Annotated in this window: 55 protein-coding genes and 1 riboswitch (1 of these 56 only partly in view); of the genes, 19 read left to right on the top strand and 36 right to left on the bottom strand. The window is 49.3% G+C overall.

The genetic code is table 11. From position 1 onward, the window contains the following. Positions 1-1,493, bottom strand: partial view of an EAL domain-containing protein gene (locus AR333_RS01685; protein ID WP_253735692.1) — the 5' portion only. 1,189 nt of this gene lie to the left of the window's left edge; only the first 1,493 of its 2,682 coding nucleotides appear in the window; it begins with the start codon at positions 1,491-1,493; its stop codon lies off the left edge, out of view. Positions 1,494-1,633: 140 nt separating this feature from the next. Then, positions 1,634-1,715: riboswitch (cyclic di-GMP riboswitch) on the bottom strand. 904 nt (positions 1,716-2,619) lie between these two features. Here AR333_RS01685 and AR333_RS01680 point away from each other — a divergent pair. From AR333_RS01680 to AR333_RS01670, 3 genes are all read left to right on the top strand, one after another. Continuing rightward, positions 2,620-4,164, top strand: a complete 1,545-nt coding sequence (locus AR333_RS01680) for a catalase (protein WP_253735777.1) — start codon at positions 2,620-2,622, stop codon at positions 4,162-4,164. A 295-nt stretch (positions 4,165-4,459) separates the two neighbouring features. Beyond that, on the top strand, positions 4,460-5,359 hold the full coding sequence (locus AR333_RS01675; RefSeq protein WP_068773617.1) for a rhodanese-related sulfurtransferase: 900 nt from the start codon (positions 4,460-4,462) through the stop codon (positions 5,357-5,359). A 250-nt stretch (positions 5,360-5,609) separates the two neighbouring features. Beyond that, entirely contained in the window at positions 5,610-6,539 is a 930-nt protein-coding gene (locus tag AR333_RS01670; protein WP_068773616.1) for a Gfo/Idh/MocA family protein, read from the top strand. Between the two features lie 192 nt (positions 6,540-6,731). Here the strand turns inward: AR333_RS01670 and AR333_RS01665 are convergent, their stop codons facing one another. After that, a complete protein-coding gene (locus tag AR333_RS01665; RefSeq protein ID WP_068773615.1) occupies positions 6,732-8,402 on the bottom strand; it encodes a ribulokinase in 1,671 nt (556 codons plus the stop codon). Positions 8,403-9,062: 660 nt separating this feature from the next. Between AR333_RS01665 and AR333_RS01660 the strand changes: the two genes are divergently transcribed. Together AR333_RS01660 and AR333_RS01655 are read left to right on the top strand one after the other, a co-directional pair. Next, positions 9,063-10,064, top strand: a complete 1,002-nt coding sequence (locus AR333_RS01660; RefSeq protein WP_068773614.1) for a TIR domain-containing protein — start codon at positions 9,063-9,065, stop codon at positions 10,062-10,064. A gap of 1 nt (position 10,065) precedes the next feature. Beyond that, the gene (locus tag AR333_RS01655) at positions 10,066-10,266 is read left to right on the top strand and encodes a hypothetical protein (protein WP_068773613.1); all 201 of its coding nucleotides are present in this window, start codon (positions 10,066-10,068) and stop codon (positions 10,264-10,266) included. A 65-nt stretch (positions 10,267-10,331) separates the two neighbouring features. Here AR333_RS01655 and AR333_RS01650 read toward each other — a convergent pair whose 3' ends face one another. The 4 genes from AR333_RS01650 to AR333_RS01640 all read right to left on the bottom strand — a co-directional run bounded on the left by AR333_RS01650 (position 10,332) and on the right by AR333_RS01640 (position 12,913). Further along, entirely contained in the window at positions 10,332-10,868 is a 537-nt protein-coding gene (locus AR333_RS01650) for a DinB family protein (protein ID WP_068773612.1), read from the bottom strand. Between the two features lie 38 nt (positions 10,869-10,906). After that, positions 10,907-11,104, bottom strand: coding sequence for a hypothetical protein (locus AR333_RS24485; protein WP_156430808.1), 198 nt, complete (start codon positions 11,102-11,104; stop codon positions 10,907-10,909). Positions 11,105-11,155: 51 nt separating this feature from the next. Beyond that, complete coding sequence (locus AR333_RS01645; RefSeq protein ID WP_068773611.1) at positions 11,156-12,211, bottom strand: CotH kinase family protein; 1,056 nt, start codon at positions 12,209-12,211, stop codon at positions 11,156-11,158. A 159-nt stretch (positions 12,212-12,370) separates the two neighbouring features. Then, positions 12,371-12,913, bottom strand: coding sequence for a hypothetical protein (locus AR333_RS01640; RefSeq protein WP_156430807.1), 543 nt, complete (start codon positions 12,911-12,913; stop codon positions 12,371-12,373). Positions 12,914-13,225: 312 nt separating this feature from the next. Between AR333_RS01640 and AR333_RS01635 the strand changes: the two genes are divergently transcribed. Both AR333_RS01635 and AR333_RS01630 read left to right on the top strand, forming a co-directional pair. Continuing rightward, the gene (locus tag AR333_RS01635; RefSeq protein WP_068773610.1) at positions 13,226-13,948 is read left to right on the top strand and encodes a hypothetical protein; all 723 of its coding nucleotides are present in this window, start codon (positions 13,226-13,228) and stop codon (positions 13,946-13,948) included. Positions 13,949-14,190: 242 nt separating this feature from the next. Then, positions 14,191-14,853, top strand: coding sequence for a hypothetical protein (locus AR333_RS01630; RefSeq protein ID WP_068773609.1), 663 nt, complete (start codon positions 14,191-14,193; stop codon positions 14,851-14,853). Between the two features lie 77 nt (positions 14,854-14,930). Here the strand turns inward: AR333_RS01630 and AR333_RS01625 are convergent, their stop codons facing one another. From AR333_RS01625 to AR333_RS01595, 7 genes are all read right to left on the bottom strand, one after another. Then, positions 14,931-16,247: a peptidoglycan bridge formation glycyltransferase FemA/FemB family protein gene (locus AR333_RS01625; protein ID WP_068773608.1), complete on the bottom strand. Its 1,317-nt coding sequence runs from the start codon at positions 16,245-16,247 to the stop codon at positions 14,931-14,933. 1 nt (position 16,248) lies between these two features. Next, complete coding sequence (locus AR333_RS01620; protein WP_156430806.1) at positions 16,249-17,760, bottom strand: UDP-N-acetylmuramoyl-L-alanyl-D-glutamate--2,6-diaminopimelate ligase; 1,512 nt, start codon at positions 17,758-17,760, stop codon at positions 16,249-16,251. Positions 17,761-18,002: 242 nt separating this feature from the next. After that, complete coding sequence (locus AR333_RS01615; protein WP_068773606.1) at positions 18,003-18,236, bottom strand: hypothetical protein; 234 nt, start codon at positions 18,234-18,236, stop codon at positions 18,003-18,005. Between the two features lie 131 nt (positions 18,237-18,367). Further along, the gene (gene cysK / locus AR333_RS01610; RefSeq protein WP_253735691.1) at positions 18,368-19,348 is read right to left on the bottom strand and encodes a cysteine synthase A; all 981 of its coding nucleotides are present in this window, start codon (positions 19,346-19,348) and stop codon (positions 18,368-18,370) included. Between the two features lie 41 nt (positions 19,349-19,389). Next, on the bottom strand, positions 19,390-19,947 hold the full coding sequence (locus AR333_RS01605; RefSeq protein ID WP_068773605.1) for an OsmC family protein: 558 nt from the start codon (positions 19,945-19,947) through the stop codon (positions 19,390-19,392). Position 19,948: 1 nt separating this feature from the next. Next, on the bottom strand, positions 19,949-20,221 hold the full coding sequence (locus AR333_RS01600) for a hypothetical protein (RefSeq protein ID WP_172798787.1): 273 nt from the start codon (positions 20,219-20,221) through the stop codon (positions 19,949-19,951). 23 nt (positions 20,222-20,244) lie between these two features. Beyond that, on the bottom strand, positions 20,245-21,330 hold the full coding sequence (locus tag AR333_RS01595; RefSeq protein ID WP_068773603.1) for an ABC transporter substrate-binding protein: 1,086 nt from the start codon (positions 21,328-21,330) through the stop codon (positions 20,245-20,247). Positions 21,331-21,766: 436 nt separating this feature from the next. Between AR333_RS01595 and AR333_RS01590 the strand changes: the two genes are divergently transcribed. The 4 genes from AR333_RS01590 to AR333_RS01575 all read left to right on the top strand — a co-directional run bounded on the left by AR333_RS01590 (position 21,767) and on the right by AR333_RS01575 (position 24,676). After that, on the top strand, positions 21,767-22,771 hold the full coding sequence (locus AR333_RS01590; protein WP_068773602.1) for an ABC transporter permease: 1,005 nt from the start codon (positions 21,767-21,769) through the stop codon (positions 22,769-22,771). After that, complete coding sequence (locus tag AR333_RS01585) at positions 22,765-23,535, top strand: ABC transporter ATP-binding protein (RefSeq protein ID WP_068773601.1); 771 nt, start codon at positions 22,765-22,767, stop codon at positions 23,533-23,535. The genes AR333_RS01590 and AR333_RS01585 overlap by 7 nt, the downstream gene beginning before the upstream one ends. Before the next feature lie 100 nt (positions 23,536-23,635). Beyond that, positions 23,636-24,109 carry a FixH family protein gene (locus AR333_RS01580; RefSeq protein ID WP_216638957.1) on the top strand — a complete coding sequence of 158 codons (474 nt, stop codon included), beginning with the start codon at positions 23,636-23,638 and terminating at the stop codon, positions 24,107-24,109. Positions 24,110-24,127: 18 nt separating this feature from the next. Beyond that, the gene (locus tag AR333_RS01575) at positions 24,128-24,676 is read left to right on the top strand and encodes a TlpA disulfide reductase family protein (RefSeq protein ID WP_068773599.1); all 549 of its coding nucleotides are present in this window, start codon (positions 24,128-24,130) and stop codon (positions 24,674-24,676) included. Between the two features lie 166 nt (positions 24,677-24,842). On the opposite strand, the gene AR333_RS01570 is transcribed toward AR333_RS01575, so the two are convergent. From AR333_RS01570 to AR333_RS01530, 9 genes are all read right to left on the bottom strand, one after another. After that, the gene (locus AR333_RS01570; protein ID WP_068773598.1) at positions 24,843-25,313 is read right to left on the bottom strand and encodes a DinB family protein; all 471 of its coding nucleotides are present in this window, start codon (positions 25,311-25,313) and stop codon (positions 24,843-24,845) included. A gap of 16 nt (positions 25,314-25,329) precedes the next feature. Further along, positions 25,330-26,493, bottom strand: coding sequence for an N-methyl-L-tryptophan oxidase (gene solA / locus AR333_RS01565; RefSeq protein WP_068773597.1), 1,164 nt, complete (start codon positions 26,491-26,493; stop codon positions 25,330-25,332). Continuing rightward, complete coding sequence (locus AR333_RS01560; RefSeq protein WP_084783443.1) at positions 26,490-27,827, bottom strand: amidohydrolase; 1,338 nt, start codon at positions 27,825-27,827, stop codon at positions 26,490-26,492. The genes solA and AR333_RS01560 overlap by 4 nt, the downstream gene beginning before the upstream one ends. Before the next feature lie 39 nt (positions 27,828-27,866). Then, the gene (locus AR333_RS01555; protein WP_084783441.1) at positions 27,867-28,979 is read right to left on the bottom strand and encodes an LLM class flavin-dependent oxidoreductase; all 1,113 of its coding nucleotides are present in this window, start codon (positions 28,977-28,979) and stop codon (positions 27,867-27,869) included. An 87-nt stretch (positions 28,980-29,066) separates the two neighbouring features. Further along, positions 29,067-29,819, bottom strand: a complete 753-nt coding sequence (locus AR333_RS01550; protein ID WP_068773596.1) for an amino acid ABC transporter ATP-binding protein — start codon at positions 29,817-29,819, stop codon at positions 29,067-29,069. 56 nt (positions 29,820-29,875) lie between these two features. Next, positions 29,876-30,415 (bottom strand): GNAT family N-acetyltransferase, encoded by a 540-nt coding sequence (locus AR333_RS01545; protein WP_068773595.1) that lies wholly within the window; start codon positions 30,413-30,415, stop codon positions 29,876-29,878. A gap of 235 nt (positions 30,416-30,650) precedes the next feature. Continuing rightward, complete coding sequence (locus AR333_RS01540; protein WP_068773594.1) at positions 30,651-31,784, bottom strand: response regulator; 1,134 nt, start codon at positions 31,782-31,784, stop codon at positions 30,651-30,653. Positions 31,785-31,823: 39 nt separating this feature from the next. Further along, positions 31,824-34,892 (bottom strand): ATP-binding protein, encoded by a 3,069-nt coding sequence (locus tag AR333_RS01535; RefSeq protein ID WP_068773593.1) that lies wholly within the window; start codon positions 34,890-34,892, stop codon positions 31,824-31,826. 213 nt (positions 34,893-35,105) lie between these two features. Then, positions 35,106-36,203, bottom strand: coding sequence for a suppressor of fused domain protein (locus AR333_RS01530; RefSeq protein ID WP_068773592.1), 1,098 nt, complete (start codon positions 36,201-36,203; stop codon positions 35,106-35,108). A 139-nt stretch (positions 36,204-36,342) separates the two neighbouring features. On the opposite strand from AR333_RS01530, the gene AR333_RS01525 reads away from it, so the two are divergent. Beyond that, positions 36,343-37,521 carry a DUF4272 domain-containing protein gene (locus AR333_RS01525; protein ID WP_156430805.1) on the top strand — a complete coding sequence of 393 codons (1,179 nt, stop codon included), beginning with the start codon at positions 36,343-36,345 and terminating at the stop codon, positions 37,519-37,521. A gap of 146 nt (positions 37,522-37,667) precedes the next feature. Here the strand turns inward: AR333_RS01525 and AR333_RS01520 are convergent, their stop codons facing one another. Then, complete coding sequence (locus AR333_RS01520; RefSeq protein ID WP_068773590.1) at positions 37,668-38,381, bottom strand: SDR family oxidoreductase; 714 nt, start codon at positions 38,379-38,381, stop codon at positions 37,668-37,670. Between the two features lie 515 nt (positions 38,382-38,896). On the opposite strand from AR333_RS01520, the gene AR333_RS01515 reads away from it, so the two are divergent. The 7 genes from AR333_RS01515 (at position 38,897) to AR333_RS01485 (ending at position 46,264) form a co-directional block, all read left to right on the top strand. Beyond that, positions 38,897-40,210, top strand: coding sequence for an ABC transporter substrate-binding protein (locus AR333_RS01515; RefSeq protein ID WP_068773589.1), 1,314 nt, complete (start codon positions 38,897-38,899; stop codon positions 40,208-40,210). A gap of 91 nt (positions 40,211-40,301) precedes the next feature. Then, entirely contained in the window at positions 40,302-41,168 is an 867-nt protein-coding gene (locus AR333_RS01510) for a carbohydrate ABC transporter permease (protein WP_156430861.1), read from the top strand. A gap of 9 nt (positions 41,169-41,177) precedes the next feature. Further along, positions 41,178-42,008 (top strand): carbohydrate ABC transporter permease, encoded by an 831-nt coding sequence (locus AR333_RS01505; RefSeq protein WP_068773587.1) that lies wholly within the window; start codon positions 41,178-41,180, stop codon positions 42,006-42,008. Positions 42,009-42,035: 27 nt separating this feature from the next. After that, complete coding sequence (locus AR333_RS01500) at positions 42,036-43,031, top strand: SGNH/GDSL hydrolase family protein (protein WP_068773586.1); 996 nt, start codon at positions 42,036-42,038, stop codon at positions 43,029-43,031. Positions 43,032-43,066: 35 nt separating this feature from the next. Next, complete coding sequence (locus AR333_RS01495; protein WP_068773585.1) at positions 43,067-43,804, top strand: glycerophosphodiester phosphodiesterase; 738 nt, start codon at positions 43,067-43,069, stop codon at positions 43,802-43,804. Between the two features lie 3 nt (positions 43,805-43,807). Next, complete coding sequence (locus tag AR333_RS01490) at positions 43,808-44,959, top strand: hypothetical protein (RefSeq protein ID WP_068773584.1); 1,152 nt, start codon at positions 43,808-43,810, stop codon at positions 44,957-44,959. A gap of 480 nt (positions 44,960-45,439) precedes the next feature. Beyond that, positions 45,440-46,264: a peptidoglycan-binding protein gene (locus AR333_RS01485; RefSeq protein ID WP_068773583.1), complete on the top strand. Its 825-nt coding sequence runs from the start codon at positions 45,440-45,442 to the stop codon at positions 46,262-46,264. A gap of 505 nt (positions 46,265-46,769) precedes the next feature. Here AR333_RS01485 and AR333_RS01480 read toward each other — a convergent pair. The 13 genes from AR333_RS01480 to AR333_RS01415 form a co-directional block, all read right to left on the bottom strand. Then, the gene (locus AR333_RS01480) at positions 46,770-47,420 is read right to left on the bottom strand and encodes an ATP-binding cassette domain-containing protein (RefSeq protein WP_084783439.1); all 651 of its coding nucleotides are present in this window, start codon (positions 47,418-47,420) and stop codon (positions 46,770-46,772) included. A 457-nt stretch (positions 47,421-47,877) separates the two neighbouring features. Then, a complete protein-coding gene (locus AR333_RS01475) occupies positions 47,878-48,261 on the bottom strand; it encodes a hypothetical protein (protein WP_068773582.1) in 384 nt (127 codons plus the stop codon). A gap of 260 nt (positions 48,262-48,521) precedes the next feature. Then, entirely contained in the window at positions 48,522-49,013 is a 492-nt protein-coding gene (locus AR333_RS01470) for a hypothetical protein (RefSeq protein WP_253735690.1), read from the bottom strand. A 208-nt stretch (positions 49,014-49,221) separates the two neighbouring features. Next, positions 49,222-51,534 (bottom strand): M4 family metallopeptidase, encoded by a 2,313-nt coding sequence (locus AR333_RS01465; RefSeq protein WP_068773581.1) that lies wholly within the window; start codon positions 51,532-51,534, stop codon positions 49,222-49,224. Positions 51,535-52,631: 1,097 nt separating this feature from the next. Next, positions 52,632-53,063, bottom strand: a complete 432-nt coding sequence (locus tag AR333_RS01455) for a hypothetical protein (RefSeq protein ID WP_068773579.1) — start codon at positions 53,061-53,063, stop codon at positions 52,632-52,634. Positions 53,064-53,277: 214 nt separating this feature from the next. After that, positions 53,278-53,598, bottom strand: coding sequence for a hypothetical protein (locus AR333_RS01450; RefSeq protein ID WP_068773578.1), 321 nt, complete (start codon positions 53,596-53,598; stop codon positions 53,278-53,280). A gap of 6 nt (positions 53,599-53,604) precedes the next feature. Next, complete coding sequence (locus AR333_RS25695) at positions 53,605-53,817, bottom strand: RHS repeat domain-containing protein (protein ID WP_367583709.1); 213 nt, start codon at positions 53,815-53,817, stop codon at positions 53,605-53,607. Positions 53,818-53,851: 34 nt separating this feature from the next. After that, complete coding sequence (locus tag AR333_RS01440) at positions 53,852-54,172, bottom strand: hypothetical protein (RefSeq protein WP_068773576.1); 321 nt, start codon at positions 54,170-54,172, stop codon at positions 53,852-53,854. A gap of 94 nt (positions 54,173-54,266) precedes the next feature. Beyond that, positions 54,267-54,881, bottom strand: coding sequence for a helix-turn-helix transcriptional regulator (locus AR333_RS01435; protein WP_068773575.1), 615 nt, complete (start codon positions 54,879-54,881; stop codon positions 54,267-54,269). A gap of 204 nt (positions 54,882-55,085) precedes the next feature. Continuing rightward, entirely contained in the window at positions 55,086-55,337 is a 252-nt protein-coding gene (locus AR333_RS01430; protein ID WP_068773574.1) for a hypothetical protein, read from the bottom strand. 11 nt (positions 55,338-55,348) lie between these two features. Then, positions 55,349-55,879: a hypothetical protein gene (locus AR333_RS25120; protein WP_216638956.1), complete on the bottom strand. Its 531-nt coding sequence runs from the start codon at positions 55,877-55,879 to the stop codon at positions 55,349-55,351. Between the two features lie 454 nt (positions 55,880-56,333). Further along, on the bottom strand, positions 56,334-56,798 hold the full coding sequence (locus AR333_RS01420) for a hypothetical protein (RefSeq protein ID WP_068773573.1): 465 nt from the start codon (positions 56,796-56,798) through the stop codon (positions 56,334-56,336). 47 nt (positions 56,799-56,845) lie between these two features. Beyond that, positions 56,846-57,484 (bottom strand): DUF4329 domain-containing protein, encoded by a 639-nt coding sequence (locus AR333_RS01415; protein ID WP_068773572.1) that lies wholly within the window; start codon positions 57,482-57,484, stop codon positions 56,846-56,848. Between the last annotated feature and the right edge of the window lie 187 nt (positions 57,485-57,671).

The following is a 57,671-nucleotide window of genomic DNA, read 5'->3' as shown; positions in this document are numbered from 1 at the left end:
TTTAAATCGGCGAACATTACGGCAATGGACCGGTTGGATTCCGCAGAATCCAAAATGAGCTCTTGCAAATGCGTTGTAAAATACACCCGGTTAGGAAGACCCGATAAAATATCGTAAAACGCAAGCTGGTGAAGCTTCTCTTCAGATTTCCTCAGCTTATAGGTCTGCTCTTCCAATTGTTCGTTCATGGTTTTCCATTCGTGGAACATCTGCATTAAGTTGAGCGACATCTGCCGGAAATTATAAGACAGAGAAGTGATTTCAAACACTCGGCTGCTCGGCCATTCAATCGCTTTCATTTCCTTGAGCTTCTGAGGCAGATCCGTGGTGGAAGAGGCCAGCTTCGATATCCCCTGCACGAGCATCCGGCTGAGAAAATGCGCGACAGCTGCGGCTGCAGCTGCGAACAGCAGCAAGTACCATAATTGATTCATAAACTGAGCAAAAACGTTTGCTTGATGATGACGAACCTCCATTTCAATGTAGAGATTCAGCGGAAGCCCCGGCAGGCTGCTGTTATAGATATAGCTGCCTTCTTTCCATTGCTGGGCCGGCAATACGAGATGATTGCTGCTGGGAAGTGCCCGGTAGAAATCTTTTTGCAAAGCCAGGACATTTTTGCCGCTTTGCCAGTTATACTTACCGTTGAGTATGGTTTCTTTGCCGTTGGAAGCAAGCACTCTGCCCTCGTGATCGGTAATGACAATATTGGTAAGCGTCTCCGATGTATATTTCTGTACAATTTGCTTCAAATAGCCGATTTGTAATTTACTTCTGAGTTTAATTCCGAGAACATCTTCCTTCCCCCAGAGGCTGAGCTCCTGCTGAATTCTGCTCGCTGCATTGACCGCGAACTGATACGAGTTTTCCGTTGCCACACGATCCGAGTAACGACTATTCATGACGATGTACATCAGAGACGGCACCGCCACGGCCACAATAGACAAATGGAAAAGTACCTTACTATAGGAATAAGTCCTGTCTTTTTTGCGGGAAGGCTCTATCCATTGGCTAAACGGAATATAATTCAGTGCAATTTCCGCCATCAGCGCATTGAACAATCCGTTGCACAGCGCCAAGACCAGCATAAGGATCAGTTCATGTGAGACGGAGCTGAAATACCCCGAATAAATGCCGTACATCACCGGCAAACCTAGCGCAAACCAGTAAATCGCATCCCACATCAGCATTTGGCCGGGCTTCCTGCGGTTTACGAGTCCGATTATCAGAATCTCCAGACAGTAAATCCAGCCGAACATCGGATTATGAAATATAAAGATCGAGCAAACCTGAACTAAGACACTTGCAATAAGTCCCCAGCGAACACCGAACAGGCAAACGGCGACTAACAGAAAAATACTCGAAAATGAAAAGGTAATCCCATAAATAAGATGCAGCTTGCCATATTCAAAAAGTAAAGCAAGTGCGATACAAAGCAGGTAGATAAGCGCCATACGAGCTCGTTTTGTTGCCAGCCATGCAAATTGTTTCACTGATGTCCCCCATTTCTGCCGAAAATTGTACGAAAATCGATTCGCTCCGTTCTCCCTACGCCCGGAATCGTCCCGGATTAACGGCAAAAATAAAAGACCGCACCAAAAACACCGCAGCCTTTACTTCTACTCGCCCAAAATTCGGTAACCCGGCTGTCTTGCTGCTGCTTAAGACCCGTGGCTTTGCGTCCTATGCTTTCACATAGTTTGCCTTTATCAATTCAATTTTGTCGTTATTATTATGCTAATAATTCCTTATTCGACGCGACGTTCGTTTTCCCCTCTTTTGTTTATTATAAAAATAGTCCAAAAGTCTCGGTTTTTTATTCTTCTAAGAAGAAAACACATTTACCAGGAAGTTAACGAATATCATTAAGCGAAATCCAGGTTCTATCTGGTACATAATACCATAAATCATTCGACAACAAAATCAAGAAAGCCTTAATATTATACGTTTCCATCCCTTGATTGTCCGCAATGTACACAAAAGAAAATCCATGGGATCAGACTGCGGTCTGAAGGGGTTGTTGTGGATTTTTCGACGAATGCAAGCAAGATTGGCTGTTATTGATTTCTGCGTAAAATCGATCCGGTTCGGCTGCAAAGCATCCTTTGAATGGCTTTAGAAGCGTATTCCCGTTGCGAATAAGAATCGTCTCGGACAAACTTCCCTGACGTTATTCATCATCGTCAAACAAATCGGCGGGCTCTTCGGCTCTCCCCGGGACGCTATAAAAAGAAGCAGGTTCTCCGATTCTGCAACTTGTCAAATTCACTCACGGACGATGCTTTTTAATCTCGGTATCCTCCCTAATTGAAAAGCTGTCCAGATTCTCCATCAGGACTTAAAGCTGCGGATATCACCTTTACAAATCGTGCAAACAAGCTTTCAATTCTGGAAATTCATATGAATTAATTGGAAGCCGGCATGTATACAGCTCCTACTTTAGCCCCATTTCCCGAGCATTTTAAAACATGCATAGAATGGTTCCTTTTCGAAAATAATGGTAACAATTCATTTTAGACAGGAGGAAGCACCTTTATGAAAGAAGAAATTCCGAGCGGTACGGCGGTAACTGGCGTCGGCGGCCCATCAGACGAGCGCCTGGCTCCGGGTGAACAGCGAATGACCTTAACGGACCGTCAAGGCCACCCTATTACGGATAATCAGAACATCCGCACAGTCGGTGACCGCGGTCCTTCCACACTGGAGAACTACCACTTTCTAGAGAAAATCTCGCACTTTGACCGGGAGAAAATTCCTGAGCGCGTTGTACATGCACGCGGTGCAGGTGCTCATGGTTATTTTGAAGCCTACGGCAAAGTCGGCAATGAGCCTGTCGCCAAATATACGCGCGCCAAGCTCTTTCAGGAGGCAGGCAAACGTACCCCCGTCTTCGTGCGGTTCTCCACGGTCGTACACGGCGGACATTCACCGGAAACCCTTCGTGATCCCCGTGGTTTTGCAGTGAAGTTTTACACGGAAGAAGGCAATTGGGATCTTGTCGGCAATAATCTGAAAATATTTTTCATCCGTGATCCTCTGAAATTCCCGGATATGGTGCATGCCTTTAGACCAGACCCCGTCACTCACATTCAAAATATCGAGCGGATGTTTGATTTCTTGAGCAGTTCACCGGAATCCACCCATATGGCCACCTTCCTGTTCTCGCCTTGGGGAATACCGGCCAGCTACAGAGAGATGCAGGGCTCGGGGGTTAACACGTACAAGTGGGTTAATCAAGAAGGCACAGGAGTACTCATCAAGTATCACTGGGAGCCGATCAACAACAAGATCCGCAACCTGACCCAGAAAGAAGCGGAAGAGATACAAGCGAAGAATTACAGCCACGCTACTCAGGATTTGTACGAAGCGATTGAACGCGGTGACCATCCGGAGTGGGAACTCAGCGTTCAAATCCTAAGCGACGATGAACATCCCGAGCTTGATTTCGATCCGCTGGATCCGACCAAATTATGGGATCATGAACAGTTCCCGTTTCTGCCGGTCGGCAAGATGGTGCTGAACAAGAATCCTGAAGATTATTTTGCGGAAGTCGAGCAGGCGGCATTCGGTACCGGGGTGTTAGTGGACGGGCTGGATTTCTCGGACGACAAACTCCTGCAAGGCCGCACCTTCTCTTACTCGGATACCCAGCGTCACCGTGTCGGCACGAACTATCTCCATCTTCCGGTCAATGCACCCAAGAAACACGCAGCCACAAATCAGCGGGATGGCCAGATGACTTATTTCGTAGACCGGGCGCCGGGCCAGAATCCTCATGTGAACTACGAGCCGTCCTCACTTGGAGGGCTTCAGGAGGCAGCTCCGCAGGGTGCCGATCATGAGCCTTCCTACAGCGACAAACTGGTCAGGCGCAAGATCAGCCGCCCTAATGACTTCGGGCAGGCCGGAGATACTTACCGCAAATTCGAAGACTGGGAGAAAGATGAGCTCATCGCCAACTTGGTCGATGCTCTGCTCGTCAGTAGCCCGGTCGTCCGGGATAAAATGATCCATAACCTCACTCAAGCGGATGCGGATTACGGCCGCCGTGTGGCGGAAGGACTCAAAAAAGCCGATGCGCAGTCCAGACACATCGGAACCGTACCTGCCCGGGAAGGCGCGGATATCGCCGAGAAATCCGGCCATCAAACGGACGGTTATTAACAAGCTGAACCAGTACCCGTTGTGAGCAGAAACCGCGCACCCGTTCTGCTCACTGACTGGTTTGCCGTGTGCAAGCTGCGGGCAACGAATCGCATGGAGCCCGGAAGTGATTTATGAGCCGTTTTGTATTTACTATGTACCTGTAATCTTTTATAATTATTAGGGTATCCTCATGATACTCCTCGATAGCGGTAGAAAAGGGATCACCCTTTTCTACCGTTGTTGATTAATCGGCTAGTTTCTGTTATTTTCAAGGTGCTTTTAATTTATTTTCATTAGAACAGGTGGTACTCAAATGAACAACAGCGCTAAAGATTTCCGAATCCTCCTTTACTATAAATTCGTCCCTATTCCCGAGCCGGAGCAATTTGCAGTTCAGCACCGCCAATACTGCAAAGACCTCGGTCTCAAAGGCCGTATTCTTATTGCAGCCGAAGGCATCAACGGTACTGTATCCGGTACGGTCGAGCAGACGAATCAATATATGGCCGATATGCATGCGAACCCTCTTTTTGCCGACATGGTATTCAAAATTGATGAGGCTGACGAGCATGCTTTCAAAAAAATGTTCGTCCGCCACAAAAAGGAACTCGTTACCTTCCGTTACGAAGAGGAGCTGGATCCCAATGTCATCGGAGGGAAAAGACTGTCGCCTGCGGAGTTTCACGAGCAGCTCCAGCAGGAAGACGTGATCGTTCTGGACGGCCGGAGCAACTATGAATACGATCTGGGCCACTTCCGCAATGCTATCCGTCCCGACATTGAATCTTTCCGGGAATTTCCGGACTGGATCCGGGAGAACATGGCCGAGCTCAAGGACAAGCCGATTCTCACGTACTGCACCGGAGGCATCCGCTGTGAGAAGCTGACCGGGTTCCTGATCAAGGAAGGCTTCCAGGACGTAGCCCAGCTTGAGGGCGGAATTGTCACATACGGCCAGGATCCTGAAGTCAAAGGAAGATTATTTGACGGCAAATGCTACGTATTCGATGAGCGGATTTCCGTGCCGATTAACCGCACAGACGAGGATATTGTCGTAGGTAAGTGCCATCATTGCGGCAAGCCTGCCGATACCTTCATCAACTGCGCGAATGATTTCTGCCACCTTCAGCACATCTGCTGTGAAGAGTGCGAAGAAGCGCACAGCAGCTGCTGCTCGGATGAATGCGAAGAACTTGTGCTTACTGCCCGCTAAGCACAGCGTTTGCGGTCCGGTTAAGTCCGCCATTTGCAATTTTCAAAGATTAAACGGAATGGCTGCGGCTGTCTAAACCGGCGTTACCCGAACCTCCCTTTCCTTGTTACATGGACAGGGAGGTTTTTGGCATGTTTTCCGGATTATTCATGCAGCAACCGTAAGCGTATAATCCTATCAACTGCCCGGAATAGAATCTGTCACCTGTGTTCCTGTATAATGTAGTCAGACACATAAGAGGAGGAATTCGATGAGAATCGGAATTATCGGGCTTGGCGACATCGCTCAGAAAGCCTATCTGCCTGTGATTACCGCGAGACCAGATATCGAACTGATTTTCTGTACGCGCAATCATGCCACCCTGAAAGACTTGGCTTCCACCTACCGCGTTGCGGAGCATGTTACAGACGTAGACGCCTTAATAGCCGGCGGAATTCAGGCCGCATTCGTCCACTCGGCTACGGAATCCCATCCCGCACTTGTCAGCAAGCTGCTCCGCAGCGGTATTCATGTGTATGTGGATAAGCCGTTGTCTTATACATACGAAGAATCTCGCGAGCTGGTGGAGCTTGCAGAAACAACAGGCCGCACCTTAATGGTCGGATTTAACCGCCGTTTTGCGCCTATGTACGCTTCGCTCAAAGAAAAAGAAAACCCGCGTATGATCCTGATGCAGAAAAACAGACCCCCTTCCCCGGGCTATGCGAGACCTTTTGTATACGATGACTTCATTCATGTCGTGGATACGCTGCGCTTCTTGGCCCCGGGTGAAATTAAGGATATCCGTGTCATCTCCCATCAGGAGGACGGGCGCCTCCATCATGTTATGCTTCAACTCGGCGGAGAAGGTTTTACGGCCGTCGGTATCATGAACCGGGACAGCGGAAGCAGTGAAGAAATAGTAGAATTGATGAGCCCGGGGAAAAAATGGATTGTCAAAGATTTGAACAGCACCACTAGTCTTGCAGGAAAAGAAGAAAGTTTCCTGAAATTCAACGACTGGGACCCTGTGCTGTACCGGAGAGGCTTCCACCAGATTATCGACCATTTCCTGGCATCCATCCGGGAGAACCACCCGCCCTCTCCATCTGCGCAAGACTCTCTGGAAACACACCGCATTTGCGAGCTGGTCGTTACCGAGGTGCTCAAGCAGGGTGCAGCTGCATGGGGCGGCGAGTAAGACCTCCATACCTGCTGACGTGATAAATGAAAAAAACATCAAAGAGCTGACGCCTTAAGAAAAGGTGCCAGCTCTTTGATGTTTTGGAGCGCGGCTTCAGTATATCGCTTTTGCCCGGCGATCCTGTGCCCTGTTATCGTTTAAATCCGCTTAAAGCCGCTTAAAGCCGCTTAAAGCGGAGGCTTATGGACTTTAACAACGTCCCAGCCTCATCTCCTTCAGCCTCTTCATCACGTCGCTTCCGCCCCGGCCGAAATAATCATGCAGCCGGTTGTATTCTTGGTACAGCTCTTCGTAGTAGGCCGTGTTCGCCGGATTCGGCCGGTACGTCTCCTCGCGCAGGCGGGCCATCTTGGCGGCCGCATCCGCGATGGAGCGGTAGCCGCCATGCTCCTCTCCGGCGGCTACCGCTCCAAACATCGCGGCGCCGAGTGCGGTCGTCTGCTTCGAAGCCGGAAGCCGGATCTCGCGGCCTGTCACATCCGCGTAAATCTGCATGAGCAGCCGGTTGCGCTGAGGCAGCCCGCCGCAGGCATACAGCTGCTCCACCTGGACCCCCGCGGCTTCGAAGGTCTCGATCACTTTGCGAGTGCCAAAGGCAGTCGCCTCCAGCAGCGCGCGGTAAATCTCCTCGGGCCTGGTGCCCAGCGTCAAGCCGAGGATCATACCGCTGAGGCCCGCGTTATCGAGTACGGACCGGTTGCCGTTCCACCAGTCGAGCACGAGCAGCCCGTGCCCGCCCGGCGCAAGCCGTGCGGCCCGGCTCTCGAGCCAGGCATGGATGCTGATGTTCTGCGCGGCGGCTTCCCGCTCGACATATCCCGGCACGCCCTGCTCCACGTACCAGCCGAAGATATCGCCTGCGGCGGGTTGACCCGCTTCATATCCGAACAAGCCGGGTATAATGCCGTCCTCGACCACGCCGGAGATGCCCTCGACGTGGATCTCCCGGTCGCCGAGCAGAATGTGGCACAGCGATGTTCCCATCGCCATCACCATCTGTCCGGCGTGTACCGCTCCCACAGCCGGTACGGCCGCATGGGCGTCAATGATGCCCACAGCGACGGCTGTGCCGGGGCACAGTCCCGTCATCGCGGCCGCCTCAGCCGTGAGCCCGCCCGCCTTGGTCCCGAGTGGTACCGGAGTCCCGCGAAGCTTCGTCTCTGCGAAGTGCTCCAGCCCCGGGTCCAGCTCAGCGAAGAAGGACGGCTCCGGGTAGCCATCGGTCTTGTGCCACAAGGCCTTGTACCCGGCGCAGCAGCTGCTGCGCACGACACGGCCCGTCAGCTGCAGCACGACCCAGTCAGCCGCCTCCAAGAACTGGTCCGCAGCTTCATACAGCTGCGGAGCCTCGCTGAGCACCTGCCAGGCTTTAGGAACCATCCATTCGGAGGAAGTCCTGCCTCCGTACCGCTCTAAGAAAGCCTCGCCCCTGACAGCGGCAGTTTCATTCAACCGGTCCGCTTGCCTCTGGGCCGCATGATGCTTCCATAGCTTTACGTAGGCATGAGGCTCGTCCTTGTATGCCTCAAGCAGGCAAAGCGGAGTTCCCGCCTTATCTACAGGCATCACGGTACTCGATGTGAAATCGATCCCGATCCCGATCACCTGCGCAGGATCAATGCATGAACTGCGGAGTACCTCCGGTACGGAACGGCGCAGCACCTCCAGATAGTCATCCGGCTGCTGAAGCGCCCAATCCGGCCCAAGCAGCTTGCCCGAATCGGGCAAAGCCTCATTTATAACGCCATGCGGATAGACTGTCACATGATCGGATATCTCTTCCCCATTGCCTGCGTCCACAAGGACAGCCCGCCCGGATTCTGTTCCGAAGTCAATCCCGATGACATATCGTTTGTTCAATGTTATAACTCCCCTCTTATATACTGGATGCATATTATCCCTGCGAATACTTGTACTTTCCTGTTTTATCCACGCGGATTCTTATCATTCACCCGGCAGTCTTGTTATACGAATACGAAGAGGAGCTTTGTAAGCGCCTTCTTTTTTTGAATCAAGAACGAACCGCTCCTTGGCTATGTCCGATCTGACCGTTAGTCGCGGGTATCATGAATATCTTCTGCTACCTCTGTCCGATATCCTTCCTCTGTTTAAAAAAAGCTCCGCTATTAATTCTTGTTGCTTTGCAGCACCGGTACAACCGCCCAATGAAATCCGGCGAGGTTACTATGTTTCTCATTTTAGAACTGAGGAGGAGATGGGGGTATTGAATATATTTATTATCAGGAATATTAACGTACGCACCGACAGAACCATATTTTTTGGTTAAATTAAAGTTATGATAGATGTTTACATGCTCCGACTAGCGAATTAACATAATCTGCTTTGTCCTTTTGATGGTTGAGCGCCGTTTCCAATTAATAATGAGTCTCTGCCCATTAGTTTAGAATAAAAAAGAAGAAGGTTGAAGAGTAATATTGAGGAGGTTACCGGCGTGGACAAAACCTCTGTGTTGCGCTATTTTTAAAAGGGGAAGGTAACTTTCGGTAAAGGGGGGACCTAATGGATCCGCAGTTGAAACCCAAGGTCTTTATAGGCTCTTCCAGAGAAGCAATTCCGATTGCAGAAGGCGTGCTTGAGAATTTGGCCCCGGTTGCCCAAGTGAACCCTTGGTTCGCAGGCACCTTCAATCCCGGCCGGTACACCATGGAAGATTTGGATAAGCAGGTCAAATGCAGCGACTTCGCACTTTTTATTCTGGCTACGGATGATGTGGTCCAGATCCGCGGGAAACAGTATGCAGCCGCCCGGGACAACACGATTTTTGAAATGGGCCTGTTCATGAGCCAGCTCGGCAGGGAGCGTGTCTTTTTCCTTCTGCCGGACCACGTACCCGAGAATGTCCATGATGCGGATGTCGAAGGGCTGCGTACTCCTTCCGACTTGTTCGGTATGAACGCACTGACCTACGAAATCCGCCGGACGGATGAGCAGTGGGTTCCTGCAACGGCGGCGGCATGCAGCTCCATCAAGCGCAAGATGCGGGAAATCGGCTGTCTGCACAACGGCACAACGGTCCCGCAGCTGGCACGGATTCTCCGTCTGTTCCGTACTCTACTTAAGGGTGTGCCCTTTGAGCCTGATGATGCTAGCCTGCAGACGTTAAGCGAGGGCATCCGGCTATCGTATACATGCCCTGCGCAATTTACCGTGAAGGGCGTAACGGTCCACCTTGCAGGAGAGACGACGATTACACAAGTGGCCGGCACCACGGGCATAGGCATGAAGGACCGTACCTATCCGCTCCAAGCGAATGACCATCTTCAGCCCGGGGACAAACGAATTCTTGTCGTGGATGCCCATTTGAACAACCGCGTCACCATGCATTTACACTCCTCCTCCATTGAAAATGAATATTTGGTATGTTATCCTGTAGCTAGAAAGTATGCGCTGACGGTGCATATGATCGGTCAGGCCACGTTAAGCGCAGCCCAGTTAAATGACATGACCGAAGTGAACGGACAACTGATTAGTTCGATTAATGATCTGCTGGGAGGGGAATAAGATGAAACCGGTCAGAAACAGAATGAACAGCGGCCTCAAACGCCGGCGTTCCGCCAAATCTGCAGGCAAAATCTTGGCCCAGCCGAAACAAGGCGGCCACGTATACTCCATTGGCCCGTCCGTAGACGGTAATGAACAATCGTTTGAGCTAGTATTTGAGAAAGAAGCCATTTATGAGACGCCCGTATACATGCGCGGCTAACCGGACTTATTGAAGAGCCCGCCTCCTTCGTATTGAAGGAAGCGGGCTTATTTGTTGTATCCGGGCTACAAGGCCGGGTCATGCGCCTGGCGGATTCGTTTTATTTGATGGAGATGAGCCCACTCATGGAAAGCGCTGAAAAGCACCCACTGGCAGACGTTGAGCTCCACACCGAGCGGATGCCTGGCGGTAATGCCGTTGGTTGCCCGGCCAGCCAGTTCCGGCAGGTATGCTTTCAGCCGGCTTCGAACCTCTGCTAACCTGTACAGCCCCGCGTCATATCCCCAAGTTCCGGCAGGAACCGCTTCCGGCGGTGACTGCTTGCGGCTGCCGAGCAGACCATTCCGCCGGAAAATCTCCGTGATATCGACGATTTTGTCCTCTTCACTCTCAGTCGGCTTTGAAGGGGCATCCCGCAGCATTTGGCCGATCGTGTGAATCACCTGCTCTTCCACGATACACAAATGCTCCACAATTTCACTTATATTCCATCCGCCTTCATATTCGGTATACTCACGTTCATTCTTGCCGAATGCCGACAAGGCTTCCAGCAGTTCCTTCCGTTTCTTATCCAGAAAAGGCTCCAATTCCGCAAATAACATAGGCGGCTCCTCCCATTCATCCTCCTGCTATCTCATTTCTATTCGTCAAAAAAGCCCGCAGACCCTTTCCTGACAGAAAGTTCGTCTGAGGCGGCCTTAATGCCCGCTTCACTCGACCGGCTCGGCGCCGGTCCGCCGATTTGGCGATGAGGTAAATCTTCGCAATCCGTGACTTCCGTCCGGTAATAGCCGCCTGGCCGAACACGGCCGTACGAGTCAACAATAGAACCCCGCATGTACCGGCTGCGGGGTTCTATTGGCTTTTTGCTGCGTAGAAAACAAACAAGTTATAACGATCTTAACCCTTCCTTCAAGTCTTTACGCCTGTCTTCTATATATTTCTTAATGACGCCCGGCTCGGACTCAAATACGGATGCAGGCCATTTGCGGCTGCGGTCCTCATAAATATCGGGAATAAGCCGGCTGTGAAGGCGATGAACGATAGGCATAATTGCGTCTGAAGTGAAGGAGGTTTCCAGCAGATTAGACAATACGGTTTGGTACTGCTTACGAATGGCCGGGTACGACAGCAGCTTCCGTGTTAGCGTGTTGTAACCGGTAATCCGGACAAGATCGCTGCCTACCAGCTTGCCGTAGCAATTCCTCCCCCAGCTTCCTTCATAATCCCAAGGGATCATCCGGTAACGCCGGGTAGCCTTGTGTTCGTATATCGCATAATTATGTTCAAAACCGTCGTAATTCCCGGTCATGACGGCCCCGGCCAGCCAGCGCAAGTAATTATTGACATCAATCCGTTTCGTTAACAACCGCTGCAGCCGCTCCCCCTTGAATGTATTTAAAGAACGGATGAACAATTTCAGACGCGTACGGTCTTCTACCGAGCCCTTAATAAGGTTATATCCTTCGAATAACGAGCGCTTCGGCTTTCCCGTTTCGGGATCGATAAGCGAGAAGCCTGCACTGTCATTGCTGGCATACATCAAAGATCGTGCGATAATTCCTCTTCGCCGGAAAAAAGAACGCTTGACTGCTTCTATAAGTAAATAGATGCCTTCACTTCTGCCATTGATCCAAATAACAATATGACGGGTATGCGGACTGGGTACACCGATCATCTGGAAGTAACGAAACGACAATGCGTTGCGGATCAAGGAAGGATCGTCATATTCCGCGTTTAAATGATAGGTCTTTCCTTTTAACCGAATCTCATACGATTTCTTAGCGTACTCGCGGGTATGTCCTCCCCGGTATCTGATCTGAATAGGTGTCGTGCTGCGCCCGTCTGAAAGCGAGGCTTTGACAAACTGGCGGCTCCATATATTCCGGCTCAGCTGCTGTTTCTCTTCCGTCCCCATCGTAATGTGGAACTTAGGAAGCGACATAGGTTTTTCCACCTTTCGCTATAAGCAAACAGCCTATCCCTAGGGATAGGCTGTTCGTGTTACGTTACCATATTCGATTCGAATGCAGGACGGCACGGCGGTTGTCATCCTTCAGAACGGGTTCCGGCTGGCACCGGTCATCTATAATTCAACTTACTACTATATCCATCTGATAGGCCGGATGCACTTGCCGAATGAACGGTTCCCTTTGGTCCCGTGCGTGCGGTTGCCGCCGGTGCGGTCTCCTCTTGTTCCGTGCGTGCGATTACCGCAGGTGCGGTCTCCTCTTGTTCCGTGCGTGCGGTTGCCTCCGGTACGGTCTCCTCTTGTTCCGTGCGTGCGGTTGCCTCCGGTGCGGTCTCCTCTTGTTCCGTGCGTGCGGTTGCCTCCGGTGCGGTCTCCTCTTGTTCCGTGCGTGCGGTTGCCTCCGGTGCGGTCTCCTCTTGTTCCGTGCGTACGGTCTCCTTTTGTTCCGTGCGTACGGTCTCCTTTTGTTCCGTGCGTGCGATTACCGCAGGTGCGGTCTCCTCTTGTTCCGTGCGTACGGTCTCCTTTTGTTCCGTGCGTGCGGTCTCCTCTTGTTCCGTGCGTACGGTCACCTCTTGTTCCGTGCGTACGGTGTTTTCTTTTACTTGTAACAGCCTGCGCTTCTTCCTCTTCCTCTTTCCACCATGCTTCGAACAAATCCGGGAATTTCTCCATATGATTTGCCTCCCTCTATTAAGATAGTACATCCTATTCTTTTATTCACAGAGCGGTATAGTCATAGGTTTACTCTTTCATCAAATGAGAGATTATCCGTTACCTTTTGCTCAGGGAGTATAAGCGGATTCAATAATAAATAGATAGACAACCAGTACCGATTGATATACGGCACATATAAATAGATTACAGATAGAGCGAAATGACAAATGAAAGGAGGCGGATCATCTCACGCTGCCGGCGCCAAGCTTCTATAGGAGAAATCCGTAAGCAAGCAAACCACAAACTTATTATTGAGAGGGGAAAGCGAATATGTCTGCTAACGAATTGGGTTATGTTACGAATTTGATAGGCGAAGAAGTCAAAGTAAACCGGGGCGGTCCGGATTCAATTACAGGTAAACTGATTCACGTGCACTCTGACTACCTTACTGTACAAACCAATGAAGGAATCGTGTATATTAACGCTTCTCATGTTAAAAGCGTAACGGAAGGCGGAAGTAACAACGTTTATTCCGATAATCCGAAATCCATATCCGCCTATGATTTCTATGAGCTTCTTAAGAAGTTTCATCAAAAATTTGTACAAATCAACCGCGGGGGACCAGAGAAAATCGAGGGTGTCATTGCGGAGGTCAGAAAAGACTATGTTGTGCTGGTCGTTAAGAACGAAGTCGTCCGAATCTTGGTTTTCCACATTAAAAGCATCAGCCTCGCGGGCAGTAAAAGCGGCGGCAACAAAAAAGATGGAAGCAAAGGGAACCAGTCCAAAGGAAACCAGACAAGAGGAAATCAGACTCGCGGAAATCAAACACGCGGGAACCAGACAAAAGGAAATCAGACTCGCGGAAATCAAACACGCGGGAACCAGACAAAAGGAAACCAGACTCGCGGAAACCAAACACGCGGGAATCAGACAAAAGGAAACCAGACTCGCGGAAATCATTCACACGGGAACCAGACAAAAGGAAATCAGACTCGCGGAAATCATTCACATGGTACACACCGTAACAATATTTTCCGGATGTTCTTCTAAGGAATCCATGTTGAATGAACGTTGAATGATCCTAAGATCCTAAGCAACCTCCCCGACCTACATTCTAATCCCCACTGCAAGATCCTATCCGAATTACAACGGCGGCCGTACAATAACGGCCGCCCTCCCTGCTAAACCGAGGGGCATCCGGATGTTAGCCGGAGGATTATGAAGAAAGTAAGGTTGGCACGATACACCGAGCCTTCAATCTGAAACATCTGAAACTGAAAGGAGGACCTGTGGTGAAGCTGCTGCACTCTTTTATAGGCAAATACGTGGATATCGGGCTGTCCGGCAAAAAACTACCCATCCGGGGCTGTTTAATCGATGTAGGGAATGATATTCTCGTCGTTCATAATGGCGCACAATTCATCTATATACCGACCATTCATTTGCAGAATATGACGCTAAGCGAAGACCCCGCTAACAACCTCACCGTGAAACCGGAAATGCCGTTCGATCATTCGGATATCGCTTACCGCAAAATTCTGATGAATGCGAAAGGTATTTTTGCAGAAATATACATTTCGGGGACGCAATCCGTCCACGGTTACGTCACCAGTATCATGAATGATTTCTTCGTATTCTTCTCCCCGGTATACCGCACGGTTTACGTATCTCTTGAACATGTCAAAACCATCACCCCCTATGAAACCAATACAACACCTTATTATCTAAGTCAGGACCGTTTCCCGCTCCAGCCGACAGGAACAACGTTATCCAGGACGTTCGAGCAACAGCTCAAAAAGCTCATCGGTGAACTGGTCGTATTCGATCTCGGGGAAGATTCCAATAAGATTGGACGTCTAAATGCGGTTGAGAACAACATGCTCGAACTCATCACAGCCAATGGCAAACATTTATTTATGCACACCAGCCATGTAAAAACCATTCATATCCCATAAAAGCTAACCGAATAGGGGACAAGAAGTTTACGTGCAGACTACGTATCGCATGGATACCGGGTCTGTGCGCTTTTTCTCTAACTCCTTCGTAGGCTCATCAGCCGCTTCCGTACGCTGCGCAGCATAGGAAACACGGTTGTCCACAGCTTGTACAGCGGCCTGTTGAACACATATGTGAATTCTCCTGCAAACTCAACAAATTGACCCCCGAATCCCTTCTTGAATGCGTAAAGCCCCCAAAGAGGATTATCCGGAGATACATCCCCCGAAATGCCTCCGAAATCGTATGTCGTACAGCCTCTGCGTTTGGCTTCACGGATCATTTCCCATTGCAGCAGGTAGTTCGGCATATAGTCACGGAATACATTGTCGCTCGCGCCGTATACATACCAGGCTGTTTTGCCAGCAAACGTCTCTATGGCCCCAGACACGACGAGCCCCTCCGGATGAGAAAGCTTAATTTCTTCCATCTCGGCAATAGATTGCGAATATTTTGCTATTCTGCTCTTTAAAATTTCCAATTTACTGGTTATCTCCGCGAGTTTATCCTCTTCTGCAAGATTCCCCGCATCTTTCGCGAGTCGTTTATCCAGGTTTTCAGCTTCCTGCCTGGCCTGCTCAAGCCCCTTCTTCAGATGTTCGATTGCCCGTGACGGGTTGATCTTGGCCACATAAAGTTCAGCTAGTCCGGCTGGATGCAGTTCCCTGTACAAGCGCTTGAAATAGTCGGCATCCCGGGTAACAAAACCGTCTCTTTTGCCCGTCACCGCCATAATCTGGGCAAAGGTGCCGATATCGGCCTCTGTGCCTTTAACAATCTCTACCCCTTTGCGGGCCGCCAGCCGGATATTGTATAAAGTTTTGCGGTGAAAACCGTCCATAAGAACCGATTCTTCGTACCCCAGCGGCAGCTGAAAAGTAAACCGGGGCTGAACGCCGTTAAAATCAAGTTCATCCCCGTCATGAAGATAGCCCAGCTTCTTCATCCGTTCTACAGCTTGATCCGGCTTTCCTCCAAGCTCAATGTCCGCTTGTTGATTGTCACGCACAGCTACGACAAGCTCGGGATCCAAGATCAGGAATACGATCCGCTGCTTGCGGGCCCATTCACGGATTCCCCGGGTCATTTCCTCTACAACTCGGGCATCGCTGTAATCGAGGAGATAACCGCGGGGTGCGTAGCCGATGCTATAGCGGGTCCTGGGGATAGGCCGCAATAGCACCAGCGACGCCCCCGCAATTCTATCGCCATTCATGACCCCCACTCTTCGCATCTGCCAGCCCGAAGCACGTTTCAGCTCCGCCCAGGCGGTGGTCTGCATAAAATGTGCCGAATACGAATTCAATACGAAATTGTCGAATGTGCCTGCATCTATTTGATCGGTAAACTTCACGTTAATGCTTTCCTCCTTTTCCGGCCGGTTCGGATTCAAACTTGGCGGCCTTCAGCCATTCCAGGGCCACTTCTGCATCGTCAAAGGGGACCGACCGGTTCTCCGCAAAGATTTGCCGCTGTTCATGACCTTTACCTGTTATAAGTACACAATCTCCTTCCCGTGCATAAGAAAGCGCCCGGTAAATCGCTTCTCGCCGTTCCACGATGCCTTCCCACTGCGGCTCATCCTGAGGAGGAATCCCTTTAGTCATATCAGCCAGAATCGCCTCGGGATTCTCGGAGCGGGGGTTATCGGATGTAAGTATGGCCCAGTCCGACAGACCTGCCGCTTTAGCCGCCATTAACGGCCGTTTCGCCTTGTCGCGGTCTCCCTCACAGCCCGCTACTGTGATAACCCGGCCCCCACTGATTCGGCGAGCAGTCTCGATCGCATTCTCAAGACCGTCCGGATTGTGGGCATAGTCAACAATCACATGAAAGGGCTGCCCGGCATCGACCGGCTGAAACCGGCCTGCAATACCTTCAAATGAAGCCAGGCTCCTGCGGATATATTCGAGCGGAATATCCTCTGCCAGACAGGCCGCTATGGATGCCAGAGCGTTGTACACGTTAAATTCACCGGTAATACGAAGGTGTATGTCAGCCTCCCCGACAGGCGTCTTTACGCGGAAACATGTCCCGTCCGGCCGTATTTCAACGTTACGAGCCCGGACATCCGCCTGCTCGCGTATTCCGTACGTAAACGTCTGTACCGCGGTCCGGGCCGCTAAATACGCCGAGGCAGGATCGTCCGCATTAAGGATCGCAGTCTTCTCTTCCTTACCGGCATAGGAATTGCCAAGTCCCGTGAACAAAAGGGCTTTGTCCTCCAGATAACGGCTCATGTCCTGGTGGTAATCCAGATGATCATGCGTAAGATTCGTAAAGACTGCCGTTTTGAAATCGCAGCCTCTTGTTCTTCCCATGGCAAGAGCATGCGAGGACACTTCTAACACGCCGTATTTCGCTCCCCGGTCTTTCATCTTACGAAGAAATGCCTGCAGATGAATGGCATCCGGTGTCGTATGTGTCGTCTTCTCCACATGCTCATCTATCTTCATGCTTAAGGTACCGATCAGCCCGGTTCTATGACCATAGTCGCTCAAAATGCGTTCAATCAGATGAGACGTAGTCGTTTTGCCGTTCGTACCCGTCACCCCGATCAATTTCATTCCATAAGAGGGATGCTCGTAAAATTGATCCGCCAAGATTGCCATGGCTTTACGGGTATCCGGAACGACGATATAAGGAATCCCGGGTGGTCTATTCTCTATGATTCTTTCAGCAAGAATAGCCGCGCACCCTTTCTGTGCCGCATCCTGAATAAACAAATGCCCGTCCGACTTCGTTCCGGGCAAACATACGAACATGTCCCCTGGACGAATTGTACCCGAAATGGCGCTTAGTCCGGTTATGTCGGTATCTGTATAGCCCTCTATCTGCTTATTTCGCAGAGGTTTCAGCAATTCCATTATGTTCAAAGCGCCGTCAGTCCTTTACTTAATAGTTTCGTTTACATTCTTCCGAGCTTAAAGGACACTTGTTTCGCGGACATTTCAGAATGTTTCTAACTTGTAAAGCTTGCTGCCAGAATATTATTCCACGCTGTAAAAGCGCAAAAAAGACGCTGCCAGCCGGATTACCGGCTTGCGCGCCTTTTCTATATCGCCTATCGAAATCATTCCCATACTAAATATTGCAAACATTTATCGTACTAACCGTTCAAATATTGAATGAGCATACCAATTACCATCAGAACAAATAAAATACCTACACAATAAGCAAACCAGCGTAAAGGCTTCGGCATGCTTTTTAAATCGACTTTCTTGTCGGGGACACCCAGTATCGTCCGGTTATGTTCGGTTGCATCATTAAAAGATTGAATTTCTGCCCGGTGGATTAAATGTTCCTCTTCTTCTCTCACCTGTTGAGTACCATGCTTTTGCATCGCTGATCCTCCTTATCCCTCACTCCTTTCAAGTATAACAAACTCTCTTCACGGGATATACATAATATTCCATTATTATTGACGAACAACGATCTTGTTATCAGCCTGCCCATGCAGGTAATACCCGAAAGTTATTTAACCGCAGGCTCGAACAGCTCCGTGCTCAAATATCTTTCCCCGGTATCCGGGGCAATGCACAGCACTTTCTTCCCCCTGCCGAGCTTCCTCGCAACCTGAATGCCCGCCCAGACGGCGGCCCCTGAAGAAGGTCCGAGAAGCAGGCCTTCTTTGCGGACCAGCTCTCTTGCCGTATGATGGGCGTCCTCATCTTCAATCTGCAGCACCTCATCATAAAGAGAGGTATTCAAGATGGAGGGGATGAAGCTCGGACTTGTCCCGGGAATACGGTGCGGACCGGCCTCGCCCCCGGACAATAGCGGCGAGCAGCCGGATTCCACCACAATAATCCGCAAGTCCGGCAGCTTCTCCCGCAGCGCCTCCCCGGTGCCCGTAATCGTACCGCCGGTACCCGATGTAGAAACGAATGCATCCAGTCTGCCGTCCATCTGCTCCCAAATTTCCAGTGCCGTTGTAAACCGGTGGATATCCGCATTTCCCCTGTTATCGAACTGGATAGGGAGGAAACTGCCGGGAATACGACTCTCCAGTTCCTTCGCCCGGCGGATGCCTCCTTCGATCTTTTCATCGGCCGGATAAATGACGACCTCTGCCCCGTAAGCCTTCAGCAGCCTCACACGCTCTACTGACATGTTATCCGACATGATCACGATCAGCCGGTAGCCTCTTGCTGCCGCCACGATTGCCAGTCCGATCCCGGTATTCCCGCTGGTCACTTCAATAATGGTGCCGCCGGGCTGCAGCCTTCCTTCATGCTCCGCCTGCTCGATCATATAGCGTGCCGCTCTGTCCTTCACACTTCCGCCGGGGTTGAAATATTCCAGCTTCACATACAGGTCTGCATCGTCCTCCCCAAGGAGGCGCCTGATCTTCACGGCGGGAGTGTCCCCGATCAGTTCCAGAACACTGCCTGCCAGCCTGGAACTCAAGCCTAGCACGGAAGGGGTTCCGTCAGGCAGAATCTGCTTCATCATCTGCTCTCCTCCTTTTCCTCCCAATGCGTCTATTCTCAGGATTAGACGGTAATTTCCTTCGCCTGCCCGCTGCCGGCCGTATGTAGAATACGCCCCGTGATTGTCTGCGGATTGGCTAACAAATTCAGGATAGGGCACACCTTCTCTACCGCCCCGTAGAGTTCCGTGATCTCTTCCTCCGATGCCGGAGATTCGATGTGCAGCGTATAGCGCAGATTGTGCGGCCAGAATGGAATTTCCTCATAACCGGGTTTGCCCCCGTATTTGTGCTGGTCACCCTCGACTTCAACCTCGAGCGAATCCAGCCGAACCCCCCGGATCGCAGCTTGTATGAGGGTGATGTGAGTCAGGCAGCTGCCTAGAACACCGAGCTGCAGCTCCGGAGAACTCGGTCCGAGATCATACCCGGCGTAGTCCGGAGGGCTGTCGCTGATGATCTGGTAATTCCGGATGCGGATTTCACGGATTCCGCTCCGATCCTTAGCTCTCACGCGTGCCGTCAGCACCTCCGATGGAACCGGGGAACTCTGGCGTCGCTCCTCTTCGCGCTTATCAATCGCTTGTTTTTTGGCGGCCAGATAATCGTTTAATCCGCTCATATTATTCTCCTTCCGCTCTATCTTCCGCAGATTCCTCAGCCGGACCGGCTGTTACTGGCTGTCCGGCAAAGGTAATGTTCGTCCATCCCGCCGGAACCGCTCCGGCACCCGGCGCTGCGCCGCCTCCGGCAGTCCCGCCAGCCGGAAGGTGACAGGGCGGCAGCTCCTGCTGAGTCCCGGTTCCCTCCGCTTGCGCTGAACCCGGCGAGTAGGCGGTATGACTTAGAAGCGCCCATCCAAGAAGCAGGACGGCCGATACTTTGGTCATTCTCAAGTCAAGCACCTCTATCCGTCTGATTATTTGCCGTTATAATCCGGTATGGCCTTGAAAATCAGCCGTTCTGCCAAGGCCTTCTCGTCCGTGGCTGCATCGAGAATCCCCTGCTCTTTCTGCTCTTTAATAAAGAAATTCGCATTCTCTATCGCATTGTTCACACCCGGTCTCCACACGTAATTGTTCAACAGTCTCTCATTAGTTGCGACATCCGCCCCTACAAATTTGTTATCCACTTCAAGCTGGGCGACCTCTTTCTGGTGAGTGCCTACATACTCGGCCGCCTTCAGCATGGCCCGGGTGTATGCCGCTGCCTTCTCCGGATCTTTCTTGGCCAATTCGCCACTGACAAAAGCGTAGCAGCAGAATCCCGATTTGTAAGGCTCGTCACTGGCATTGCTGAGCAGGAGCGTATAATCCTTCTCGTTGATGGCTTTCTCCCCCACGGGATCCCAGACGATAAAGGCATCAATTTCTCGTTTCTCCGCTGCCGTAACCAACTGATCGGACGGGTATACCCGCCACTGCACATCCTTCTTCGGATCGATGCCATGCTTTTTGAGCTCAATTGACAGGGTAATCATAGGACCGCCGCCGATCACATCGACACCGACCGTTTTTCCTTTGAGATCCTTTACGGCCTTTACACTGGAGTTCTTGGGAGCGACCGCTTGAATGCAGCCTGCATGCAGGCCGCCGGTCAGCTTAACGTCCAGTCCCTGCTCGGCAGGCTTGAACCAGGAGAAATTGCCCTGGGTTCCGTCTATTTTGCCCGTTGCGATCCCGTTCTTCAGCGTGTTGAAATCCATCTTAGTCATCTGGGGATCCAGCCCTTCGGCTTCAAAAAAGCCATTCTTCCAAGCTACGAAAGTAGGCGCATCGCATGTTCCCCCGGAATAAGCCACATTAATTTTATTTCCGGTTTTGAAAGCAGCTTTCTTGACGGCGGGGTCCTGAGAAGAGCTTCCTGCAGGTGCTTCCCCCCCAGCGGTTGTGGCAGCAGGTTCCGGAGTACTTGCCGCTTTCTCTGCCGGTTTGTTGGAACAGCCCGTTGTTAAGCTGACTGCCATAATCACGGATGCCGCGCCGATTAACGTTAATTTTCTCATCCATATCCACTCCCGTCCGTACATATTCAGCGGTTCGATCCGCCGCTTCTGATTTAGGCTGTTTTATCCGATTCTCGGGTGCGGTTCACAAGGTTCCCTAGCCTCCTCCCAACCATAAAATAGCCATAAAAAAAACTAAACACGTTCCTCCCCGGGGAAGAATCGCGTTTAGTTTCCAGATAACCGGTCAACTAATTCCGATTAAACCTATTTACTTACATACTTTTTATATGGAAAATATTAGGTTCTATTTTTCAATTTGTCAAGCTCTCTTTTTTAATTCTTTTTTATTGACACCGATATCCTTAAATGGTAAATTCAACCTAATCTTATCGGATTAATATAGTTTGTGTTTACTAGTCCACTGGAGACACATGCCCATTATGAATGCGGCTGTGTCTCTTTCTTTATCTATACCTGAAGGAGGCCCATTCCAATGAGTTTGTATTCCGCTGAGAAGGCAGTTCTTCCTCATTCACATGCATCCACCCCTAGCCGGTTATGGACCTGGCAGACCCTGCTGCCCGTTCTGATCACCGGCGCTTCTTTCTTTGTGCATCTGGGTCTGCCGGATAAACAGCCCGCGGCAAGCAATGGAATTTATACCGGACTGCTTGCCTTGTTTCTCTTCATCTATGCTGCGCTGATCACCGGAGGATTCTTGCGCCCCGCCCTCGGTCGCAAGCTCCGGGAGCAGGCGCCGCTCGTAACGCTGGTTCTTGTGCTGCTCGGCATCTGGCAGCTGCTGACCCAGAAGCTGGATCTCTTCCCGATGCCGTATTTCCCGTCTCAGGTCAAGATTCTGGACGCTCTTATCGGTGAAGCCTCAAGCTTGGCCGTCAGCACCCTTTACTCCTTCCGCCTGCTCGCCACCGGATATATCATCGGTACGGTACTCGGCCTCGCAACCGGCATACTGATGGGCTGGTATCACCGGTTCCGCTACTGGGTAAATCCCTTCCTGCGGGTACTCGGCCCGATCCCGTCGACAGCCTGGATTCCGATCGTACTGGTGATCTTCCCTACGAGTTTCTCCGCCAGCGTCTTCCTGATCGTCCTGGCCGTCTGGTTCCCCGTAACGGTTATGACATGGACTGGAATAGCCAATGTGAATAACTCCTTCTTCGAAGTAGCCAAGACCCTCGGTGCGGGCGAAAGCTATCTGATCCGCAAAGTAGCGATACCGGCAGCATTTCCGCAAATTTTTATCGGTCTGTTCATGGGAACAGGCACCTCTTTCGTCACCCTGATCGTTGCGGAAATGCTAGGAGTTAAGGCAGGTCTCGGCTTCTATATCACCTGGGCGCAGGGCTGGGGCGAATACTATAAGGTGTATGCCGCACTGTTCATTATGGCGGTGCTGTTCTCCGGCATCATTACGCTGCTGTTCAAATTCAAAGATAAAGTGCTCATCTGGCAGAAAGGATTGATCAAATGGTAACAACCGCTGAAGTTCAGGGCCGGATTGCCATCCGGGAGGTCAGCCGTATTTTCCTGGATACGGAAGAGAAAACCATCACCGCTCTTCAGAACGTTAACCTGGATATCCATCCGGGTGAGTTTGTGTCGCTGATCGGCCCGAGCGGCTGCGGGAAATCTACGCTTCTGAGGCTAATAGCCGGTCTTGACCAGCCTACTTCGGGGGATCTGGTGCTCGACGGGGAGCCCATCCGCAGTCCTCACTATACCCGGGGGCTGGTTTTCCAGGACCCTACACTTTTTCCATGGAAAAATGTATGGGACAACGTGGCCAGCGGCCTCGAAGCCAGAGGAATCGTGAAGGAGCTTGCTTCCGAAGTGGATACATACATCGAACTGGTGGGACTAAAAGGCTTCGAAAAGGCTTACCCGCACACCCTCTCCGGAGGGATGGCCCAGCGGGCTGCACTGGCCCGGGCGCTGGTCAACCACCCGAAAGTCTTGCTGCTGGATGAACCGCTCGGGGCTCTGGATGCTTTTACAAGGATGAATTTACAGGATGAGATGATCCGGATCTGGCGGGAGCGCGGCACCACGATGGTATTCGTTACCCATGATATCGATGAGGCCGTCTACATGAGCGACCGGGTCATCGTTATGACGCCCAGACCTGCCGAAATCCGCGAGATACTGGAGATCCGTCTCCCTCGTCCCCGCCAGCGCAACAGCCCGGAATTCTTCCGTTACCGGTCCGAAATTCTGGAGATTCTGCATCTGCTCCCATAAACAACTTTCATTCACGCTGTACGTTTACGGCCGGTATTTACGTTCTGTCCTAACGGACAGGATACGCGTTATTCAGTTTTTAAAGAAATGAGGATAAATGGTGCCCCGTCATTCCCAAGACCTGTACACAGGAAGTACTTATTGGAACAGGTTCCTTAAGCCGCTCAGATTAGCCCGGTTGCTCAGTTTCCTGCTGCTTCTGGCAGCTCTGCCTCCCGCCTGCGGCAATCCCGGAACCGCCTCCTACAGCGCAGAGAGTCCCGCACCGGAGACCAAAGAGCTCACGATCACATTCGCCGCTGTTCCTCAGACAATCGAAGCCAATCAAACGGCTCGCCTAACGGTGAAGATCACCCGGGGAAACATCCCCGTTAAAGACGCTTCAGTCGGCTTTGAAATCTGGAGACAGGATGAACCGGATGGGGAACACCTGCAGCAGGCGGCGGAGCCCGACAACAAAGGGAGCTACAGCCTGAAGGGCTCCTTTACCGACAAAGGAGCTTACTCGATTGTTATCCATGTAACGACTGCAGAGACACATGAAATGAAAATGGAATCGTTCGAGGTTCATTAGAAGGAGATGAGATTCGGCATGAAAGCAACAGCCCAGTGGGGCATTCTAACCGCCGTCTTCCTGCTGGCCGGGCTTTGCTTGTATCAGCAGCCGGTTCAGCTGAGTGGGGCCGGGGCAGACTACGGCCCGCAGATCGGTCTTCTTGCTCCTGAATTCTCACTCGCCGGGCAGGATCAGAAGACCTATAGCCTGGAGCAGTATCGCGGCAAACCGGTCATTATTAACTTCTGGGCTTCCTGGTGCGCTCCCTGCAAGGAGGAAGCCCCAGCTCTTGCCAAGCTGCATGATCAGTACGGATCAGACGTTCAGATCCTGGCCGTTAACCTCACCTTGATGGATTCCCCCGACAAAGCACAGGCCTTCAGCACACACTACGGGTTCAAGTTCCCCGTGCTGCTCGATACGGAAGGGGATGCCTCCGCCGCCTACCGGATTCAGCCCATCCCCTCCACTTTTTTCGTAGATAAGAACGGGAAGGTGACCAGCACCGTTCTCGGAGTTCTCGATGAACAGGGCTGGGAGGAGCAGACCCGTCTGCTGCTGAACGCTGATCAGGCGCTTCAATGAGATGTTATCCCCGCTGATGAGCACCAGACTTATACCGTTGCACGAACTAACCCCGCTTTTAAACCGCCAAGCACGAACTGTGAACACAAAAAGAGCAAGCTTTCAGGGCGTTACCCGCCAAGCTTGCTCTTTGTACTTTTGTAAGAAACCCGCACGCTATCGTTAATCAGACCGGCACATAAGCCGATTTATTGCGCTCGATCTGTCCAAGATGCTTGCCGACATGATTCGTAAATGCCTCCACAAACCACCCGGCAGTCACGGGATTCCCGCGGAAATCAGCCGTTTTCTCCCAATCTTCCTTAGACAACCGGTAGAACAAGAAACTGTTGTAACGCAACAGGGCATCAAATAGATCCAGATATTCGGAAGCGTCCCCCTCGTTCGCTCTCTGCCCGCCCACCCAGTCATCCTGGTTAAAGGACGGCAGCGGCTTATCGGAACCCGCAAGGATTTCACGAATCCGGAAGGACACAATCAGATTGTGGTCTGCCAGATGAGCCAGCACCTCCGTGATGCTCCATTTATCCGGTGCGGGCTTCCAAGTCAGCTGCTCCTCAGTCAATCCTTCAATCGCTTCCTTCAATTGTGCATAAGTAGCCAGATAACGTCCGATATCCACAACCGTTTCACTCATCGCACTTCCTCCTTTTTTAGATGGGCCCAGACGCGCAAGCCCCCGCCCCAAACCTTGATAATGCAAAAGGCTCCAGATTTAGACCAGAACGCCCGTTGAGGATCAGCTCCGTCAGAATCTCGCCCACGACACTGGAAAACTTAAACCCATGCCCCGAAAAGCCCCCCGCCAGAAGTACATTCGGATACAATGGATGCCGGTCTATAATAAAATCATCGTCCGGCGTCAGCTCATACTTGCAGACGGCCCCCTTGTTCAAGGTCCCTGCCGCTTGGGGCATGTAAGTCTCAAGGACAGCCCGCAGGTCTCCCTCATCCTCCGCATAGCGGCCGAAAGGCTCCAGTACTTCCCCCGCTGTCCAGTCGTGCCCCGTATCATGCCGTCCGATTTTCAGGCCCGCACCTCCGATACTGGGAAACCCGTAATAAGTGCCTCCGGCATCCGCCAATGTAAAACCCGGAAAAGAACCCGCTTCATACAAAGGTACCAGCGGGTTAAACCAGCCGATCGCTTTGCGGACGGAGCGGACGGGAAGAGTAATGAACGGCTCCAGCGTCCGGAACCATGCGCCTGCACTCAGAATGGCATGCTGTGCATAATAAATGCCATTCTTCGTATGAACAGCTGCGCATCCCTGCCGGACTTCAATCCGGTTCACAGGCGTATGGGTCAGCAGCTCTGCGCCTGCATCCACAGCGAGCTTGCGCAGAGCTGCAACACACTGCTCGCTGAAGAGATAGCCCGCATCCGGCTCATACATGCCGGTAAAATGCCCGGGCAGACTGAAGCCGGGCCAGCGCCTGCAAATTTCGGCGGCGTCCAGCGTTTCAACCTCTACGCCAAGCGACCTTGCATCCTTCAAACGGGAGGGGAATTTGAACAAATCCGCGCTCGCCACGTTGATTACGCCAGAAGCGGCAAACAGCTTGGTCCCTGACTCCTCCTCCAGCTGCTGCCACAGCTGCTGCGCACGCAGCGCCATCTTAATATACGCGGAGCCTCCGCTGTAGGCATGACGGATGAGCCTCGGTTCACCGTGATGGCTCCCCTCGCCGTGCGGAGGGTCATACGCGTCGAGCAGCAGCGTGCGCACTCCACTGCGCGCGAGGTGGTACCCCGCGCTCATCCCCATGGAGCCTGCACCGACAACGATGACATCGTAAGCCGTTCCCGCTCTCATCCGCTTGTCCCGGCTCCCGCAGGTCTGACGGCGTCAGCGGGAGCCCCGGCTTTGCCAGCTTCTACGGAATCCGCCGGTTCGGCCTGCTCCCCGTCCTTGACACGCATGGCGGCCGCAAGCCGCTCTGCCTGGCTGAGCCGCCCTGCTTCCGAAGAACCGGCAGGTGCGGTCTTCCCCTGCCGGAGCGCCCGCTCGGCAACACCGGCCAAGAACCGCGCGCTGACCGGCAAAGCGGCTTCGTCGAGGTCAAAGGCCGGGTGGTGCCATTCGCGGCTGCCAGCGGTGCCTGCGAATACGAAGAGACCCGGCACCTGCCGCTGGTAGAAGGCGAAGTCCTCTCCGGCAGGTGAGGGCACCGGCCTCACCGCCGTATAACCCAGGCTCGTGGCCTCTTCTTCCGCGAGCTCCGCCAGAGCGCCGTCATTAATGACGGGCGGCGGCCCCTGGACCCAGCGTACGGAAGCCTTCGTCCCGTAAGCGGAAGCCACTCCTTCGACCACCTCACGGAACCGCTCCAGCACCCGGAGCCGGACCGGCTCGTCGAAAGTGCGGATCGTGCCTTCGAGGACCGCCTTGTCCGGGATCACATTCCACGCGGTGCCGCTGTGCAGCTTGGTTACGCTGATGACGGCGCTGTGCAGCGGACTTACGCTGCGGCTGACGATCGCCTGCACGGCCGAGACGATCTGGGCGGCAGCCACGATCGGATCGATGCCGGCCTCCGGCACTGCGGCATGGGAGCCGAGGCCCGTCAGCTCGACGACGAAGCCGTCGGCCGCGGCCATCAGCGGCCCCTCTTTGATGCCGAGTGTTCCCACCGGCAAATCAGGCTTATTGTGCAGTCCGAAGATGGCCTGCACATTCTCCAGGGCGCCGCTGGCGATCACCTTCAGCGCTCCGCTGGCTTTCTCTTCCGCCGGCTGGAACAGGAAGCGGACGGTGCCTTCCAGCTCCTGCTCCTTCTCTTTGAGCAGGTAGGCTGCACCGATCGCGGACGCCGTATGGAAGTCGTGGCCGCACGCATGCATTCTGCCCGGGAACCGGGAGGCGTACGGGAGTCCCGTTTCCTCCTGGATCGGCAGCGCGTCAATATCGGCCCGGATCGCAATGACGGGGCCGGGCTTCACGCCTCCCACTTCCGCGACTAATCCTGTGCGGAGACTGAACGGTGCAATACGGATGCCCGCTTCCTCCAGCCAGCCCTTGACGGATGCGGTCGTTTCGAATTCTTCATGTGATAATTCCGGGTACTGATGCAGATGGCGCCGGATCGAGATCAATTTCGGCAGCAGCTCACTTGCTTCCGGACGCGTAAGTGTGGACTCTCTTCCCATTCTCTCTGCCTCCTTCTGTTCAGCGGGTTCATGCAGCAGCTAGATGACCGGTTCAACGATCCGGTGTTTGCCGCTTCCATCATCAGCTTCTCCCCTACCTGACGACGGGTTTCCTGCCAATACGTTTTCTTCTATTTCATCGTCATCGGACGTGTCGTTGAATGCTTCTTTGAGCAGCTCGAAGGAGCGGAGTCTTCGGGGGAAATCTTCAACTGCCGTGATGACGATAAACTCGTCAACCCCCGTCGCCCGCTGAAGCTCCAGCAGCTCTTTTTTTACTTTCTCTATCGAGCCTTTGGTTACCTGCGGCTCTTTTACCTCAATTGTAAATTTTTCCTTAGTCTGGCTGCCGAATTCCTGTGCATGCTCCAAGTTGCTTACGGTAATCGTTCTGCCGCTTTCAAGGTGGATTTTGACAAGTTTGTGATCGCCGGCAAGTCTCTGCGCTTCTTCATCGCTTTCGGCCGCGATCACAGAAACGCCTAAGATGGCCTGCGGCTTCGTTCCAAACGTGTCATTGAAATTTGACCGGTAAGCCTGCAAAGCTTGAATGGCCGTATCCGGGTCGCCGTTAATGAATAAAGAAAACACGTAGGGCAGACCCAGCTCTGCCGCGATTTCGGCGCTGGCTGCACTGGTTCCGAGCACATACAAGTCCGCGGGATGATCCGTAACGGGGTTTGCCCGCAGTCCGTAAAGCGGATGATCTTCTTCCAGCCGGTTATGTATGTACTGGCGCAGCTCGGTAATTTTATCCGTGAGAGAAACCGGATCCGCCCCGCCTTGCTGCAGAGCCTGAGTCGATCTCGGCAGTCCCCCCGGAGCGCGCCCGATGCCAAGATCAATCCTTCCGGGACCGAGCGAAGCCAGAACGTTAAAATTCTCCGCCACCTTGTAGGGGCTGTAATGCTGCAGCATGACGCCGCCGGATCCGAGCCGGATCCGATCCGTTTTGGCCAGCAGATGGGCAATAAGCACTTCGGGAGAGGAACCCGCTACCACACCGGAATCATGGTGCTCGGACACCCAGAAGCGGGTATAGCCGAGTTCCTCCGCTTTCTGCGCAAGCCGGACGGTTCTCTGAAAGGCTTCTGCAGCCGTTTCACCTTCATAAATCGGGGTCTGATCCAGAATACTTAATTTGATCGCCAACGCGATTCCTCCTGTCTGTTGTCCTATTCCTATGGCTGCCGCAGCAAGCTGCGGCCTCCATTGTCTATGCGCCGAGTACCCAGCCGCTTAGATCGAGTAATTCAGCTCCGGTGTAATCCGCTTCAGGAACTGTTTCGTCCGCTCTTCCTTCGGTGAATGAAACAGCTCGCCCGGCTTCCCTTCTTCGACGATAACCCCGCCGTCCATGAACACGACATGGTTCGATACTTCGCGGGCAAAGCTCATCTCATGGGTCACGATAATCATCGTGATGCCTTCCTTGGCGATTTTGCGGATCACGGCCAGCACCTCGCCAACCAGCTCAGGGTCAAGAGCGGAAGTAGGTTCATCGAACAAGATAACCTCCGGGTTCAGCACTAACGCCCGGGCAATACCGACACGCTGCTGCTGTCCGCCGGACAGCTGACTCGGATAGGCATCCAGCTTGCCGGACAATCCTACCTTCAGCAGAACCTCCGCGCTTCTGGCACGGGCTTCTTGCTTGGGTATTTTCTGGGCGACGATCAGCCCTTCCATCACATTCTCCAGAACCGTCTTGTGCTTGAATAAATTGTACTGCTGAAACACCATAGCCGTCTTTCCGCGCAGGGTGTGGATATCTTTTTTGGCGGGACGCTTGCAGTTCACCGTAAAGTCTCCGATCGTCACCTCGCCGCTGGATGGCCTCTCCAGGAAGTTCATGCATCGCAAGAGAGTCGTTTTACCGGATCCGCTCGGGCCCAGAATGACGACAACTTCTCCTTTGCGCACCGTCAAATCAATGTTTTGCAGTACGAGCTGCTTGCCGAACGCTTTGGATATCCCGGCCAGCTTGATCATGCCCGTTCACCCCTTTTTTCAAAATAATGGAACGAGTTTTAATTCAATTCCCAACCTCAGGAGGAGGTGAGAAAAGACGGCCCCTGCAGATGCAGGCGGTAACTTTTGACCAGGATGTCCCCGTTATAGAACTCTTTATCCGGCGCACGCTCGAAGCCGAGCCTCTCGTACAGCCGGATCGCAGGCGCCATCATATCGGACGTATGCAGATGCAGGGTCGCAGATCCCAGTGCAAGAGACCGCTTGACGCTTTCCTTAATCAGCTGCGTTGCAATTCCTCTGCCTCTGGCACGGGGGGATACGGATAAATACCTGATAATAGGCGTGTGAATACCCAGCTCCGGTCTTCCGTAGGCCGCTTCCGATGAGACGAATAGCTGCACGCTGCCCACAATTTGTCCGGCCAGTTCAGCCACGATCCTTGCAACCGGACCCGGCCCTTGAACCGACTGCACAATAGCTTCCTGGTACTGGTGCCATCTGTCTGCAGCCATTTGGCCCGCATACTCTCCATATGCATCCAGCATAACGGCAAGCACGGCATCGCGGTCTGAATCCGCCGCTTCCCGGACGCATACGTCCAGCAGGCTTCCCATAGTTGACACGCTCCTTCTATATTTCCTGGCGTAGATGCCTCCAAAACAACAAAAAGACCGGAGAGGCCACAGTTTCGCGACTTCCCCGGTTGTCCGGAAGAAAATACATACAATTCAAAGCGGAATAGTAAGTTTTAAACAATGTACCATTTTCAGGGATATTGTTCAACCTTTTTTATCAAAAAAAAACCTCTAATATTCCCGTAGAATAGTAGAAGGTTATCCGGGCATACATTTAGCTCTCCGACGTCAATTTCCGGTAGCATTGTATCGTTTGAGGTTCAGGTGCAACGCCTAAATCTGCATCAAGCAGTTCTTGGAATGATTCATAATGATGGCGAAGCAAGTGCAAATCTTGGAGCTGCGCGTAGGCGTGCATGAAAAGCCGGCAGACCTCATCGGAATACGGATCTTCTTTCTGCAGGACAGAGAGCCGCTGGATAGCTTCTTTTGCGCGTCCGTGATCCAGATCGTACTCCGTCAGAGCATGAACCAACTGCACATACCTCTGATGCAGTTCGTCTTTTCTGGGCTGGGCCCAGGAGTAATCATGCTCTTCCAGGTAATCCCCCTTATACAGCGCCAGTACCGATTCCGCCTGCTCCCTCTCCTGCTCGGTACGGATGGGCTCTTCCGATACCCGCTCAAACAAATCCGCGTCCGTCAGCATGCCCTCCTGCTTAAGCCTGTAGCTGTTCAAGCCGAATTCAACGGTGGACGGTACGCCCCATTCCTTGAGCTGCTTGCGTATCTGGTAAATGGAAGTGTGCAGATGGGTCATCGCTTTATCGGGAGCGTATTCAGGCCATAGTGTGTCGAGAATACGGATTTTGGGGACCCACTGCCCTTTATAATGAAGCAGATAAGCGAACAGTTCCTGTGCCTTGAGCGTTCTCCATTTCTTCGTCCCGCTTGCTTGCAAATCGCCGTAAAGAGGTGTCAACCTTTGGAAGCTGAGTACGGCCGGCTTATTCCATTCTTTTTTGGCGGCAGGCTTCGGATCTTTCCCCCCCAGGGAATCCTCGATCCTATCCAGCGTTTTGGCAAAACGGGCCGCATGCACCGGCTTCAGCAGATAATCCAGCGCATAGAGTTCAAATGCCTCAATGGCATGGTCCGAGCTTGCGGTAATATACACAATCCGCACGTCCCGGTTTAACTGCTGGATATGTTCCGCCGCTTCCAGACCGTTCATCTCCGGCATGCCGATATCCAGGAACACAATATCCACCGGTTGTCCGGACAAGTAATCCAGCCCTGCCTTAGCCGAAGTGAATGTGGCCGCCACCCCGATCCGGCCGTCCTGTTCGATTAACCGCTCCAAATGGAGCAATGCAGGCTTTTCATCGTCAATTAAAATGGCTTTCATCGATCCTTATTATCCCCCCTTATGTTTCTTATCGGAATGTTATGGAATTTTTTTAGGAACTTCGAAGCTGACCTTCGTCCCTCCGCTGCCTTTACTTTCGATATTAAGACCGTTTCCGTAAAGCGTCAGCAGACGCTTGTGAATATTCCGCAGGCCGACACCCCTGCCAGGCAGAGAAGCATCGGACAAAATCTCCTTCATTCGTTCCGGCTTAATTCCGACTCCATCATCCTCTACCACGACTTGCACGCTCTCCCGAGTCTCCGATATATGCAGGGTGATCGTGCCTCCGCTTGCCTTCTGCATAATACCGTGCCGGACCGCATTCTCCACGATCGGCTGGATACTCAGTGGAGGAATCTGCGCATGACCGCTGCCGTCCGCATCGATAACAACCTGAAGGCGTTCGTCGAAGCGGGCTTTCTCGATAGCCAGATAAGACTTCACCAGATCCAGTTCCCTCGCAACCGAGGTGAGACGGTCCCGGTTCTGGAAATCGAATGAACTCCGCAAATATTGGCTAAGCTCAATGAGAAGATCGGTTCCCTTCATAGGGTCCACCGGGCAGATGGCGATAATGGTATTGAGGGCATTGTACAGAAAATGCGGTTTAATCTGGGCCTGCAAAAAAGCCATCTCCGTCTGAATGGTGGTCCGGATGGATTTGCGCAGTTCGAGCAGGGTACGCACCCGGGCCCGCAGTTCTCCCGCATCCACCGGTTTACTGAGGAAATCATTGATGCCCGCCTGGAAACCGGCCTGGATATCCTCCGTCAGGCTTCTTGCCGTTATGAGAAGTATCGGCAGTTCAAACGGCAGATACCTCTCCCGGATCTTGCGGCTCAGTTCAAGCCCGGACATTCCCGGCATCATCCAGTCCGAGATAACCAGATCTATGCTCGGATTACGGAAGACCTCTTCAAGAGCTTCTTGTCCGTTATCGACAGCGATCACTTCGTAGTTCTCAAGCGAAAGCAGATTAATCAGCACATGCAGGTTAATCCGGTCATCGTCCACAACCAGTACCGTATATTCCGGTTCCTCTGCGCGATGTACCGCGGGGCCCAGGAAATCATCGGGGAATAGGACAACCGGTTTCTCCGGCGCATTTGTCTCAGGCCATGAGGTTCCTTCCATAGTAGGAAGCGTGAAGTGAAACACCGAGCCTGTCCCAGGCTCTGACTCTACCCAGATCGTGCCCCCGTTGAGTTCAACGAGTTTTTTGGTAATGCTCAGCCCCAGACCCGTTCCTTCATACTGCCGGTGAACGGCAGAACCGGACTGGTCATACGATTTGAAGATATGCCGGAAGCGCTCCCGTCTGATTCCGATCCCTGTGTCCGCTACCGAAATCACAACCTGTTTCCTGTCTGTCCGGGCGCTTAGGCGAACCTCCCCCTGACTGGTGAACTTCAGGGCATTCCCGAGCAGATTATACAAAATCTGACGCAGCCGGTCTTCGTCGGTATCAAGCAGCGGAAGTCCCTCCGGAAGATCCAGTACAAGCCGGATATCCTTCTTACCCGCCGTGTATCCGATTACTTCCATGACCGATTGGGCGGCCGACCTCAAATCGACGGCTTTGCGCTGAAGCTTGATGTCACCCTTGCGCAGCTTAGAGAAGTCAAGAATATCGTTGACCAGCGAAGACAGGCGTTTGCCTGTGGAGACCACCATCGCCAGATTCCGTTTCTGCGGCTCGCTCAGCTCCCCGCTTGAACCCGCGATCATCGCTTCCGCCAAATTTACGATCCCGTTGAGTGGGGTTCTAAGCTCATGGGAAGTGCTCGCCATGAACTCGTCTTTCATCCCATCCAGCGTGAGCAGCTTGTCCGACAATTGTTCCACCTCGTGAAACGTCGTTGCAAAACGCTTCGCAAGCAGCAGCACCTGGGCACTGACGAACAGCAGCATTTCATAATGGATGACCGCTCTGCCCTGCATCCATCCAATCAGATTCAGCAGATTAATAACGATGATGACCAGGATACTCTGGATACTCATCCACATCAGAAAGCTGTCGGAATCCCGCCGGAACGTACTTTTAAGCAGAGCGTACAGCACATAACATACACTTATAAATCCGTATAATAGCACCGGCACTTCCAATCTGGAGAAAATAAGAGGCGGCAGCAGGAGCGAAATCAGCACCTGGATAACCGTGCTCGCTTCCGAGATCCTCAGCACCGCCCGGTGAACTACCCCCGGCAGCGAAACAGCCACATAACGGAGAAGAAAAAAGTAAATAAAGGAAGAGGAGAGCAGCTGGATTTTCAAAAAAAGCTCATAAGACATACCCGGAAGGGCGGCGGCCATGAGCTTTTCCCCCTGCGTCAGCACGTAGATAAAAGCAGACAGGCAGAACAATCCGAGATAGAGCAGCGAGCGCTCCTTTTTGCGCAGATTAAATAGGACGAAAAAATAAAGCGCAGGGATTAAGTAAGCCGCCAGAATGACAAGATCGCCCAGCAAGGCAAACTCCCTGTCATGAATAATCGACTGCTGGTCACCAAACATGACCGTATAGATCATCCCTCCGGATGAATAGCTGAAATTCGATACCTGAACGATAAGCTCCACCGTATCCCCGCTTACAGAAGCATAGCCGGTATACGGAACGTTCTCAGGTACTGCGGCCCCCGCCGACGTTCCGGGAGTACCTCCCGTTCCGACATCCTGGCCGTTGATAAATACGCGGTTGGCCGTCCGGATATTGGTGGTACGGATTCCGTATACCGCTTGTTCCTGATGGCTTACGCGGATGCGCAGCCGATAGGTCCCGTATCCGGTTGCCTTATATTCTCCGCTGGCCGATATATAATCGTTCCAACGGCCCGGCACCTCCACCACCGCTGTCGGCTCCGGCGGTTCTCCTCCCTGTCCCGATCGGAAATCTTCGGGCGTCAGCAGCCGGTCTCTGTAGAACTCCCATTCTCCGCTTAGTTTCACCACTCCCTTGTCCTTGAAGTCCCAACTGCTTAGATCCAGGAACCCTTCACGGGAGACCGGCCTGTTACGGTCCGACTCCACCGTTGTTATAAACCAATAGACAGGCAGCAGGATAAACAAGATGAGACTTGTTATCATCAGCAACCGGCTTTTTCCCATATCAGATCTCCCCTGCCTATCGTTTCACATTTGTCATAATTTGAAAATAAGTGTCGAATTTTCAGACTGGATATATTCGCCGGACCGGAGCATTCCTCCTTCTGAAAACTTTCTATTTCCTTGAAAAAACTGTGCGGCAGAAACAAAATAAAGGCATCTCCTAAGAGACACCTTAATTAATGTTCCTATTCCTGCTCCTGCCGTGCAAGCTTCTTAGTCCTTCGAACCGGACATGAACTTAGGAGTACCGTCAAAAATCCAAAGATTTGCGTTTTCCGCCCGCTTCATTAAATCCTCAGAACTGAATTCTTCCGCATGCCGCCTTTCTGCGGCCGTTATCGGAACGAGCCACAGCACGTTTACTCTTTCGTTATTCAAGTTAGGATATTCCATCTGCGGCGCATCCGCCGGTCTGGTCATCAGAACATACTCGAAAGCAGAATCGATTGAACTCATTTCTTCACAAGGAATGGTATGTCCCTCGGTCAGAAAGGTCATATGAGACCAAGGCAGATTCGTTTGGGCGCTTATATATTGAAGCAGCTTCATTTCATTGCGGGACAGCCATTCTTCTTGGATCGCAAAAGCAAGCTCGAACCGTCTCAGCTGCTCTGGCGTTTCGGAGTACAGCTCCAGTTTGGGCTGGGGCGCAATCGAGGCTCCGAGTGTAAAGACATAGACGATTCCGTCCCGGACCTTGGTTTTGACCAGCGCCTTAGGCGGCCAGTTTCCTCCATCAATCGCATAATACGTATCCACAGGCGCTGCACGGGACTCGATTCGCTGGATAAACTGCTCTTGAAGCCGGGGCCAGGGATTATCTTCCCAGCTCTTCCAGAATTCCATGGCTCCCTCTACTCTCTCATGCAGAACATTGCTGTCCGGTGTTCCGAGTGGAAGGCACAGATCCGATTCTTCCGTGCAATCCCTGGCGTAACCCGGAAATCTCTCTTCTCCGGATTGCCCCGCCCATCCTGGAATCACACTGAGAATCTCTCCCTCATAGATCAGAGCTGCTGCATCGCCCTCTTCGAACCAGACGAGGGACAGCCGCTGCGGATCAAGCCGCTCTGCGCCTTCGGGATGTGAGCAGCAGTGCGCCGGCAGCATGGGAGCCTGTCCCTCCTCCATAGTTTCTATGTTCATCTCCTCTGGAGCTGCGCCATAATTGCGGACCCAGCAAGACCGGATAGATGCATGCTCCTGTCCGGGATAGTCCCATAAATAAAAATAGACACTATTCTCATCTTCTTCAACAAAAGCTTGGATATTGCATAAGGGCGAAAATTCCTCCAGCAAAACATTCGGCACTTTTCTTCACCTCTCTAGTAACGTTTCTATCATTTGCATCTCTGCTCCATTTACCATACCCTATTTTACATGCCGCCGAAAATTCAGTAGGATAGGAAAGATTCTGTACAATATATCCCAGCAGCGAGGTGTCGATAACTTGAAGCATTGCACAATGTATGTATCTATCCAAGATACCGGCAAAATCATGGAGGCCATTGCCGCAGCGTTCCGGGACGGAACCCCCCGGTTGTCGGATGACCGGAATCAACTGACGGTGACCTACGGGAAGCTGTTTGCCAAGCACACCCTTACCTTTACCTTAATGACTTTAGAAAGCCATCCTGCGGAATTCGAAGACATGCTTAAAGGCATGTACGCATTCTATTATCCGGTCGAAACCGGTCATCCCCACATCAAAGAAAAACTGCTTATGCAGATCACCGCACTCAATGCCGCTGTCGGCCTTGTATCCAGTAAAGAGCTGGACCAGGATACGATGGACAAAATCTGGACCGCCGCTGCCGAAGTAAACGGGCTCATCTTCTTTCCTTCGGGAGCCATCCTTGCACATGGCAAACTGCTCCTGAACCCTGAAGGTGAATCAGAGTTCGAGGATTATCAAGTTACGGTTAGTGCCGATCTGATCGACGGGCATATTCTCGTAACGGAGACGGGAGAAGCCCGCAAGCGCCGCAGCATGGAACTGCTGAAGGAGCGAGGCGTACCCTCCACCCCGCATTTGCCTGTCCTTCCGGGAGATGAGCATGCAACTATACGAACTAAGGAAGAGATAACCAGGCGGGCCGTTGCCTTGTGCATCCTTGCCATGTACGGCGCCAGTTTTTCCTCCGAAGAGGTAGATGCCGGGGAAGAGAAAGCTTTTACAGCCCGTCTGATCGGACTCTATCAGGCCGATGATTTCTTCACCCCGCGGGAACAAGAATTTCTTGCCCGGGAGCGGCCCGCTCTGACGGACGCCGTCCAATTTGCGTGGATGTATGAATGCTACTGGGTGCTTTTATGGGCGCTCGGTTATATAGAAGAACTGCAATTCCCCGGGGAAATCTGTGACGTACAGACCGCGGTGGATATTCTGCGGGAGTCTGGACATTATGACGGCTTTGCAGAGAACGCCCGCATGCGGAGCAAACAAGAAATTCTGGATGAAGCCGATCTTATTTACCGGTATGATTGGGCGTGCGTAAATGCGAGAGTAAGCGGTGAGCCTGCTCCCGCCGGATTGAATGACGAGGTTGTCGTCGAGAGACACCGTGCTCTTAACTGGCTCATCCGTTACATGGATGCTGATTGGGATGACGTTAGGACCGACACCTGATTTTTTCATTTTTTCACATAAAAAAAGCAAAAGCAATTCACACATAATGTGCCTCTTGCTAATGCTAATGCTAATGCTAATGCTAATGCTAATGCTAATGCTATTGCTGTTAAATCTATCGTAATTCCGATAGGCTTATTCTTCTCCTAAATAAGCAAGATGCCTCCGTCTACCGAGAGGACCGTCCCGGTGGTGTAAGCATTGCTCATGAGATATAAGGCCGCTTCCGCGACATCTTCCGGTGCGCCCATCCGCCTTACAGGAAGAGTATGGGTCAGGTTCTCCACAACGGCCGCCCGCTGCTCGCCAAAGAACACATCGAGCAGCGGAGTATCTACAGCCCCCGCACTAATCGTATTGACGCGGATCGGAGCAAGCTCAAGAGCCAGCGTCCGGCCGAGAGATTCAACCGCAGCGCCGGATGCGGCAGCTACTGCGCCGCCGGGTGAAGGTCTCTGCGAAGCCGTACCGGACATGAAGGTGATGGACCCCCCTAGCCTCATTCTGGGAGCAGCGTGTTTGGCCGCATAGTAAGAACCCCAGAACCGGCTGTCCATGGTAGATTGCAGCCTAGAGCTGTCCGTATCCAGAATCGGACCGAGCACAACATCGGAAGCGGTTATGAACAGATGATCCACATGGGATAGCTGGCTAAACAAACCCGCTACACTCGCCTCATTCGCGATCTCGACGGCAAACGTGCGGACTCCGCTGCCGACCGCTTCGGCCGCAGCTTGAAGTTTCTCCTGCGATCGCCCTGCAATTACAACCCGCGCTCCAGAAGCGTACGCCATTCTTGCAGCCGCATATCCGATCCCGGAACTTCCCCCTATAATCACGATCGTTTTATCCGTTAGCATAGCAGCAGCTCTCCCTTCGAATAATCCTAAATATTAGTATCTGGTACTAATTTATTCAAAGTGTAATCCAGTATCGAAATACTGTCAATTTCTTGTTTTACACATAATAAAAGGAAATTGCATTCGAATAATTGCTGCTTATCCCCAAGTGACGAGTAGGACTTTTGATGCAGGAAAAAATTTGTCTTGGGTATTTCTTCTAATTATGTTAAGGAAAGATGCCTTTTTCCACCATTCCTAAATTTTCTGTAAAATAAACTCCAGATTTACGGGATCTTAACGATTAACAGTGTTGACACTGCATGTGATGGATGTCATAATTACAACTGAAAACGCTTAATTTCATACTTACATTGGGTGGAGACTACGAGAATACCCATGTGCCTACGTTTATTTGTTTGCGTCTTATGCTTAGCGGCATAGGTCGGCAGTCTATTAAACACGGGACATGCTATATCTCTGTCTCCATTTTTTGTTGTTTTGAAATTGCTTATTATGGAAAGGGGAATTCACAAATGGTTAAGAAAAAATGGCTAAGCACTGCTATGGCTACACTACTTGCCGCAACAACCCTGGTAGGCTGCTCCACAGGCGGAAGTGGCGGCGAAACAGCGGAAGTTCCTAAAGGCGACCCGAACGATACCACTCCGGTTACGATTCAATATTGGCATTCACATGCTGAAGCTCAAATGGGCGGTGTGAACTACATGATCGCGGAATTTAAAAAGAAATTTCCGCACATCACTGTCGAGCCGGTCTTCCAGGGCGGTTACACCGATCTTCAGAAAAAGCTCAGCGCAGCAGTTGCTGCTAACGATGTTCCTGCCGTTACAAACGTAGAAGTCTCGGTCGTACCGAACTTTGCCGATGGCGGACTGTTCGAAGAACTGACGCCTTACATCAAGCGCGATAAAGTAGATATGGAAGACTTCTCCAAAGGTATGCTTCAAGCGTACGCATACAAAGACAAGCAGTACGGATTCCCGCTAATCGTCAGCACAAGCGTTATGGTGTACAACAAGACGATGTTCGACAAGCTCGGCGTGAAGCCTCCACAGAAGTGGGACGAAATCGAGGAGTTCAACAAGAAGGTTACGGTTAAAGAAGGCGGCAAAACCAGCCGTTACGCATTCTCCGTTCCCGGCTGGGATACCTGGTACTACGATCCTTGGGTTTCCAACGGCGGCGGCTCCATCCTGACTGCTGACGGCTCCAAGACTGCATTGGACAAACCCGAAAGCCAGCGCTGGGCTACCAACTTCAAGAAATGGGTAGATGACGGTTCCCTGATGGTCGGTTTCGGTAAAGGTGCTTCCGATACCATGCGTCAGATGTTCCTGGAAGAAAAAGTCGGTATGGTTCAGCACTCCTCCGCGATCATCAAAACTTACGTGCAAAACGCTAAGTTCGAAGTCGGCGTTTCCTTTATCCCTGGCGACAAAGAACGCAAATCTCATATCGGCGGCGCCGGTATCGTGATGATGAAAGGCGCGAAAGACAACCAGAAAGAAGCCGCATGGAAGTTCATCCAGTTCATGACGAACGCGGAGAACAACATCAAATGGGCAGACGAAACGGGTTACCTGCCAACTCATAAATCCGTTGTTAACACTGATGAAGGCAAGAAGTATTTCGAGAAATGGCCTCAATATAAAGCTGTATTCGACAACTTCGACAACGTAGGACCTCGTCCACAGCACCCGGCTTATCCGGAAATGAGCAATATCTATAAAGATATCGTCGGTGAAATGTCTTTGAACGGCAAAGACCCTGTACCGTTGCTCAAAGAGAACATTCAGAAAATGAACGACGTTCTGTCTGATTCTTAGTCAATAAAGGAAGTGAGGAACGAGAATGAATCAGGCATCCACTGCCGTCACTGATCCAAAGACGTCTAAGAGAAAAGGCCCAAGCCGCAGAATGGAAAGTCTGAAAGATTTTGCATTCGCAGCTCCCGCCCTGTTGGTTCTAGGCGTATTCATTTACTATCCGCTGCTCTTTTCATTCTATATCAGCTTTACGAACTGGAACATGACCAAACCGGTGAAGAAATTCATCGGTTTGGAGAACTACGACAAGCTTCTGAGCGATCCTTTGTTCTACAAGGTACTGCGTATTACGTTCACCTATACGGTCCTGGATGTATTCCTTACCCTGGCTCTGGGCCTAGGACTTGCCCTGCTGCTTAACAAATCTACCAAACTCTTTAACTTTATGCGTTCCGCTATTTTTATGCCGTATTACATTTCCATGGTTATCGCATCCATGATCTTCTTGTGGATCTTCAACAACCAGTACGGTTTGCTGAACAAAATCACGGGCCTATTCGGAATCGCGCCAATCAACTGGCTGCAGGACCCGGATACGGCGATCTGGACACTGCTTGCCGTATCCATCTGGAAAGGAATCGGCTTTGCCATGCTGATCTTCATCGCGGGTCTCCGCAGTATTCCGCTTGAGTACTATGAAGCATCCAGCCTGGATGGAGCGAATAAGTTCTGGCAGTTCCTGCACATTACGCTTCCGCTGCTGTCGCCGACGACTTTGTTCCTGGTTATCACGAACTTTATTTCTTCGATGCAGGTGTTCCAATCCGTAGACATTATGACCAACGGCGGCCCGCTCGACTCGACGAAAGCGATTGTTTATTGGATTTACGAGATGGCATTCGTGAACTTCCGGACAGGCCGGGCTTCCGCATTAGTCATTATCTTCTTCTTCATCATCATTGCTCTGACTGCCGTTCAGATGCTGGTGTCCAGGAAGAAAGTTCACTATGAAGGGTAGGTTCGTCTGATGTCAAAACCGGTTTGGAAAACCATTAGAATCATCGCAGCGATCCTGGTAACCCTCATCATGGTTTTTCCGGTCTACTGGATGTTCATTACGTCGCTCAAAACCTCAAGCGAATTAAGGCTAGCCATGCCTACGTTCTGGCCGGATAAATTTATGTGGGGCAACTACGTGGATGCGTTTAATGCTGCGCCATTTGGCCGATATGCCATTAATACGGTCATTCAGACAGCAGGTATCCTGTTCCTGCAGATCAACCTGGGTATCATGGCTGCTTATGCGTTCGCAAAAGGTAATTTTCCTGGGAGAGAAAAACTCTTCCTGCTTGTACTCGCAGCACTCATCGTACCGGATCAGGTTACATTCGTACCGGTATATGTGATGATGTCGAACTTGGGCTGGATCAACAGCTTCTACGCGCTGATCATTCCGCATGCGGCGTCCGCTTATTCCATCTTCCTGCTGCGTCAGACGTTTAAGTCCATCAACAATGACGTCATCGAAGCGGCTAAAGTGGACGGCGCAAGCCGCATGCAGGTGCTCTACCGTATCTTGACCCCTATGGCTTTCCCGACAATCGCCACCATGGGAATCTTGAGCTTTATCAGCAGCTGGAACTCTTACTTCTGGCCGCTCATCATGACCAACACGAACAACATGCGCGTCCTCACGGTAGGTATTGCCATGATGAGAGACTCCGTTGCCGGGGACGAAGCCCTTAACTTCCACCTGATTATGGCAGCGAGCATGATGATTATTCTACCAATTGTTCTAATCTTCATCTTTGCCCAAAAACATATCGTTACGGCCATGTCTAACTCGACATTCAAGTAATGATAGGCCATCGGAAGGATGATCACGATGCATAAAATTCATGCAAACGAACTTTGTTTCGATGGAGCCGTCAGTCTGGAATCTCAGGTTGACGGCTCTAAGCCGTGGCGCATTCCCTATGCGCAGCGGACCCTCTTCATGCCGGATGCCATTAACGGCAAAGCCGGAGTTCCGGCAGGGGTGCGGATCCGATTCGCAAGCGACAGCCGCTCTGCAGCCGTAGAAGTGGCTCCGATGGACGCCGAGCGTCTGATGGACTGCGTCATTGACGGCGAGCTGTTCGCGACAGCGGTACTGGCGCCTGGTGAAACCGTGTACCGGTTCGAAGGGCTGCCGGAAGGCGAGAAGTCGATCGAGCTGTTCTTGTCCCAGAGACACCCGGTTACAGTGCGCCATCTGGAGCTCGGTGCGGATGCCACCTACTCCGTCCCGGACGATACGCGTCCTCGCTGGATCGCCTACGGCAGCTCCATTACACAGTGCGAAGCGGCGGCCAGCCCTTCACAGACTTGGCCGGCAATCGTTGCGCAGCGCCAAGGCTGGCATGGGACCAACCTCGGCTATTCGGGCAACTGCCACATGGAGCCGATGGTAGCCCGGATGATCCGGGACATGCCGGCGGATTTCATTTCCCTGTGCGTCGGGATCAATATTATGGGCGGCGGTTCCCTGAATGAGCGGACCTTCCAGCCCGCGCTGATCGGCTTCGTACAGATTGTACGGGAGAAGCATCCGGACATTCCAATTGTGGTACAATCCCCGATCTATGCATCGGAACGGGAAAGTACGCCTAACAAGGTCGGACTTACCCTCGAAGGCATGAGGCTGCTCATCCGTGAAGCCGTTGGCACACTCTGTGAGAACGGTGACAGCCGCCTCTATTATGTGGACGGCCTCGATATATTCGGCCGGGAATATGACCACCATTTACCGGATAATCTTCATCCCGATGCCGAAGGCTACAAGCTCATGGCGGAGTTCATGATCCGCCAGTTCGGTCAAGTACTCCCAGATAGGATTTAACAAACCACTACCCTCACCTAAGGAGTGAATCTTCTATGTCTCAAGCCAAACAGCCTCTTAATATCGCACATCGCGGTGCTTCCGGAGAAGCACCGGAGAACACACTTGCCGCTTTCAAACTCGGTCTGGAGCAAGGCTGCGGAGCTTACGAGCTGGACGTTCATCTCTCCAAGGACGGACAAATTGTCGTGATTCACGATGCGACGATTGACCGCACGACTAACGGCACAGGTGCCGTTAACGAGATGACCGTAGAAGAACTGAAAGCGTTCGATGCCGGCTCCTGGTTCAGCGAAACCTACACAGGCGAACGCCTTCCTCTCCTCGAAGAAGTGTTTGCAATGACCCCCGAGGACATCATCATTAATATCGAAATCAAAGGTTCCTACAACAAACAATTAGAGCCCATTCTCGTCGAATTATTGAGAAAAACGAACCGTGTGGACACCGTCGTCATTTCTTCTTTTGACTGGAAAAGCCTTCAGCTTATCAAAGAACTGGAACCGCAAATCAAGGTCGGTCTCCTCTATAATCTGCGTCTGCAGCATCATGAGAAGCTCGCTGAAGCAGCCGGTACGGATATCTTCTCCCTGCATCCCAATGGCGCGAAGCTCGATCCGGAAGATATTCAGCATGCACAGGCAGCTAATCTTGAAGTCTATGTCTGGACTGTCAATACGGAAGAACAAATGGCGCTTGCCCTTAAATCCGGCGCGGACGGCATCATCACCGATTACCCGGGCAGGCTCCAAGCTCTGATTGCGGGGAACTAGTTCATGAGCAGACAACAACGGAATCATGGCCTGAAAATAATGGCAGCCGCCATGATCGGAAGCCTGCTGGCCGTATCGGCTGCAGGATGCGGAGATAGCAAAGAAGCCGGCGCACCTGCTTCTGCGCCAGCAGCAACAACAGCCCCTTCCGCTACACCTGACGCCAAGGCCAAGGCAAGCGGAGAAATTACACAGGAGCCTGCGGGCATCAAGTTCCAGGTAGAGATGAAAGAACTGAAAACCTTCCTGGACATGCGCAAAGAAGGACCCGTCGTTCCAGCCCTTCTGCAAGAATACGTGCCGCAAGGAATCGGCTATGTGAAAGATAAGAACTGGATTCTGGTCTCCCACTACCGCAAAGAAGGCAAAAGCAGCCTGCTGACTGTCATTGATGCCGCATCCGGCAAAATGGTCAAGGCTCTAGAACTGTACGAGAATGCGACAAAGCCCTACGTCGGCCATGCCGGCGGCGTAACCGTGAGCGAGAAGCATGTGTGGATTTCTTCGGACAGCACGCTTTTCTACGTGCCGATTGAAGAGATCGATGCCGCAGCGGACAAAGGAAAGCTTACCTTCAAAGGTTCGGTAGCGACCGATACCCGCTCATCCTTTGCCACCTATGCGGACGGCATGATCTGGTCGGGAGAGTTCTCTTATGTGAAGGACTATCCCACAGAACCCAGCCATCACATGAACAACCGTGACGAGAAGCTGCACAAAGCCTGGGTCACCGGCTTCAAGCTGGACCCGGCCACTGACCTGCTGCCAGCAGCCAAGACCTCTTCGGCCAAAGGCCCGGTGACGCCGGACGCCATCCTTTCCATCCCGGATACCATCCAGGGTATGGAATTCAACAAGGACGGCATCCTGCTCAGCCAGTCTTACGGCCGCAACAATGCCAGCACCCTGCTTCACTATGCGAACAGCATGAAGACGGAGCAGCCGCATAAGACCGTCACCATCGGAGCGGACAAAGTGCCTCTGTGGTTCCTCGACAGCAAGAACGAGAAAGGCAAGCTCGAAGCGCCGCCGATGTCCGAAGGGCTCGTCACCGTTAAGGATGAGCTGTACGTCCTGTTCGAGTCCGGAGCGAACTTGTACCGGTCTTCATCGACCTATCCGGTAGATAAGATTCAGATTGTGAAGTGGCCGTAGAGCGTTAGCTAATCAATCTGATCATTGTGCACGGGTAGAGCAGTTCAGCCCTCAGTCCCCTCCAGTTGGAGACGCTGAGGGCTTTTTATATGCCTGCCTTCTGCCGTCCGTAAACTTAAAAATAAACCCCGTACATAGTTTACTCTCGTAGATCACATGGGCTGCTGAATCGATCAAGATCAAGACGGAAATTAGATCAATTTTTATGCTTTTAACACACCAAAAATAATATATTTAGCAACCAATAACTTACAAAATATTCCTATCGCGACCTCCGTGTCAATTAACCGATCCTAATAAAATATCATGTCACTTAGGCTCATTTCATGCGCTATTTAACTTAATTTAACTAGATTCGACTGAAATCGACTAAACTTATTATATTTTGCTATTCATTTTCCAGAAATACCATGTTAAGGTTTTGGAAGTATCTGCTATTTCATAGTATGATAACTCTCTTTATATGGAGGTTATACGTTTATGAAGAATAGAAAAAGATATATGGCAAGTGTAATTGTGACAGGAGCTCTTGCAGCTGCGCTAGCCACATCCGCTTTCGCCGCTTCCGGACATAACAATGTCGCCGCTGTCGGAACAGCCGCCTCCAACACGAAGTACGGCACCAACTATCAAGGCTCGTACTCACTTGGACAAACTCATGCTCAAATCGCAAAGCTCAAGCAGAATCTCAAAGATTGGAGAGCTTACGGCAGCAACAGTTCCTATTTTACCGGGGTCGCTGCGATTACGAGCACGGACGGCACTTTCGACCAAGCCACTAAAAATAATTTAATCGTCTTTCAGAACGTGAAAGGCCTCACTGCAGACGGCATTTACGGAGCAGGAAGCCGGAACGCCATGCATGCCGCCATCGGCAGCTCTCCTAAAGGATTTGTCCGCATCAAAGACACTAGCTACTATATCAACTATAACGATACCGCAGCCGGTCTGTCCGCTGATAACACATATAAACTGGATCACAGCTGGCTTACCTCCGGCTCTGTGACGACATTAAATTCGTTTGCCCAGGGTTTCTACTCCACCTACTCTAAAAAACTAGAGATAAACGATGGGAGTCTCATCGATGGAGACGATACACCTGAACATAGCACCCACCAGGACGGCAAAGGCGTGGATATCCGCAACGCCGGGTTAACAGTTGACCAGCAGAAGAAAGTCCTGCAGCTCGCTGTTGACAATCCGAATATATCTTCCATTCTCTATTATACGAACCATGGACTGACCAGCAGTAAAATCGTGATTCGTGCCGATCATGACGATCACTTCCATGTGAATTTTAAATAAGATTATCCTGTTATAAAAGAGAGCAACCCCGATCCAGTTTTTATCTGGATCGGGGTTGTTTTAGTGTTAGACTGTGATATGCGGGGCCTTCCAATCTATAATCGAGGTACAACAAGATCATTCTAAGTCTTCAACTAATTAATGAGGAAATTACCCATACAAGGCATTAAATAAGGACAGGGAGAACAAAATTAATGAACTCAAAATAAAAATTAATAAAGCATAGCTTTTTCTATCATCAGGAATCCATTTATTTACGAGTAACAGGATCGAGACAAAACATAAAAGTATAGAGGGGACTCCGAACATTACTGAGGTTACGGTACCGATCAAGCCCTGCTGATGCTGAAAATTACCCGTTGAATCCAGCACAAAGCATACTACCGATAATAAATTGATAGCGATCAGAATAACCCATATTATTTTTGTCCACGTTAAAAATCTCACAGGTTTTACCTACTTAGCATCTGACATGCTTTTCTTTCTTGCGTCAGGATAATCAACATTAACAAATTTCTACTGAGTAATCCGCAATATCGTTTAATGTATCTTTTTTCGAAGTAGGGATTATGATGATTGCCCCTCGATCCTTAAGTATCCTTGCACATGTGTTAATCCTACCTTGTATAGATTGTATCCAACCTGTACTTAGCCATGGGAAGCAGAATATTGATTTTCCATTTGCAAGACCAATAGCTATTGATGCATTCCATCTTTCATTACTAATATATCTTAAGCTTCTATTTAATCTTGATGAGGACAATTCAAATAAATCGACTATCTCTTGAAAAGTATACTTGCTGTTTCTTCGTTCTAGCCCCTGCTTGATTTGTTGCCTTACTGTCCTCTCTTTAAAGAACATCCGTGATGAAGTTCCCTCACCAACATAACTACCATAGTTTATGATTTGGTTTTGATCAACCCTTGACTGGTTAATTACTATTTCTCCATGCTGGGCTTTTACTTTGCCCGACAAACAATAAGAAAGAGCCCAACCCCCAGAGCCGCATTCTCCTATAACTCCATAGATTTTCCCGCTGTTAAATTCATATGTAAATTGCTCGCAGTGATCACGCATTTGTCCATAATTAAATAACTTAGGGTCACATAGTACTGTTAAGTTATTGACTTGAACCGATTCTATGGTTTGCGTCATGTTTATTTATCGTACCTCTCTGTCTTAGCCCTGCAACGTCCAGTCGTTACGATCACTCTAAAAAAGAAACGAAATAGAATATAGAAACAGTATAAGAATTACAATTAATAATACCGTATAACTCATCTTACCATTGGGGACCCATCCTTTTTTTAATAATAATATCGAGCCCAATGATAAAAGGGAAGATGGAATTCCCATAAATATCAATATAACTGTACTCAGCAAATCTAGACCTCTTTGAAAATATGTTGTTGATTCAAGTATATACCATACTAAAGATAATATATTTACAATAATTGAAAAAATCCAAATATATCTTATCCAAAGTGGCATTTATATTTCTAACCTCCTATTAAAAAATAGTGTCGTACTTCTGACATTTGCCAAGCTCATTTGCATTATTAACTCCATATGGAAACATTTTCGCGAATACAACATTCCACGTCATACCTGTCTATAATCCCCTTGGACCTGCAATAACTATGATTTCAAATCTCTTTGCGTACTCCAGAAATTTATCCTCCCATCCATTTTCTATTGAGATTTCCTGCAAAGAGCTAGTAGGAGCAAAGCAAAGTTTGAGTTCTTGGAGCACAGAATCGTCATTTGTTAATATTTTATCCATATACGTTCTTAATTCGTTCAATAATTCTTCTGTACACTCGTATTTCGACCAAGTGACATCAGTAGATTCTAAATTAATTTCGTTTATCACATCTTTTATTAGATGTAGCAAAGGTTCTTTAATCGTGATCATGCTTCCTCCTGTATCAAACAACTTCCCAGCAATTTCTACAGCTGATGCTTCAATAATCATTTCTCTTCCCCAAATTTTCATGAATCTAGGTCTCCCCTTGTTTGTATCTCCTCGCTCGACAAGTACTGAATGTCATCGTATTCCCATATCATATGCTCTTCTGGGTTTCCAACAAAATCAATACCTTTAAGCACAGGTATTATCACACGCGAATGCCACCTTCTCAATCATTTAACTTAACTTTAATATGAAAATTTGCACCAATATTATTTTCTAAGTTCAATTTTAGTAATCTATCTTTCTTATAGCCATATCTAGTAACAAGGTTACCGGCAATACCTTTAATTGTTTTTTAATTTATCCAGTAACTTTAACAATTTATTTATTCTTTGACTTTGCATCATATACGTATTAAGTGATGATACATCTGCAATATAATTTTTAGTTTTACGAATCACTTCTTTTTTAAAATCATCCTGTTTGATTACAATACCTTTCCACTCCGGATACAGGCGGTTTTTCAATGGCAAGGTCACTAAATAATCGCTGATTGAATCATTAGACTGCACGACACTTACAGATATATTTCTCCCTTTAAATATGAATTCAATCCAAGTATTAAACGACTCGATATCCTTTAAAGCTATATAATTTTCAAATTCAGATTTTATAACAACTTCTAGCAGGTTATCAAACCAAGTGGAGATAATATCAAAACCTTCCTCTACTTCCCCCAGTTCCTCATTGTGATAAAGTCCATACTCTTCTTCTTGAAACTTCATTAGAAAAAAACCTTCAATAGTACCCTCTTTTTCAATTTGTTCTAAATTCATTCTTTCCATACTTTCTCATCTAAAATAATTCTATATTTAATTTCAAACATATTTTCTCTCACCTGCCATATTTATTGTATCTCAGAATCCGAGGTAAACAAGACGAATAGCCCACAAAAAAAGCCTCTCCCCGGTTGAATTTCCGAGAAGAGGCCGCCTGTTCATTCATAAATCAGTTTCCCTGAGGCCCACCTTATATGAAGACTTACTAACTAACTACTGCCCACAGAGCCGGAACGTTAGCCGGTTCCCAGCCTGGCATAGCCGTGTGAGCCTGGATAGCTCTGTAGGTTTTCCCTTGATAAGTGACGAGAGCGTTGATTGGGTAGTTGGTATACGCAGCCCAGGCAGCTGCGCCGGTCCCTGGATCAGTAACGACGGTTACCGCGTTGCTCGCCGGCGATACGTTGCCTGCGGCATCTCTCGCTTTAACGGTAAAGGTGTAGGACGTTCCGCCCTGCAGGTTGCTAACGGTCGCACTCGTTCCCGTCACCGTAGCGGCAAGTGTCGAGCCGTTGTACACATCATATCCGGCTACGCCCGTATTGTCTGTGGATGCGCTCCACGACAAGGATGCACTGCTGGACGTCTGACTTGTCAACACGAGGTTGCCGGGAGCCGTCGGCGGCTGCGTATCCGTCGGGTTGGTCGACGTGCTGGTCGTCACCGTCACGGCACTGCTCGCCGGCGATACATTGCCGGCCGCATCCTTCGCTTTCACCGTGAAGGTGTAAGCTGTTCCGGGGCTCAGACCGCTGACGGTCGCGCTTGTGCCGGTTACGGATGCCGCCAGTACGGAGCCTCTATACACGTCATAGCCGGTCACGCCCACATTATCCGTCGACGCGTTCCATGACAAGGTTACGCTGCTCGAAGTTTTGCTTGTCGAGACCAGGTTCGCCGGTGCCGACGGCGCTTGTGTATCTTGAACAGGCGGAGGACTTCCGATGCCGACAGCGGCGTAAGCCGCTTTTACCGAGTTAACTTGTGCCGAGTTGGCACCGAACAGATCAGTGGCCGAGCTGATAGCCGCTTGACGCATGGCCGTAAAATTGGATGTGCTCGTTAAATAGTAAGTAAGCGCTTTATAAATAATCTTGGCAGCATCGTTTCGGCCGATACCGGTGACACTGACACCGCTGTGCGTACCGCCTTGAGCCAGCAGATAGAACGCTTTGTTGGGAATTCCGCTGTTTATATGCACGCCACCGTTATCGCTGGTACCCCGGTAAAGGTTACTGTAGTGATCCGGCTGTTTGAACAGCGTCGGGTTTTCCATCGAGCGCAGCGCATCGCCAGGTGTGTATGGTGTGTAGATATCATCCCCGATCAGCCAGTTCTTTCCTTGAATGCTGTTGCCGAAAACGTCGGAAATCGATTCATTGAGCGCTCCTGACTCTCCCTGATACACAAGCCCCGCCGAATGCTCGGTAATCCCGTGCGTCAGCTCATGCCCGATTACATCGAGATCGCCGGAGAAAGCGCGGAACGTCGAGCCGTCGCCGTCACCGTAAGCGATTTGCGCCCCGTTCCAGAAGGCGTTGTTATAGAGGCTGCCGTAGTGCACCGTCGACTTGATTGCCATGCCGTTGCCATCCAGGCTGTTCCGGTTAAAATTATTTTTAAAATAGTCATAAACGATTCCCGCATAAGCATGCGCATCGACAGCCGCCGGATCCGTCCATACATTGTCCGCATCCCTGAGCAGCGTACCCGGGAGCGATTGGGCATTGCCCGCCGTGTAGGTCACGATACCGCCGCCGCGCGTCGTATCCTGCAGCACGTACTGGGTGCCGCTTTGTGTTGTGGTGAACGTTTTGGTGTCACCGAGCACGCCGACGCCCGTACCGGTCGCATGGTCCAGCATGCCGTACTGGTTAACGATTCTCCCCGTAGCCGCATCGATAAAATACGTCTCACGCTGTGGAGAAGGCTCCAGCACATTCACTTCCGTGATGTATACCAGCACGTTCTGCCCTTTGACCGGATAGAAGTTCAGCTCCGCTTTCTGCTCCCGCTGCTGGGCACCCAGCTTGCCGATCCGTTTCTCCATATCCTTGTTCGCGATCGCGACCGCCTTCTCCGCACTGATCTTCGGCGCGACATTCGTGAGCGACTGCTGTCCGTTGTCGGCAACCGTACTGCCCAGATACGCCGAGACATTGCCCTCCTTGTCAAAATGCAGCGTCTGATCCGTGCCGAACACCGGAACTCCCTGGATATACTGCTTCAGACGCACGTGCTGAGTTCCTGTTTCGGCGTCCGTCGCCTGATCCGTAATCCGGATACTCCGCTCCGCATCGCCCGTCAGATTCAGAAGCCCCTTCTTGGCGTTCAAGTAGGCCCACACTTTCGCTTCCAGCGATGCTCCCTGCGGTGCAATCCACTTCTCACCGATAAAACGCGGGGCGGCCAAATCACTCTGCGGGCCCGAACCGGAATTGCCGTCGGCTGCGCCAACAGGAATTGCGGACAATGCCATCATCGTACTTAGTACAATCACGGTTAATTTCTTTTTCACTAATCATTCATCTCCCGTCATTTTTTGTTTACAGGCTTTATACCACTAAATGATAACGCTTTCAAAAATCTCCCCTTTCAAAAATCCCTTTATATTAAATCTCTATGATAGTTGAGCCGGATGCACGCATCGAATGGTACATAACAACCTTTAAATCTCTAATCACAACGAATGTAACGTAGTGGTAAATTTGTAATTAAATTGTTATTATTTACAATTCGATCATACTATCGGTTATCTGCGTTTGTCAATTGACCAGCGGTTAAATTAAAGGGAGAAAATTATATACTAAAGGGGGATTAATCTATAAAGGGAGTGTTGTCATAAACCGCAAAGATAGACAATGACAGTAAAATCTTCTAAAAAATTTATTTGCTGTTACCCCTATTCTTTCTTTGATCAGGCGTTTCATATTTTTCCAGTAAACTTCCCCAATAATTTCATTGGTATTTACCTGAAATGTTTTCCCAACTTCCATGAAGGGGGGCACTTTAACAAATCTAAATTTTACGCTATTTCGTATTTAGTTATCACTTTTAGCATCGGAACTTTCAACAAATCCAAGCGTCAAAATCCGAATTGACCCGAAAAAAACATATACAGTAGACAAGCACAAAATATTATGGATATAACACCGGATATTCTAATATTAATCAGGTATAATTTTAGAGGTCTTTCTTCCCTTTTCGAACTACCTTTTGTGTATATAAAAGAAAAGTCAGGATTAATAATACTGACAATACCCCAACTTATTACTGGAAGAACGAATAGTGCAAATAATAGTTTGTCACCCATCTTAACCTCCTATTGATTTTTTTTTTAACCCAGGCGTTCACAAGCGGTTTTTTAAATGGCAAGGTTACTAAAATAGTAACTCACGGATTGAATCATTTGAATGCACTACACTTACAGATATATCTTTTCCTTTAAATATAAATTAAATCCAGGTATAAAATGACTTTCTCTCGCCATATTTATTGTATCTCAGAATCAGAGGTAAGCAAGAAGAGAAGCCCGCAAAAAACGGCCTCTCCCCGATTGAATTTCTGAGAAGAGGCCGCCTTTTTAATTCAATGAATATATGAGAAATTCGCTAACTAACTACTGCCCTTACTTATTTTAATAAACAACTCTAATAGAGCAAGCGCTTGATCTTTGTTCATTTTAATTTCCGGGTCTCCACCAGTCGTTAATGAGACCCCGAAAATAATATAACTTTTGAATAAGTTTATTATAATTATTCCTTGTTTTGTTGGTGATGAATTATTCAAACGAATTATATCCACACAATATCTCTCTTGAGGCATTTCCTCATTGCAAATCATCCTATGAGCCCTTTTTAAAATATCAATTAACTTAGCAAATTCCAAAGTATTTAATTCTATTTCTGCCTCCATTCCATACTCATGTGTTTGTAATAAACTTAAAAGAACGATGTTATCATAGGTTGACATAGATAATTTTCCAGAACCTTCGTTGAGCTCAGAGTCAATATTGATCCATTCAATCCCGGTTTGTTTTTTATTCACGCATATTTCCCTCCTATTCACTTTGTGGGCATCGCGGTGGACAGAAGAAGAATTTTATGTTGGATTTTGCGGACAAGTTCCATCTGATAGCGCGTTTCGTTTCTTCCTTGCATCATCCCTTTACTAATTGACCTTGAAGAAAATTTTAATGTTTATTAATCTCATTGTTCATAATTACGAACGGGGTCAGCTCTTCATATTATTAGAACTTTAATTAATTTTCACCGAAAATCCGACCGATGTAGGTTTGTAAATGTCCTATAAAATTACTTTGAGATGAGTTTATTGGTTTTCGATACGACATCTCAGCTTCTGCTCTTTTATAAAATGCAAATAGCATACTTGTAAGACTCTTAGGTATTCTATTTTCATCCTTCAGTATGGACTGCATTTCTTCCAAAATGGAGTACACTCTTTGCATTGCTTCTTCTGTTAAATCTTTCTTAGTTAACAAGATTATACTTACTTCAAAAATTATCTCTTCTAGCCTTACCATTATTTCATTATAAGGTTCTTCTTGCTTGTTATTTAACATATCCTGTTATAGCTCCTTGTGGTATAAATTGAGATATTGATATTTCTTGTGACCATACCCCTCTATTATTTGGGTTAACGAGATTAGGTTTGCTCTCTCCTCCCAGTGTCCGCTCTGCGTATCGACTGCGTTGAGTCTGCTTTGCCCATCGAACTGGTAGTTCGTGACCACACCGAAAAGATCTGTCATTTGGGTTCGTCTGCCCTGCGGGTCATACACTTAATTCAAGGTGAGTTCATTCAGGTAGGTGACTTTAATTAAGCCAGCTCGTTGCCGGATCTACATATAGGCGGATTCCCAGCCGCATCCTGTGGAAAAACACAATGATGTCCTTATCCTGTAGAAGCTTGACGTTATTACCGTAAAGAAATTTAGGAATAGAGACTTGAACAATTAAACTTTGACTCCATTCCTGGTAGGTGATATATGGAATCTTCTCATCATGCAGAACAAACGAACGTCTGCGTAACCCCATTTCTTCATCCAAATAAGTTTTAATAATGGGCTTTAAGCTATTCCAATTTTCAAAAGCAATAGAAACGTAACTGGCTTTCATGACTATCGTATCGAACATTCAATTCCCCCTTGAGTTAAATAGATTCTAAAATTTTAGATGAGATTAGACATGTTATAAGAATGTTTGCTAACATCCACCTCATTTACGGACATTAGCCCCTGAATTTGTGCTTTTCCAGAAAGGCATAAAATTCTTTGTAGGTTTCACTTTCTTCCCCAACATTCCAGAAGACAGAGTCAAAATCCGATTTGTGCTTATCATTGAGATAGTAAAAAACCATGTCCAGCAGTTCAAGTGACCTCGATTCATTTTGTTGGACAATAGCAGCGAATTCTTCTAACAAGTTTATTCTACTGTTCCCCATGTTATTTTCCTCAATCAACGTTTCATATTTCTCAAGTAAACTCACTTTTTCATGTTCATGTTCAAGAAACCTGATAAATCCCTCATTTTCGCTTACGGTTTCGGTGAACCAAATTTCTTCTCCTGTTTCTGAATCAATATGGAGGGATTGAACGCTTTCAAATTGATCCGTTACCGTAAAATAGATTTGTTGGATAGATAATTGTTCTGATTTCTTTAGTTCTTTATTGAATAATGGCTCAGGTATTTGAGGAAAGATTTTTTTCAAGTCCTGGATACGAACAGCAGGGATCTCCTTGTTTTTAAGCCACATAGAAATGTTCGCTCGATTAATTTGAAGCTTATTTGCTAAATCCGCATTCGACATATGATAGGTTTCCAGAATGTATTTAAGACCAAACATAACCCAACTCCTTAACTTTGTTAAATCTACTATAATCGTTTAACATTGTTAAGTCAAGATAAAAACCCACATTGTATAAATCACAATGTGGGTTTTTAAATGAAAACTAAACTTTTTGAGAGAAACATATTTCTCAAAGTCTTGGAAAAAGATTCTCATCACATCTAGATGAATTTTTTCTAAAACAATCCGGTCTAGGTATGTTTACTTCGTTTTTAAAATCTTTTTGGCAATATAAAATGAATCTTCTGTTTTAATAAAATAGCCTTTAAACTTAGTATCGAAGATATCGTTTATTTTTTCACCAAGATCACTGAATGTAATGTCTTCATGTTTCTGAAGGTAGTCATTAATCAACTGAACTTCTACTGTATATTCATCATCAAGTAATGGCTCAATTTTGATTGGATTCCATTCATTAATTATTTCTTTAATTTCATTTAAATTTTTGTCCACTTTTATCCTCCTCATTTACCAAATAAAATCTTTGTAAGTTCTCTATATCCAGCATCATAGTTAGTTTTAGGTATAACGGTGATTAATTTACCATCCTTTGCTACGACGGCGGCTCCCTCTCTAGAAAAGAAAAGATATTTGCTACCATTATTTTGTGAAAATACTCTTCCATTAGCTACATAAGAATTAACCATCGATTGGGTTGCACCTCTTTCAGCCATTCTTTCCCCAGCGTGTCCCATTGACTTTGCCCAATCGACCTTTAGATTCGGATTTTTCACTAGAGTCCCAAATTTACCAATAGTTTCACCCGTTTTCGCAATACCTGCAACATAATACTTGATACCAGGAGCACCATGACCAACATAATCCCAGGAAGCATCAACAATTTCTTTCATACCATGTAGTATGGGAGAGTTTTGTCTCGAGATTAAAAGAACCAATTCTTTTGAGAGCATGTCATCTGAGCTTTGCATAATATTATCATTAGCTATTCCCGATCTTCTCATTTGATTTCTCAATTTTTCAGCTTCTGCAGCCAATAATCTCTTTTCTTAGGGTTAGCATGCCACTGTTGTTTCATCTCGTTAATAGTCCAATTAGCTGTAATGCTAGTGTCCCATCGTAATGAGTTTATATCAAAACCCCCACTACCTGTAGACATTTCAGCATGACCACTCGGATCAACATACTTCATAGGATTATTACTCACATACGTATACAAGTTCAAACTCAGCGGATTATCCAACTGCCCTTCATACGTATCCTAAATTATAAAACATTCCTTCCAAGAACCCAGTACAACCCGTTTCAACTTTCCTGCCCTGAGCAAGTTTTGTTTTGAAGTCATTATGCCTTGTATTTCTTAACTGTCCTAGCTTCCTAGATATCGTTAAGTAATTGCACAGAAAAAAAGCCTATTCCTACTCAGGGTTGACGTTGAAATAAGCTTTCGAAATTTTACTAAACATTATTTATTTTTATGTTACAAGTAAATCAATTCCATCTCTCGAGTCTTGCTATCTTTTCAATTGATCCCGAGTATTTATCGAAGTGACCCTTATTGTTCATATTAAGGATACCCTCAATCAACACGTACTTCCCATTTAATTTATCTAATACTTTTTGTGTAACATTTAGTTGATCGTAATTCAATTTCAACCAAACAGCATTCTTAGTAATACTATTTTTATAATCCTCCTTTGATAAATACAGTGCATTACTCTCAAATGCTATATTGGCAACACCAACTACTCTGATTAATTCACCATCATATTTCTCGGGATTAGAAATTAAATTTATTATTGAAACTTCAGTAATATTTTGATTAACTTCTTCAAAACTTTGGCCCACTACTATCTCTTCCTTTTCTTGATCCATCATATACACGAGAAGGATCACTAACAAAATTGAACATACTAACATAATAATTTTTACTTGTTGGTATCTAGAATGTAACATAAACTACCTCTTTCTTTAAAAATATCTCAACTAGATTCAATTTAAAATCACGGATAATTGGGGTCGCTTGGCATTTTTTTAGAAATAGTAGAGGTCTTAGAATTTAATGAATTATATAATTTCAGGTACCCTCCTGGTGTTGTAAGATATAAAAGTGATTTTAATGTATCCGCTATTCCTTTATCTCCAGTTTTCCCAGAAAAATTCTCATTATTATATCTAGCATCATAGGCTCCATGCGAATGTATAATTGCTGCTAAATTTTTACCATTAGGAGGTGTAGGAACAGAAACAGAATCATTATCTCCTATCAGTGGATTTGTAAACTTAAAATTACCACCGTCTGCATATACTGCCGAGGCATACTCTAAATTATCATTTATAGATAATGAATTATATTTAAACCCCCATGCCATTGCGGCGTGATCCACACTTTTAAATGAATCTCCAACTTGATGCGTTGCTTGCGTTTGACTTAAACCGAAATCATCTTCTAACACATCACTGTCAATAACACTTACACCATTAGTAATATATAAGGCAAAATCATTTTTACCGATAGAATATTCTTTAGTAGCCCCGTTGATTGTTGCTGAAATCTTTTGTTCCCAGCTTCCAAAACCCAGGAAACTTTTCTCAGAATATTTAACACTTCCCCCATTTTTTTCAACAATATAGCGTAACATTACCTCCACATGCCCACTAGGATCAACAAACTTCAGAGGATTATTTTTAACATACGTATACAAATTCAAGCTCAGCGGATTGTCGAGTTGCCCTTCATACGTATCCTAATTTATAAAGCGCTCCGTGCAAAATAAAAAGACAGGGTCTGCTCCCCGCCTTAGCTAGTCTGACTTTTGATGTTGGTGT

Source organism: Paenibacillus sp. FJAT-26967 (genome assembly GCF_001541095.1).
Taxonomy (GTDB): Bacteria; Bacillota; Bacilli; order Paenibacillales; family NBRC-103111; genus Paenibacillus_F.
This window is presented reverse-complemented; position numbering and strand designations above follow the sequence as displayed.

Bases quoted from the DNA above. Each gene is read 5' to 3' on its own strand.
- AR333_RS01680 (WP_253735777.1), top strand. From the start codon at position 2,620: ATGACCTTAACGGACCGTCAAGGCCACCCTATTACGGATAATCAGAAC.
- AR333_RS01675 (WP_068773617.1), top strand. From the start codon at position 4,460: ATGAACAACAGCGCTAAAGATTTCCGAATCCTCCTTTACTATAAATTC.
- AR333_RS01670 (WP_068773616.1), top strand. From the start codon at position 5,610: ATGAGAATCGGAATTATCGGGCTTGGCGACATCGCTCAGAAAGCCTAT.
- AR333_RS01660 (WP_068773614.1), top strand. From the start codon at position 9,063: ATGGATCCGCAGTTGAAACCCAAGGTCTTTATAGGCTCTTCCAGAGAA.
- AR333_RS01655 (WP_068773613.1), top strand. From the start codon at position 10,066: ATGAAACCGGTCAGAAACAGAATGAACAGCGGCCTCAAACGCCGGCGT.
- AR333_RS01650 (WP_068773612.1), bottom strand. From the start codon at position 10,868: ATGTTATTTGCGGAATTGGAGCCTTTTCTGGATAAGAAACGGAAGGAA.
- AR333_RS24485 (WP_156430808.1), bottom strand. From the start codon at position 11,104: ATGCGGGGTTCTATTGTTGACTCGTACGGCCGTGTTCGGCCAGGCGGC.
- AR333_RS01645 (WP_068773611.1), bottom strand. From the start codon at position 12,211: ATGTCGCTTCCTAAGTTCCACATTACGATGGGGACGGAAGAGAAACAG.
- AR333_RS01640 (WP_156430807.1), bottom strand. From the start codon at position 12,913: ATGGAGAAATTCCCGGATTTGTTCGAAGCATGGTGGAAAGAGGAAGAG.
- AR333_RS01635 (WP_068773610.1), top strand. From the start codon at position 13,226: ATGTCTGCTAACGAATTGGGTTATGTTACGAATTTGATAGGCGAAGAA.
- AR333_RS01620 (WP_156430806.1), bottom strand. From the start codon at position 17,760: ATGGAATTGCTGAAACCTCTGCGAAATAAGCAGATAGAGGGCTATACA.
- AR333_RS01615 (WP_068773606.1), bottom strand. From the start codon at position 18,236: ATGCAAAAGCATGGTACTCAACAGGTGAGAGAAGAAGAGGAACATTTA.
- cysK (WP_253735691.1), bottom strand. From the start codon at position 19,348: ATGATGAAGCAGATTCTGCCTGACGGAACCCCTTCCGTGCTAGGCTTG.
- AR333_RS01605 (WP_068773605.1), bottom strand. From the start codon at position 19,947: ATGAGCGGATTAAACGATTATCTGGCCGCCAAAAAACAAGCGATTGAT.
- AR333_RS01595 (WP_068773603.1), bottom strand. From the start codon at position 21,330: ATGAGAAAATTAACGTTAATCGGCGCGGCATCCGTGATTATGGCAGTC.
- AR333_RS01590 (WP_068773602.1), top strand. From the start codon at position 21,767: ATGAGTTTGTATTCCGCTGAGAAGGCAGTTCTTCCTCATTCACATGCA.
- AR333_RS01585 (WP_068773601.1), top strand. From the start codon at position 22,765: ATGGTAACAACCGCTGAAGTTCAGGGCCGGATTGCCATCCGGGAGGTC.
- AR333_RS01575 (WP_068773599.1), top strand. From the start codon at position 24,128: ATGAAAGCAACAGCCCAGTGGGGCATTCTAACCGCCGTCTTCCTGCTG.
- AR333_RS01570 (WP_068773598.1), bottom strand. From the start codon at position 25,313: ATGAGTGAAACGGTTGTGGATATCGGACGTTATCTGGCTACTTATGCA.
- solA (WP_068773597.1), bottom strand. From the start codon at position 26,493: ATGAGAGCGGGAACGGCTTACGATGTCATCGTTGTCGGTGCAGGCTCC.
- AR333_RS01560 (WP_084783443.1), bottom strand. From the start codon at position 27,827: ATGGGAAGAGAGTCCACACTTACGCGTCCGGAAGCAAGTGAGCTGCTG.
- AR333_RS01550 (WP_068773596.1), bottom strand. From the start codon at position 29,819: ATGATCAAGCTGGCCGGGATATCCAAAGCGTTCGGCAAGCAGCTCGTA.
- AR333_RS01545 (WP_068773595.1), bottom strand. From the start codon at position 30,415: ATGGGAAGCCTGCTGGACGTATGCGTCCGGGAAGCGGCGGATTCAGAC.
- AR333_RS01540 (WP_068773594.1), bottom strand. From the start codon at position 31,784: ATGAAAGCCATTTTAATTGACGATGAAAAGCCTGCATTGCTCCATTTG.
- AR333_RS01535 (WP_068773593.1), bottom strand. From the start codon at position 34,892: ATGGGAAAAAGCCGGTTGCTGATGATAACAAGTCTCATCTTGTTTATC.
- AR333_RS01520 (WP_068773590.1), bottom strand. From the start codon at position 38,381: ATGCTAACGGATAAAACGATCGTGATTATAGGGGGAAGTTCCGGGATC.
- AR333_RS01515 (WP_068773589.1), top strand. From the start codon at position 38,897: ATGGTTAAGAAAAAATGGCTAAGCACTGCTATGGCTACACTACTTGCC.
- AR333_RS01510 (WP_156430861.1), top strand. From the start codon at position 40,302: ATGGAAAGTCTGAAAGATTTTGCATTCGCAGCTCCCGCCCTGTTGGTT.
- AR333_RS01505 (WP_068773587.1), top strand. From the start codon at position 41,178: ATGTCAAAACCGGTTTGGAAAACCATTAGAATCATCGCAGCGATCCTG.
- AR333_RS01500 (WP_068773586.1), top strand. From the start codon at position 42,036: ATGCATAAAATTCATGCAAACGAACTTTGTTTCGATGGAGCCGTCAGT.
- AR333_RS01495 (WP_068773585.1), top strand. From the start codon at position 43,067: ATGTCTCAAGCCAAACAGCCTCTTAATATCGCACATCGCGGTGCTTCC.
- AR333_RS01490 (WP_068773584.1), top strand. From the start codon at position 43,808: ATGAGCAGACAACAACGGAATCATGGCCTGAAAATAATGGCAGCCGCC.
- AR333_RS01485 (WP_068773583.1), top strand. From the start codon at position 45,440: ATGAAGAATAGAAAAAGATATATGGCAAGTGTAATTGTGACAGGAGCT.
- AR333_RS01480 (WP_084783439.1), bottom strand. From the start codon at position 47,420: ATGACGCAAACCATAGAATCGGTTCAAGTCAATAACTTAACAGTACTA.
- AR333_RS01475 (WP_068773582.1), bottom strand. From the start codon at position 48,261: ATGAAAATTTGGGGAAGAGAAATGATTATTGAAGCATCAGCTGTAGAA.
- AR333_RS01470 (WP_253735690.1), bottom strand. From the start codon at position 49,013: ATGAATTTAGAACAAATTGAAAAAGAGGGTACTATTGAAGGTTTTTTT.
- AR333_RS01450 (WP_068773578.1), bottom strand. From the start codon at position 53,598: ATGTTAAATAACAAGCAAGAAGAACCTTATAATGAAATAATGGTAAGG.
- AR333_RS01440 (WP_068773576.1), bottom strand. From the start codon at position 54,172: ATGTTCGATACGATAGTCATGAAAGCCAGTTACGTTTCTATTGCTTTT.
- AR333_RS01435 (WP_068773575.1), bottom strand. From the start codon at position 54,881: ATGTTTGGTCTTAAATACATTCTGGAAACCTATCATATGTCGAATGCG.
- AR333_RS01420 (WP_068773573.1), bottom strand. From the start codon at position 56,798: ATGTTACATTCTAGATACCAACAAGTAAAAATTATTATGTTAGTATGT.
- AR333_RS01415 (WP_068773572.1), bottom strand. From the start codon at position 57,484: ATGTTACGCTATATTGTTGAAAAAAATGGGGGAAGTGTTAAATATTCT.